38 protein-coding genes and 1 tRNA gene (1 of these 39 only partly in view) are annotated in these 57,671 nt (G+C 65.6%); 17 read left to right on the top strand and 22 right to left on the bottom strand.

Annotation, left to right across the window (positions count from 1 at the left end):
- From DB30_RS03185 to queF, 15 genes are all read right to left on the bottom strand, one after another.
- Nucleotides 1-3,991: the 5' portion of an FtsK/SpoIIIE domain-containing protein gene (locus DB30_RS03185; protein WP_146657939.1), read on the bottom strand. The gene continues 1,574 nt to the left of window position 1, outside the view; 3,991 of the gene's 5,565 nt are visible here — the first part of the coding sequence; it begins with the start codon at nucleotides 3,989-3,991; its stop codon lies off the left edge, out of view.
- 1 nt (nucleotide 3,992) lies between these two features.
- On the bottom strand, nucleotides 3,993-5,645 hold the full coding sequence (dptG, locus tag DB30_RS03180) for a DNA phosphorothioation-dependent restriction protein DptG (protein WP_052546483.1): 1,653 nt from the start codon (nucleotides 5,643-5,645) through the stop codon (nucleotides 3,993-3,995).
- A gap of 11 nt (nucleotides 5,646-5,656) precedes the next feature.
- The gene (locus tag DB30_RS03175) at nucleotides 5,657-8,548 is read right to left on the bottom strand and encodes a protein kinase domain-containing protein (protein WP_052546482.1); all 2,892 of its coding nucleotides are present in this window, start codon (nucleotides 8,546-8,548) and stop codon (nucleotides 5,657-5,659) included.
- Between the two features lie 8 nt (nucleotides 8,549-8,556).
- Nucleotides 8,557-8,991: a hypothetical protein gene (locus DB30_RS03170; protein WP_052546481.1), complete on the bottom strand. Its 435-nt coding sequence runs from the start codon at nucleotides 8,989-8,991 to the stop codon at nucleotides 8,557-8,559.
- An 18-nt stretch (nucleotides 8,992-9,009) separates the two neighbouring features.
- Complete coding sequence (locus DB30_RS03165; protein WP_165703606.1) at nucleotides 9,010-11,925, bottom strand: DUF1156 domain-containing protein; 2,916 nt, start codon at nucleotides 11,923-11,925, stop codon at nucleotides 9,010-9,012.
- Entirely contained in the window at nucleotides 11,922-15,128 is a 3,207-nt protein-coding gene (locus DB30_RS03160) for a protein kinase domain-containing protein (protein WP_052546479.1), read from the bottom strand. The genes DB30_RS03165 and DB30_RS03160 overlap by 4 nt, the downstream gene beginning before the upstream one ends.
- 3 nt (nucleotides 15,129-15,131) lie before the next feature.
- Nucleotides 15,132-18,470 (bottom strand): hypothetical protein, encoded by a 3,339-nt coding sequence (locus DB30_RS03155; protein ID WP_052546478.1) that lies wholly within the window; start codon nucleotides 18,468-18,470, stop codon nucleotides 15,132-15,134.
- Between the two features lie 63 nt (nucleotides 18,471-18,533).
- On the bottom strand, nucleotides 18,534-21,293 hold the full coding sequence (locus tag DB30_RS03150) for a DNA-methyltransferase (protein ID WP_165703605.1): 2,760 nt from the start codon (nucleotides 21,291-21,293) through the stop codon (nucleotides 18,534-18,536).
- Nucleotides 21,294-21,565: 272 nt separating this feature from the next.
- A complete protein-coding gene (locus tag DB30_RS03145) occupies nucleotides 21,566-22,642 on the bottom strand; it encodes a DNA adenine methylase (protein ID WP_146657936.1) in 1,077 nt (358 codons plus the stop codon).
- Nucleotides 22,635-23,507, bottom strand: coding sequence for an ASCH domain-containing protein (locus DB30_RS03140; RefSeq protein ID WP_052546475.1), 873 nt, complete (start codon nucleotides 23,505-23,507; stop codon nucleotides 22,635-22,637). Before DB30_RS03140 ends, DB30_RS03145 begins: the two co-directional genes overlap by 8 nt.
- A complete protein-coding gene (locus DB30_RS03135) occupies nucleotides 23,504-23,764 on the bottom strand; it encodes a hypothetical protein (RefSeq protein WP_205632893.1) in 261 nt (86 codons plus the stop codon). The genes DB30_RS03140 and DB30_RS03135 overlap by 4 nt, the downstream gene beginning before the upstream one ends.
- Before the next feature lie 255 nt (nucleotides 23,765-24,019).
- Nucleotides 24,020-24,463, bottom strand: a complete 444-nt coding sequence (locus DB30_RS03130) for a hypothetical protein (protein ID WP_052546473.1) — start codon at nucleotides 24,461-24,463, stop codon at nucleotides 24,020-24,022.
- Between the two features lie 488 nt (nucleotides 24,464-24,951).
- Entirely contained in the window at nucleotides 24,952-25,884 is a 933-nt protein-coding gene (locus tag DB30_RS03125) for a ferredoxin--NADP reductase (RefSeq protein WP_052546472.1), read from the bottom strand.
- Between the two features lie 66 nt (nucleotides 25,885-25,950).
- Entirely contained in the window at nucleotides 25,951-27,396 is a 1,446-nt protein-coding gene (locus tag DB30_RS03120) for an OmpA family protein (protein WP_052546471.1), read from the bottom strand.
- A gap of 160 nt (nucleotides 27,397-27,556) precedes the next feature.
- A complete protein-coding gene (gene queF / locus DB30_RS03115; protein ID WP_052546470.1) occupies nucleotides 27,557-27,913 on the bottom strand; it encodes a preQ(1) synthase in 357 nt (118 codons plus the stop codon).
- Between the two features lie 128 nt (nucleotides 27,914-28,041).
- Here queF and DB30_RS03110 point away from each other — a divergent pair.
- Nucleotides 28,042-28,115: transfer RNA gene (locus DB30_RS03110), tRNA-His, on the top strand.
- A 35-nt stretch (nucleotides 28,116-28,150) separates the two neighbouring features.
- On the opposite strand, the gene DB30_RS03105 is transcribed toward DB30_RS03110, so the two are convergent.
- Nucleotides 28,151-28,762: a tyrosine-type recombinase/integrase gene (locus DB30_RS03105; RefSeq protein ID WP_240480151.1), complete on the bottom strand. Its 612-nt coding sequence runs from the start codon at nucleotides 28,760-28,762 to the stop codon at nucleotides 28,151-28,153.
- 104 nt (nucleotides 28,763-28,866) lie between these two features.
- Here DB30_RS03105 and DB30_RS03100 point away from each other — a divergent pair, with 104 nt between their 5' ends.
- Nucleotides 28,867-31,734, top strand: coding sequence for a serine/threonine-protein kinase (locus DB30_RS03100; RefSeq protein ID WP_052546468.1), 2,868 nt, complete (start codon nucleotides 28,867-28,869; stop codon nucleotides 31,732-31,734).
- Between the two features lie 18 nt (nucleotides 31,735-31,752).
- On the opposite strand, the gene DB30_RS03095 is transcribed toward DB30_RS03100, so the two are convergent.
- Both DB30_RS03095 and DB30_RS03090 read right to left on the bottom strand, forming a co-directional pair.
- Nucleotides 31,753-31,908 (bottom strand): hypothetical protein, encoded by a 156-nt coding sequence (locus tag DB30_RS03095; protein ID WP_153258202.1) that lies wholly within the window; start codon nucleotides 31,906-31,908, stop codon nucleotides 31,753-31,755.
- 9 nt (nucleotides 31,909-31,917) lie between these two features.
- Nucleotides 31,918-32,142 (bottom strand): hypothetical protein, encoded by a 225-nt coding sequence (locus tag DB30_RS03090; RefSeq protein WP_146657934.1) that lies wholly within the window; start codon nucleotides 32,140-32,142, stop codon nucleotides 31,918-31,920.
- Nucleotides 32,143-32,218: 76 nt separating this feature from the next.
- Between DB30_RS03090 and DB30_RS03085 the strand changes: the two genes are divergently transcribed.
- The 8 genes from DB30_RS03085 (at nucleotide 32,219) to DB30_RS03055 (ending at nucleotide 42,843) form a co-directional block, all read left to right on the top strand.
- Entirely contained in the window at nucleotides 32,219-32,494 is a 276-nt protein-coding gene (locus DB30_RS03085) for a hypothetical protein (RefSeq protein ID WP_146657933.1), read from the top strand.
- Between the two features lie 188 nt (nucleotides 32,495-32,682).
- Complete coding sequence (locus DB30_RS41185) at nucleotides 32,683-32,850, top strand: hypothetical protein (protein ID WP_205632892.1); 168 nt, start codon at nucleotides 32,683-32,685, stop codon at nucleotides 32,848-32,850.
- Nucleotides 32,851-33,207: 357 nt separating this feature from the next.
- Nucleotides 33,208-34,683: a prenyltransferase/squalene oxidase repeat-containing protein gene (locus DB30_RS03080; protein WP_146657931.1), complete on the top strand. Its 1,476-nt coding sequence runs from the start codon at nucleotides 33,208-33,210 to the stop codon at nucleotides 34,681-34,683.
- A gap of 8 nt (nucleotides 34,684-34,691) precedes the next feature.
- On the top strand, nucleotides 34,692-36,791 hold the full coding sequence (locus DB30_RS03075; RefSeq protein WP_146657930.1) for a beta-propeller domain-containing protein: 2,100 nt from the start codon (nucleotides 34,692-34,694) through the stop codon (nucleotides 36,789-36,791).
- Nucleotides 36,792-36,936: 145 nt separating this feature from the next.
- Nucleotides 36,937-39,015: a S9 family peptidase gene (locus DB30_RS03070; RefSeq protein WP_146657929.1), complete on the top strand. Its 2,079-nt coding sequence runs from the start codon at nucleotides 36,937-36,939 to the stop codon at nucleotides 39,013-39,015.
- 36 nt (nucleotides 39,016-39,051) lie between these two features.
- On the top strand, nucleotides 39,052-40,455 hold the full coding sequence (locus tag DB30_RS03065) for a carboxymuconolactone decarboxylase family protein (RefSeq protein WP_052546462.1): 1,404 nt from the start codon (nucleotides 39,052-39,054) through the stop codon (nucleotides 40,453-40,455).
- Nucleotides 40,456-40,627: 172 nt separating this feature from the next.
- Entirely contained in the window at nucleotides 40,628-41,947 is a 1,320-nt protein-coding gene (locus DB30_RS03060) for a phosphatidylethanolamine N-methyltransferase family domain-containing protein (protein WP_146657928.1), read from the top strand.
- 407 nt (nucleotides 41,948-42,354) lie between these two features.
- Nucleotides 42,355-42,843 (top strand): hypothetical protein, encoded by a 489-nt coding sequence (locus DB30_RS03055; protein WP_052546460.1) that lies wholly within the window; start codon nucleotides 42,355-42,357, stop codon nucleotides 42,841-42,843.
- Between the two features lie 31 nt (nucleotides 42,844-42,874).
- Here DB30_RS03055 and DB30_RS03050 read toward each other — a convergent pair whose 3' ends face one another.
- Nucleotides 42,875-45,124 carry a serine/threonine-protein kinase gene (locus tag DB30_RS03050; protein WP_052546459.1) on the bottom strand — a complete coding sequence of 750 codons (2,250 nt, stop codon included), beginning with the start codon at nucleotides 45,122-45,124 and terminating at the stop codon, nucleotides 42,875-42,877.
- Between the two features lie 250 nt (nucleotides 45,125-45,374).
- Between DB30_RS03050 and DB30_RS03045 the strand changes: the two genes are divergently transcribed.
- A complete protein-coding gene (locus tag DB30_RS03045) occupies nucleotides 45,375-45,734 on the top strand; it encodes a hypothetical protein (RefSeq protein WP_052546458.1) in 360 nt (119 codons plus the stop codon).
- Nucleotides 45,735-45,772: 38 nt separating this feature from the next.
- On the opposite strand, the gene DB30_RS03040 is transcribed toward DB30_RS03045, so the two are convergent.
- Both DB30_RS03040 and DB30_RS03035 read right to left on the bottom strand, forming a co-directional pair.
- Nucleotides 45,773-46,402: an RNA polymerase sigma factor gene (locus DB30_RS03040; RefSeq protein WP_052546457.1), complete on the bottom strand. Its 630-nt coding sequence runs from the start codon at nucleotides 46,400-46,402 to the stop codon at nucleotides 45,773-45,775.
- A 61-nt stretch (nucleotides 46,403-46,463) separates the two neighbouring features.
- Nucleotides 46,464-48,416, bottom strand: coding sequence for a vWA domain-containing protein (locus tag DB30_RS03035; RefSeq protein ID WP_052546456.1), 1,953 nt, complete (start codon nucleotides 48,414-48,416; stop codon nucleotides 46,464-46,466).
- A gap of 108 nt (nucleotides 48,417-48,524) precedes the next feature.
- Here DB30_RS03035 and DB30_RS03030 point away from each other — a divergent pair, with 108 nt between their 5' ends.
- Nucleotides 48,525-49,748 carry a hypothetical protein gene (locus DB30_RS03030; protein ID WP_052546455.1) on the top strand — a complete coding sequence of 408 codons (1,224 nt, stop codon included), beginning with the start codon at nucleotides 48,525-48,527 and terminating at the stop codon, nucleotides 49,746-49,748.
- On the opposite strand, the gene DB30_RS03025 is transcribed toward DB30_RS03030, so the two are convergent.
- Complete coding sequence (locus tag DB30_RS03025; RefSeq protein ID WP_146657924.1) at nucleotides 49,681-51,468, bottom strand: NAD(P)/FAD-dependent oxidoreductase; 1,788 nt, start codon at nucleotides 51,466-51,468, stop codon at nucleotides 49,681-49,683. The two genes, DB30_RS03030 and DB30_RS03025, sit on opposite strands and share 68 nt — an antisense overlap.
- Nucleotides 51,469-51,498: 30 nt before the next feature.
- Here DB30_RS03025 and DB30_RS03020 point away from each other — a divergent pair, with 30 nt between their 5' ends.
- From DB30_RS03020 to DB30_RS03000, 5 genes are read left to right on the top strand one after another with little or no spacing between them, the layout of a single operon-like run.
- Entirely contained in the window at nucleotides 51,499-53,517 is a 2,019-nt protein-coding gene (locus DB30_RS03020; RefSeq protein ID WP_146657923.1) for a beta-ketoacyl synthase N-terminal-like domain-containing protein, read from the top strand.
- The gene (locus tag DB30_RS03015; RefSeq protein ID WP_052546452.1) at nucleotides 53,514-54,905 is read left to right on the top strand and encodes a phosphopantetheine-binding protein; all 1,392 of its coding nucleotides are present in this window, start codon (nucleotides 53,514-53,516) and stop codon (nucleotides 54,903-54,905) included. Before DB30_RS03020 ends, DB30_RS03015 begins: the two co-directional genes overlap by 4 nt.
- Complete coding sequence (locus DB30_RS03010) at nucleotides 54,883-55,650, top strand: SDR family NAD(P)-dependent oxidoreductase (protein WP_052546451.1); 768 nt, start codon at nucleotides 54,883-54,885, stop codon at nucleotides 55,648-55,650. The genes DB30_RS03015 and DB30_RS03010 overlap by 23 nt, the downstream gene beginning before the upstream one ends.
- Nucleotides 55,617-56,591 (top strand): ACP S-malonyltransferase, encoded by a 975-nt coding sequence (locus tag DB30_RS03005; protein ID WP_146657922.1) that lies wholly within the window; start codon nucleotides 55,617-55,619, stop codon nucleotides 56,589-56,591. Before DB30_RS03010 ends, DB30_RS03005 begins: the two co-directional genes overlap by 34 nt.
- Nucleotides 56,588-57,082 (top strand): 3-hydroxyacyl-ACP dehydratase FabZ family protein, encoded by a 495-nt coding sequence (locus tag DB30_RS03000; RefSeq protein ID WP_052546449.1) that lies wholly within the window; start codon nucleotides 56,588-56,590, stop codon nucleotides 57,080-57,082. The genes DB30_RS03005 and DB30_RS03000 overlap by 4 nt, the downstream gene beginning before the upstream one ends.
- The last annotated feature ends 589 nt before the right edge of the window (nucleotides 57,083-57,671 follow it).

Raw genomic sequence — 57,671 nt, 5'->3', positions numbered from 1 at the left:
TCGTCGCCAGGTTCGTGGAGAACGCCGGGATGTTCAGGAACTTGTAGACGTCGCGGGAGAGAGCGCCCATCGCTACAGCTTGCTCGAGTTGGGCCTTCAACAACAGCGAGAGCAACTTGTTCTTGAAGGGGGCATCGACGGTCGTATTTCCCCCACCTAGGTTGCTACGGAAGAGTTCATTGGTTCCCTTGACCTGAGCGACCGCCTTGTCCCTGGCGCCCAGTATGGTCCTGCCGAACTTCACCTCGACAATCCGGCCGTAGAGCCGCGAAGGCTGTCCGTCCTCAGTCTTAGTCAAGTACATCACCAAGATATCGTCACACCATTTTTCCCCGTCGTCAGTCTTGCGCTGCTTCCTGTAGCGATGGATCAGGCCGTCTGACTTCTTCAGCCGCGCAGCCGGTGTCGCGCGGATGAGCTCTTCGAGGCTGATGAACACCGGTACGACATCGCCGACCGATGTCTTGATCACTGACCCTCCGCCGTCGCCACCTTCAACCCGGCGTAGCCAGCGGTAAGCCAATGCGGCGCCGATATTCCCCATCAATCGTGTTCGTTGGTCCTTGTCGGCGAGGCTTCCGACCAAGAAATCCAGGGCCCACGACCCAGAGAGTGCGTTGATGTCGCTGAGGATATCATGAGCGGCATCCCGCGCATCCTGCTCACGCCCCTCCATATCCATGCCAACCAGCGAGAGCATCTCGCTGAGCTGGTCGTAGTATGGCTCCGCACGCGTGGTCGCCGTGATCGTGTCGAAGCCTGGACTTTGTGGGACTTCCTGGTCGCTATACTCGATGATCGTTGGTGTGTTCTCGTCCCCGTTCCCCTCAAACAACTCGAGGCTGAGCTCGCGATCGAGGTGCACGACCCAGTCGCTGTGCTCGTAGGTAGGGGCCATGCTCGCCAGGTTGGGGAGTCGACAGTCCCAGAACAACGCCTTTTCGGGGCTTGGGTCGGAGTCCTTGCAAGCTCGCTGCAGCGCGAGGATGGCTGCTAGCGCGCCGCGTAGGCCCTGCGATTCGGGTGGCACCCATAGACCCCGGCGACTGGTGAATTCTCCGCGTGAGACGCCCGGGAGCGTCCGTCGCAGGTAGGTGGTAAGTAACCCATCACCGAACGCCCCATCCCAGCCATCGGCGAGCAACCCAGTCTTCGGGTCCTGGGAGTGCGAGTCAACCAGGCCACGCGCGAAGCACAAGTGCACGCCATCGACCGGCTTGGCAGGACCGCTTCCCTGACAGCGACGGTACCGCAGCCGGCCGAGGAGGGTCTGGCGAACAACGTCCTCGTCTGCGTTGCCGATCTGCGCCTTGAAGAACTCCTCGAAGCTCGACCCAACCTCATCATCCTGCTGGCCACTGGTCGAGAAGAAGAGGACGTCAATCGCCGGGATCTGCTCCAGTGGCAAGATCCGTTGTCGGTTGCGCGGCATGAGAGCGCGCAACCACGCGTGGAGGCCGGCGAGAAAGGGCCGACCATCACCCGGGTTGACGAAGCCGAGGCGCAACGTCCGACGCTCATCTCGGAGGTGGGGGTGCATCTCGAGGTAGCGCTCGAGCTTGGTCGCCACGATCCGCGAGATGTAGCCGAGCGAGTCGGCCTGCTCGCCCTGTTTCTTCGACTTGAACTCGAAGTGAAATGGTGCAGCATCCGTCATCCGCAGCCGCCGGTTCCCCGCGTGCTGCAGGTGCCAGTCCTCCAACGCTGAGCGCGGCACGAGTTCGTCGACCTCACCTCGCGTGAGCGGATAGCGTTCACCCTGCGCGTGGAGGTTCCGATCCAAGACGGATTGGTACGCGAGCAAAGCACCAAGCAACCACGGATGAGTTGGCACGACCACCAGCCGCTCCACGCGGCCCTTGTCATCAAGCAAGCGAAGGGTATCGAGTTGAAGGAGCGCGTCGTGAACGGCGCTGTAGGCTGCTGCAGCCAGGCTGCTGCGCGCCGCGCGAGTCCACGCCGCGAGGTACTCGTTGATCTCGTTCGCTGCGCGATGGAGAGGCAACAGTGACAGCGGAACACCGCCGCCCGGTGCGGTCCGCAAGCCCGAGATCTTCTCTTTCGCCAGCTCCCCGATCCCCGCGAACACCACCGCCCGCGCTCGACGCAACTCACTGAGAGACTCCAGACCATCCCCCCACGAGACGGTCCTGAACTCCCCGCTGGAGGGCTTCTCTACGCGACAAGACCCCGAGTCGCCGAGTAGCAGCTCGACCGCATGCTCGTAGACGAAGCCGCGAGCCCGTCCTGCGGGTTGAATTTCGCATTGGACCCCGCCTTGGAGGTCGACCCGCCACGTTGGCCCGACTTGAGAGATATTGCGGACCGCGTCGAGGTAGTGATCGGCGTCGGCGAACGCCTTGCGAGTGCGCGGGGCTGGTTTCTGACCTTCGTAGGCGGCGAGCTCCAACAACGACTCGAGAGGGCTTGTCTCGTCCTCCTCAGCGGGCGTGTCGTCGTACTCGACGACCTGTGGGCTGAGCGGGGTCTCACTAAAGGTCAAGAGCCGCTTGCGGTCGAGATCTTCCTCATCTTCCTCGTCCGTGGTTCGCTCTGCCGGTACGATCCGATCGATGGTGTCGCCGTGATGGAGTTCGAACGATGTCTCTCCCCTAACGATCCAGGCCTGGTCTTCTAGACTCAGTTGCCTCGCCTCCTCGACCAGAATTTGCTCGCAATCGCCAGCGTAGACAGCTAGATCAATCGTGTCATATGGGTTCGCCATCGCGCGCGGACCACTGGCGAGGGCCAGACGCATCACCTGAAACTCGCGTGATGGAGCCTCGAACTCGTAGCGGACCTTGGTGCCCCGCGGGATAACTCGCTTCAAGAGTGGCTTGTTCTTCTCGTCGTTCCACGTGATCAACTGAGGTGTTTGGCGGTCCTTGACCTCGCCCGACATCTCCACGTCGACCCGGAACGGTGAGTTCGCCGTCACGATGAGGTCGACGTTGTTGTCGGTCCCGAGTACACGGAAGAACTGAGCCCCCACCACATCGATCGAGGAGACCTCGAAGCGGAGCTTCGTCCGTTTGCGCTTGCGATTGTCCTGACCGACGAAGGTGCCAGCATCCAGCGTCGACAGTCCCTGTGGCCCTGCATTCGCTATCTTATTCGCCTTTTCGTGATCGTGGGGCAAGACCTCACGAAGCACAGGCTCAGGGTCCACGAGTGGGTCGTTGAGGGTCTCCTCGAGAAATTCACGGACCATGGCGTTGTCGAACAGCCGACTGGCGCCACGCTCGCGACGAAGCTGGTCCTTCTTCTCGAGGACGTGAATACGCTCACCATCTACAAAATTCTGCGACGCATCCGGCAAAAAGCACCCGAGCATAGGTAGCTTGGCGCCTTGTTCGCTAGTCGGCGCGTCAGCAACCTCGTCGATGTAGCGCTCAAAGCGGGCAGTGACGCTTTGCCAGTCGAGTTCGTGCCGGTTGTAGACGTGGTAGACGGAGGCGACATCACAAAGCGACTGAGACGACGCGAGCCCACGATGAGCCAGAATATCCTGAAGCAACAGCCCCAATGATAAGAGCTCGCTGTCGGCGAGGAGGTCCTGTGCGCTCTTTTGAGTCTCGTTGCCTTCGGCGGTGATCGTAACCAAGAAGCGATGACGATCAGCGCCATCCACGTAGTGATCTCGAAGGTAGCTAGCGAAGCCTTCGGTCACGGTGTTCTGGGTAAAAGTTCCTGTGCTCGCGCGGCCTTCGGCCACAACGAGGATCGCTATCAGCTCTGCATCGAGTTCGGGGACGGGGATCGCAGCGAGCACCTCACGAGTCACTTCCCCGTTGTCCGCACGCACATCGAAGCTCACCTCGTTGTCCGCGACCTCAATCAAGCCTGCGTGCAGAGCCTCAGCGACCTTGGGCGGAAGGTAGTCGACGATATGTCGATTTGAGGTTCGCTGGCCTTGTGCGCAAACACGACGGAGGAACACACGGCAACATGATTCGCCAAAAGGGACAGGAATGTGGAGCTTGGTGTTCATGCTAAGCCGACCTCGACAGCATCAAGTTGCGGACGTAGGCAGCTTCACCTGCGTCACTGTAGCGCTCGTATACACCCATCGAACGAAGTCGCTCGAGCAGGCGCCCCCTCTCTTGAGGGTCAAAGGTCAAGCCATATTGCGCGAGCCGCTCCCAGAATTGGTTGACGGGGATCTTCTCGCCGCCAGCACCGACGGTCAGCAAGAGGATCAAGGGCAAGAGCCCAACCCCGAGTTCGAGGTATTTGCCGAGGCCTCGCCGTGTCTGTACAAGGCCGTCTTGGTTGTGCGTGAGCAAGCTCGATGTGACTTGGAGGCCCTGGCGGTACGCACGGCTCCGCGTCGAATTGGCCACGCTCTCGCGGTTGTAGGCCTCATAGAGCCGACGCAACGCGTGCATACCGCTCTGGGCCTCGTAGATCTTTTGGTAGTTGCTCTCGTCGTCCCCCAGCTGCTCCTTGACGAAGCGAACCGAGAGCGCCTCGAGGGCCCGGTGCAGGAACGTTTGGAAGCTCGGGTCCTCGCCCATACGGAGAATGAACTCACTCGGCCCGCGGGTCGCAGCCTCGAGCTGCAGGCGCTCATCTTCGTTGAGTTTTCCGGCCTTCCAACGCGCGGCCAGACCCCATTGTTCGGCGAGGTAGGCTTGGCCCAGTTGTCGCAGACGAGCCAGCATCAGTACGTTGAAGTGGAAGATTGTCAGCTCCCGTCCGAGCTCATTGTAGGTGACCATGGACGGCGATTGCTTGCTCACTCGGCGGAGCATGCCAGCGTCGGGAGCCCGACAGGCAAGCGCGCCGCAAAACGGGTGCTTGTCCTTGGCGCGGCCGATGAAGGTCTTGATGTCCTCGAGGTTCGAGGGGCTTGGCTCCGCCATCTCGCGGAACAGAAGTTTCATCTGCGGATTGAGAAGCGCAGCGACCCGGGGCTGGTAGAGTCCAAGGTGGAAGACCAGCAAGGTGTTGAGGTTGCGGAAGAAGTCCGCTGGGCCCAGGCCCGCTTGGACGAGGCTCCGCAGATCACGTTGGAAGAGAGCCGCAGCCTCGAGGTCAAAAGGGATGTGCCGGTCCTGGTGGGCGCTGTCGTCGAACTGCGGCTCCTCGTCAGCCTTCCAGTCGGTTGACAGCTCGTTGAGCACAGCCTGTTGCGCGAGATCCAGTCCGCTGGGCTCGCGTCGAAATTGCTCGACCACAGAGCGAACCAGATCACGATCGACGCGCCCGTCTTTGTCTCGGCACAGCAACAAGAAGGTCCGCTCGGTAAAGCCCTTGGCCCCCCGCTCGGACTTGTCGGCGCCCTTGACGGCGAGCACATGAAAGGCGAGCGTCATCTTGCGCTTACCCCTGGACTCACGGCGAAACAGACCTTCGAGCTGCGCGAGTTCGCCGTCGAAGACCTCGTCGATGGTCCTCTTTGTGACCTGCCCAGATGTCAGGGCATACAGAATTCGAAAGGGCGTGCGCTCTGGCGCGTCCGCGATCGCTGAATCCGGCGTGATATCCGGCAGGATGCGGCGCTGCCAGTCTCGGTGCACCTGTCGTCCGCGGGCAGCCGCCTTGGGCATTTCGATGTCGAGCCCCTCGATCTTCAGGGTGTCGAGTTCGGCGAGTTTGGGGGTGCCGATGACCTTTTTGACCCATTCTTTGTCGACTGGCATGACGTGGCCTCTCAGTTCGCGCGAGTAATTTTGGGGTAGTCGAAGGCGTCACGATAGAGCCGGTAGAGCCGGTTCTCGTCGCCCCGCCAAACGTAGAGTTCGTGGGTGCTCCGGCCTCCGGTCGCAATCTCGTTTCCGACGCGGTCGCCGATGAACAAGAGCGCCTGAAACTGCGCGAGGTCACGGATAGATGGGCGCTGACCTTCCTTGACCCGATTGAGGAAATCGTGCAGTTCGAGGTCGACGGTCAGTCGCAGCCTGACGATGTCGAGCGTGATCTGTCGCGGTCGGTAGCCAAGCAACTTCAACAGGTTTTGACGCTCCTGGTGAGCTGCGATGTGGATGTCGGGGCGCAGGATCTCACGGATGTTGAACACACGACGAAGCTCGGTCTCATCGGCGTGAACGAGCAGCTGGCTGTGACCTCGGGTGTTGGGTTGGCTGACCTGGAGATAGCGCTTGTCATCAATGTAGCGCCCATTGCCCCGAAGAAATACTTCCTGCACGAGCTCGCCGAGCCTGCTCAATCGGTCCCTGTCGTCACCATCCACCGTCGCGGGGTTGGTGCTGAACGCGCGGTAGGCGGTGAGCAGCGCCTCGAAGTCACTCGCACCCTCAAACTCGAACCACGTTTTGAACGTGTCGGCGTGGAACATCGCATGGCGCCGAACGGCTGCGTCACGCCGGCACCCCTTGAAGCTGGAATCCTCGGGCATCCACGCGCCGAGCGTGCCCAGATCCAGGCCCGCGACGCTCTGCCCTTCGCCCGCGAGATCCTTGATGACGCGCGGGGAGTTGTCCAGCTCGGGCTTGATCGCAAGGCTCGTGTGGAGCTTGTCGAGCTCCTTGACGCTGCTGAACGCGGGGTCGTGCTCGGCGAGTGAGGTCCACGGCTCGCCTGCGCCGGGGTGTTGGAACATCAGCTCGGTGAACTGTCCGGCCAGCAGCCATTCGCCGTCGTGATCTTGTACGCGGGCGCGGACGACGTCGCACGGTGCCAGTGGGGTCCCCTCGCTCGACTCGTAGCGCTCGGTGCCGCCGGTGAGCAAGCGATAGAAGAAAGCCCACAGGTTCCGAGGACTGAGGTGCACCCCCGAGGCGAGGGCGACGCGATGCAGGGTCGCAAGCACGGCATCGCGAGGCATTTGCAGAGCCAACGACCGCATGTTGAAAGCCACGGGACAGTGCGCGAAGGCGGGGCACTCCTTGCACTCGCCCCACTTTGGCCCCGGGATGCTCTCGGGGTCGTCTGGGTTCAAGCGCGTGATCATGCCGCCAGCGAAGCTCGACTCACGTCCATCGGTGGACAGCAAGTCGCGAAGGTCGAGGTTCACGACCTCAACGCGCCAACGACACGCCGGGGCCGAGGCGTCGTGTCGCCGCAGCCCTAGCTGGCGCTGCAGCTCGCTGTAGAGGCTGCCGAAGTAGCCCCCATGCGACTCCTGGCCGTCGAAAAAACGCAGGACCATGCCGGTGTTCATCGCGATGATGTGGACCTTCTTGCTGTCGCTGGCCTCGACATCCCGAAACGGCGCAAAGAACTCACTCAGGCGGTCCTCTTGAGTGCCATTTGCCGACAGGGCGTGTGTGGCATCCGAGATGGCTCGAATTTGGCCGGTGATCTCGGGTCGGTTCGCCAGTCGCTCGCTGAGGACGCGCTTGAGCAGGTGGCTCTTGCCGTCGCCTGCGTTGCCCGCGAGAACGAACAAGACGGGTTCGCTGCGATCGACGCTCGCGGTGGCACACAGCTCATCGTGCAGCCAGTCCTCGAGCGGGTCGTCGATCTGCATGCGGGTGCGCAAGTAGTCTTGAAGAGGCTGGCGGGGCGCCTGTCCGCTGTTATCGGTGACCACGGAGATCAGCCCGCTTGGTCGCAGTTCTGACAGCAGCTGGATCATGTCGCAGTCGCCAAGACCGGCGAACTGGTCGACCTGGGGCTGCGGTCGTCGCCGCTGGCGCAGCGTCGCCACTCGATGGGATAGCGCGCGCGCGGACACGATGCGGTCATCGAGTTCGCAGACCAACGCGGGAATGAGCTCGGTGAGATCTGCGGCGATGTCCGCAGCCAGGGCAGAGATCTCGGTCGTAGGCCACTCGAGCTTGGCGGAGCCGTCGCGCTTGGGCATGTGCAGATGCTGTTCGAAGCGACGGCGGTGGACAATCTCCCACAAGATGACGCCGAGACTATACAAGTCCACACGGGCGTCGTAGGCGAGGCGATCTTCACCACGCATGATCTCCGGGGCTCGGTAGCCTGGCGTTCCCACAAATGCAGTCTTGAGTGTTTCGCCGTTCTCTTTCGCTACATTGAAGTCGAACAGGCGGAGGCCGACACTCGAGCGCATGATGTTCTCGGGCTTAATGTCGCGATGGACCAACCCGTCGTCGCCACAGACTTCGAGCTGAAGCAGCGCCTCCGCGAGTTGACCGGCACAGTCGAGGACCTCCGCCAGAATCTCCGCGCCGTCGATGTCCCCGCGCCGGCACCAGTCCTCCTCAAACCACTCTCGCATGGTCTTGCCGTCCAGGTACTCGAGCTCGATCAAGCGGCTTGAGTAGACGTCCTCGACTTCCCACGGTTCGTGGCCAGTGCCAATCCGTACGATACGGTAAGTCTGGCCCCCGCTGTGCTCGAGTGCCTCTGCGATCTGCTCTTGAAGCGCACGGAGAAGACGCGCCTCCTGTGCGAGGTGTCCAGCCCACTGTGGCGTCGAGGCAAGCTTGATCGCCACCTTCCGAGTATCCTCAGCGCTGCAGTCCTCGCGCTGGGTGCTTGGCAGGCGCAGGGCCAGAAACACTTTGCCGCTCGCGCCGGTGCCGAGGACCCTGAGGGTCTGATACTGACGCTCCTGTGTGCCGTCGGTGGCCACGACCAGGTTGCTTCGCGTACGTGAATCGTCCATTGCTCACCTCAACCGATCTGTGGTGCCCACCACCAGCCCTCGACGCCGGGCTTGGCCGGCTCGAGGTGAGTCCCGAGTAGTGCCGCGAGCGCCCAGCGCTGGCCAACGTACTCGAGGTGTAGCCCGCTGTCGTCGCGGGGATCGTCGACGTCGCCCTCGAGCAGAAGCACCAGCGGGATGTTCTTCCAGGCGAAGTAGCGCCGCGCCGCGACGAGACCTCCGCGGATGGCTCGCAGGAGGTTGGTCGGATCCTCGTTGGCGGCCGCGAGCAAGCCGTCGAGGCCGGTGAGTCCGAGCGGGGAGGTCTCGAGTGGCTCGGGCAGGTGGCCCTGAACCATGCGCAGCGCGTCGAGGATCCCGAGCCAGGGCCGCGGTACGTCGACGCCTTCGCGCGCGAGAGCGGCGAGGCGTCGACGCTCGATGATGTGGATGCCCTGCTTCATGTCGGATAGCCGTCCATTCTAGGTCTCTTCGTTCGGGGCGAACATCGTGAGCTGGCCGGCCTTCGCGTCTTCGATGGCCTCGGGCCCGAGCCCTTCGATTTGTCGGCGCACGAGGGCGATCAGATCCTTGAGCGAGGTCTCGGCCTTGGCCAGCCACGCGAGCGCCTCGATGATCTGCTCCCACTGGCCCCGCCATCCGTGCATGAGCGCGTCGATCGGGTGGCCCTCCGCCACGGTTCCGAGGACGAGATGGACCTTGTCGATGAGTGGGCCGCCAGCTTGTTTGGACAGCTTGCCCTTGGCGTGGCGCTCGAGGGGCGGGACAGGCTCGAGCTTGGCCTTCTCGTCCTCGACGGGACGGACCAGGCCGGCGTCGAGCAGTGCCTTGGGCCCGTGCTTGTAGCCACGCAGATCCTTGTGGAGGTCGTCGCGGGACCAGCCCTCCTTGCCGACCAAGTGAAGGAGCACGATCTGGGACAGGCTGTCGATGTCCTGGAGTTTGCCAGGCAGCGGGAGTTCTTCGCCACGGACCTCGCGGACGAGGAGCAGGATCCGCTCCATGGCTTCATCGAGGTTCATCGGGTGGCCGTCGCGGTCGAGGACCTTGCCGTAGTGGCGACTGAACAGCATGAGGGCGCGGCCGATCAGGATCATCTGTACGTCGGGGCCGGGGAGGACGTCCTTGCCCTGCTCGATCTCCGCGAGTTGTTCGCGGGCTTGCTTGCGGACATCTCGGCGGAGGCGGGACCAGGGGATTGGCTCGGGGGCCTCGAGGCGCTTGCGGCAAACGTGGATGATGTCGTAGGTGATGCCCTTGGTTGCCTGGATGACGATCGAATTGAGGGCCTCCGAGTGGGTTGGGTAGGCGGCGATGAGGTAGAAACCGGCGTCGAAGAGGGAGGTGAGAAGGCCGGTCCAGCGGTCGCCCTCGGCGTGGTGGAAGGTGAACGCGAGAAGGCCGTCGTCTTTGAGGACTCGGTGACACTCTTTCCAGGCGCGGGTGATCTCGGCAAAAAAGAACGCAGGGCCTTTGTCGGCCCCATTCTCTATTATCTCTTGAGCTTTCAGTGTCGTCTCAGGAATAAATTCGCTGTATTCAGAATGCAGGGCCGTTCGTAGCCAAACATACGACCAGTCGGCCATCTCGGCATATTGTACGGATCCGGCGTAGGGAGGATCGGTCACGATCATATCGAACTCGCCCGCGGAGAACTCGCCAAGTTCGGTAGCCGGCCCGCACCTCAGCTTAGGGGTCCACTGGGATCCGGGAACGTCGTCCACTCCGACCGAATTCAAGTCCGGGCCTAATAAATCGAGGTTTTGCATATAGCAAATCCCTGACCTGACGGCATCAACGCAATTCACGAAAGTACCTCGACCCAATTCCAGAGCCGCGCCGAAAGTTGCGCCCTCCGCAACAGTAGTTGGGTTCCTGTAGTCATGCCCCGCCTGAACGCTCTCAATCTTATTCCCGGCAACATTAAATCGCGTCAACCAAGACTGAAAGCCCAATGTCAACTGAAATGCAGCCAGGAGAGCGTCTCGGATTTCAGCACTAGACTCTTCTGTGATTGCTTTGAGAATCCTGCCTAGTGAAAACAGCTGACGGTCACCGAAGCTATCTACCCATCGCCGGTATTGGTGTATCGTGAGGCGATTCGTATTGTACCCCTCATCGATGACCTGGTGCGGGATCATGCTTTCTCGTGGATCATATACGTCATCCTCTGTGAAGGATGTAGCTTTCTTGAGATCGGCATCCTTCACGCTACCAAACCACTTGTTGTGAGTTGTAGCGAGCCCCGTGTCTCGTGCAACCTCGCTCTTGCCCGAAACATGAGGAGTATGCGCATAGAACGCGTAGTACCTAAAAGGCAGGGGCCGCCCATGCGTCCTTGCAGAGTCAACGATGCTCTGTCGTCGGCCACAGGTCGCACACACGAACTTCCCATTCCCCTGCACGGCGGCATGACGGGGATCAAATGCCACATCCGAGTTGGGGAGTTTGACTTCGTCGGGTATTTTGCCTCGTATCTCAAACAGTTGGCCGGAAGTTGGGTCGAGTAGCACATGCACCGCCACTCGTTTGGTCCCAGCCTTGCATTTCTGTAGAGCAGCCTGCGTCACTTTGCAAGCGCAAACGGGGCATGCCACGCCCGCTGTTGGGTTACCATACACATATTTCGTCTCGGCCGGCCTCCCTTTCCCCCAAGGTTTGTCGCCTTTAACCTGCGGTCCACCCGCCGTAATCGATGCGTGTTCGAATTCCCAGTCAAAGATAGCTTTGCACGACGGACACAACACGTCGGCAGCGTAGGGAACAAGAAACCCGTCCCGCTTCCTTGCCACGATATATGAACTAAAAAGATCAGTCCTCGAATTACATTCAGGATCCGTACAGATGCCCTGTTTGACCCAAAAACCATAGATGATGTCTGCATCCTTTTGTGATATAGGACATACAGTCTTATAGCTATTAAGAAGTGGGTCACGAACTTTTCGTTCAATGCGCCGATAGGCAGCGTCGAACGCCTCAATGTCAATGAGCGTGGTCTCACCCCTTACAACGAACCAAGCTATCGGGTTATAATCGATGCCCGCAACGTCAAACCCGAGTCGCAATGCCTCGACCACCGTCGTTCCGCCTCCCATAAACGGATCCAACACGCGCAACCTGCTCCCGTCCGGCCGCCGCATCCGCAGGTCTTCCCCATGCCCTTTGTAGAACTCCTTCATCAAGTCGATGACATTCCCTTTTTCATCCTTGTAGGGCAGCGCCGATGCCAGCAAGATCGCGCGAAAGATGCTGCTCGATCGCCGAGCGAACCACTTATGCATTTTGTAGATCGGCTTGAACGCATTGCGCTCGCGCACGCTCAGCGGGTTGAGCTGCACGATCGGAAACGAGTGCTCGATGTAGCGGTCCTTGGTCACGGGGTTCCTCGCGAGATGCGCAACAAGATCAGCAGGCGCTCGGGCAGACTCAGCCCACCAGCCTGCAACCACGGCGTTCGTGGTGGGTCGGGCCACGCTAATCGACCAACCGCGAACCGTCGACCGCCGCCAACCCGCACATGCAGGCTGTCACGCGGTGGCGCGTCTCCGGCATCCGGCGCGACCCGCGCGCCGGGGAACGCGGCAGCCCATCGATCACGGATCGCAGCCGCCCGCTCCCCGAGCCCTTCGCCAGGATCGGTTCGCAGGCCATGGCCGAGGTAGACCGTGCCCCAACAACTCAACACCCAGAGCGCGCCAGGCTGTTCGAGCGCCCCGCGCAGGTGTTCTTGCAGGGCATTGCGTCGGGCACGCAACGTCGCGGGCAAGTCGAGTTCATCGCGCGCTCCTCGCGGCAGCGAGACACAGGCCGCCCCCGCACCGCCGGACAATGCGCGAGCAAAGGCGGCATCGGTCTCGGCGACAACGGCCGGGTCAGTCGCCCCAGCGCACCATACCCACGCCGTCGTCGTGCGATCCAACTGTAGAGCCAGCCGCTCGACATACCGGAGCTCGGTGAAGTGCAACCCGTCGACCCGCAAGATCCGATCCTCGGCGTCGAGCTCGACGACCCTCGGAGCCGGGTCATCCTCGTCCGAATCGCCTGCGTCATCCCCGAGTTCGAGCGGGAGCTGCTCACTGGCGAGCATCGAGTAACAGCTGCCCAAGGCCTCGGCCAAAGGCAGCTCGAGCGCCTTGGCCCGCGCTTCACTGGCGAGCAAGGCCGAGAGCAGCGACTCGGGGCTCTCGTCAACCGGCTCGACGATGCAGTCGAGCAACGCTTTGGCCAGAGGGATCTGCAAATGAGCATGCTCGGAGATCGCCTGAACCCGGGCGGCGGTCCACAGATCGACATCGGTGGCTAGCACCCCGAATTCTTCGTCAGGCTCGAGACTCTGAGCTGCGTTCGCCCCCGAGTCCTCGGTCAGCGCCGAGGGCTCGGGCAAGCTGGGTGAAGACCGAGCCTCACGCAGAGCTGCGCGCATGGTGGAGGCGTCGGAGTAGCGCTCGGAACTTCGCGCCGCCAGGCTGCGAGCGAAGACGCTCGAGACCCGCTCGGTGACCTCGCCCCGAAGAGTTTCCAGCGACGCAGGCGCTTGTGTCGTGGTGAGGCCATCCCACGGTGAAGTGCCGGCCAGGAGCTCGTAGGCGATGCAGCCCAGGGCGAACAGGTCGGCCGACGCATCCCAGCCACTCTCGGACAAATCAGGCGGTGTGTAGCGCAAGGTGCCGTCCGGGGTCGCTCCGGCGTCCGTGGTTGGCCGCGCGAGGCCGAAGTCCAGGAGCACCGCCCCCTCGGGACCGACAATCACGTTCTCGGGCTTGAGATCGCGGTGCAGCGAGTCGCCACCGCTGCCGTGCAGAGCTTCGAGAGCAGCGAGCAAGTCGTCGATGAGATCGAGCGCCGTCTCGACCTCTACGGGGCCGTCATCGATGACCTGTCGCAACCCCGGACCCTCGATGTAGTCGAGCAGCAGGTAGGACAGGTCGGGCCCAGCCCCGAGGCTCGTGCGCCCACACCAGTGTGCGCGTGGCACGTGCGGACAATCCAACTTGCGGAGCAGCCGAAACTCCTCCATCGGGTCGTAGCCGGCCGCAGGCGCGTGCACGAGTTTTAGCGCGAACACTTCACCCAGCGGTTCGTTGTCGACGCGATAGACCGTCGAAGTTGCGCTGCGCCCGAGCTCACTGAGCACCATGTTGACGCCCTCGATGATGTCGCCGGGCTCGAGCTGTGGCCGGCCTGACGTGGGTAGAGCCTTCGCGGGCTCGAGTTCTGCTTCGAGCTCGGGCTCGGGATCGGGTGTGGGCTCAGGCTCAGGCGGACGAATCGCTAGCTCGAGTTCGTGCAGGAACGCGGCCGGGTTGTCTGGGCGTTCGCCTGGGTCGTCGCGCAAACAGAGATCGAGAAGCTCGGCGACCTCGGGCGGCACGCACTCTCCGAACAAGAACTGCCCCACCTTTCCCAGTGAGTAGAGGTCGCTGTTGTCGAACACCTCATAGTCGCTGGCGTCTCGCAGCTCGGGCGGCAGGTACGTGCGGCTGATCTGAGGCGCCGCGCCGTACACGGTCCCAGCTGACTCCAACAACCACGCTCGATCGAAGCCGCACAGGCGCGCGTGCCCGTCAGCAGTCAACAGCACGGCCGCGGGCGAGAGGGCCCGGTGCACGATGTCGTGAGCTGCGGCGGCCTCGAGACCGCGGGCAACGTCGCGCAAGATCGAGAGCTTCTCGCTGACCGGGAGCTTGTCGAGGACGCCACGATCGCGCGCGGTCTTGAGGGTGCCCTGAACGGTCCAGTCGGTGACCTCGTAAAACTCGCCCTCGCGCTCGCCAAAGTCACGCAGCTGCGCGATGCAGGGGTGTTCGCCGACCTTGTGCAGGGCGTCCGTGTTGCGACGCAGCACGCGGATGCGCTCGGTTCGCTGCTCGGGGGTGTAGCGGTACTCCGAGAGGTACCAGGCGCGGATCCGGTAGATCCGAGCGTCATCGAGCAAGGCGTGTCGACCCAGCCAGACCGCGGACTCCTGGTCACGCTCCTGGAGGTCCGCGGCCAGATAGCTACCGTAGCGGCGGGGGCTCTCTGGCTTGCCCTCGAACTGCCCTCGAATGAGGTCGCCAAGGCGCTTGAGATCGCGGCGGTAGTCGCCCGGTGCCCGGTCGGTCGACAGACGCTGCGGGTCACGCAGATAGGCGACCAGCTCGGACGGACGCAGGCAGCGACCGGCGTCGGCGTCGTTGACGGCAAAGCTGGCCCGGTCGCTGCCCACGACGAGACAGGCCTGAACATAGGGAGCACCCGCCGACGCCCAGCGGTGGCGCTTGATCTCCGAGGCCAGCACCCGAGCTTTTTGATCGGTGAGCGAGAGTGGGTTCCGCACCACCTGCCCGCCCGAGAGCTGCCACTCTTCGCGGTTGAGCTGACGGATCTGTCGGCGCCAGCCCTTGATCTCGACGACGTACACCGCGTGGGGTCCAATAACGATGGCGTCGTACTCGTAGGCGTGACCGGTCCGTGGGTGGGGCAGGTTGACGTTGGGCGCGACAGCCCAGCTACCCGGCAAGTCGCGCACCAAGATCTCGAAGATCTCGCGCTCGGATTGGTTGACAGGGCCGCCCCCGAGGTCGATGAGCTGGGCCATCGCTCAGTTCCCCGATGTGTCTTGGCGCAGATACAAACTGGCGGTGTAGTTGGCGCCAGCAAAGTCCGGAAGCGCGCGCAGGACCGCGAGCACCTCCTGGCGGTTGTACTCGCCGCGGACCGAGAAGGTCAGATCGGCAGCGAGCGAGAGCGCATCGCCGACCTTGAGATGAAGCTTCTCGGCCAGCTTCTCGCCGAGTTCGGGGCCGGACACGGCCCGGACGATGACCTCGATCTTCCGCACGCGATGCTCGGAGCGCATGTGCTCGCCCGACATGAGCTTCTTCTCGATCTCGATCACGAGCCGGTTCTTGCTGGACTGCGTGCCCGTCTCGATGATGTCTGCCCGCTCGGCCTTCTTGGCCTGTGGGATCGACACATCGCAGCGCTGGGACAGCACGGAGCGCTGCCCATTGAGCCCCTCGTAGATCAGGAACACGTAGTAGTAGTAGGTCTGACCAGGCTGCAGGCCTGTACTGTCTTGCGCATCCAGCTCGGCACTGTAGTGGCGATTGGCCTCGTAGGTGTCATCCGTGTCAATGGGATGGTGCTCGCCGCAGACCCAGTTTCGGACAGTGGTGTAGCGCTGAACGACCGTGCGAAAGTCGGCGGCACCCGATCGATCCTCGGGGTAGCTCCACGACAACATGACCGCGTGGGTGCTGCCGTCGTAGGATGCCTGCACGTGGGTGTGGACCAGCAGCAGCTCTTCTTTGCCGGGCTCTGGTTCGATCCCCTGTGGATCGGTGATCGTGCACTCGCGGACCTGCTCGTCGCTGAGCTTCTCTACCGCGCGACGAGGTAGTGTTGAACCGTCGGCGCCAACGAGCGAGAGCACGCCCTCCCCGACCAGCTGCCGGGCTGCCTGCGGGACCCAGCTGGCGTCGAGTGGGATCGGCAGGCCAGGGGTCGAGTCGAAAGCATCCGAGAGCGCGGCCACGCTGCGCTGACGATAGGACTCCCACCGTTTCCTGATCTCGTGAACGATATCGGGCTTGCCGGTGAGATCCCTGGCGACCATCTCGAGGAAGGCCGCGCCCGAGAAGCTCTCGAGGGCATGGAGCTCGTACCAGGAACTATCGACCTGTGAGTCGGTCGCGCCGGCCTTCTCCCAGATCGTCGTGGTGCCGTAGCGCTCGGTGACCAGGCGACGCAGGCGATTCGAGTCGTCATCGAGGACCTTGCGGTAGACCACAGCGGACTCGGACGCAGGTCGACCTTCGAGGAGCAGCTTGCATGCGACGACACGACGCGCGCGATGAAGCAGATCCTCGTCGCTGAACAAGGAGTAGTTCTCCGCGTTGGTGTCGGTGCGCACGCTAGGCTCGACGATGAGCACGAGGTTGCGCTGGTCTTCGAGGTTCTGGATGCGCAGCCGGTCCTTGCTACTGAGTGCGACGGTCGAGAGCACGATTCGTGGTCGCTGGCGACGGAGGCCGCGTAGCTCCCCACGCAGAGCGTCCTCGTTCATCGGCTTCAAGATGGCTGTCTGCTCTGCGAGACCCCAGGCTGAGCTCAGCGCGTCGAGGATGCTCTCGTTGACCGCATCGGGCGTGACGCGGTCGGAGCTCGCCATGGCGGTGACCCGCGCATGGGGGTTTTCGATCGCGAGGAACACGTAGCGATGATCACGTTCGTGCAGGTTGAACGCCCTGAGCTTGAGCTGCGCCAAGGAGTCGCGGATCTGGATTGGATTCTCACCGGGGTCGAGCGTCGCGAGGAGGAGCTCTTCGAGGGTGGCGCCCGGTCGGGTTGGATCCGCAACCGAGTAGAACAGCAACGCGCTGAACAGCTCGTCCTTGTGGGCGAGATTGTCGGGCACGACGTCGTAGTTGTCACCGAGCGCGCGCCGAACGACCTCGTCGGCACCTGCGAGATTGGACAAGGCCTGCACGATGGTCTGATCGCGGAGCGGGAGATCCTGGCTGCTCACCAAGGGCCGGCTCTCGTGGGTATGCCGGACGACGTGGGCCAAGAAGCGCAGTGTCCCGCGGGTGTTCTGGAAGCCGCCGACGTTGGGGATCTTCTTGCTCAGGATGTCGAGGAACTCGGGCGCGAAGGGCCAGCACTCAATCATGCGCGCGCGAAGCGAGTCGAGGTCTTCGAGGCCCGCTTTCGTGTAGCAGGCCATGTACTGGTCGGTGACCTCGGCCGCGACTTGCTTCGCCTGCTCGGAGTCACGGTTCTTGAACAAACGGAACAGTACGACGCGCTGACGATCCTCGGCTGAGCGGAACGACAGCTCGAGCGGGCGAACGCGCCGGATCGTCTCGGCGGGCTCGGGCTTCTCGCCCAACACCGAGGTCAGGAAGGTCAGCCTCGGCGTCCGCATGCTGACCTCGGTGAGCGCCTGCAGGAAGTTGCGGTTGCGGCTCTGGGCTCGAGCAGCCTGTGAGTCATACCAACGCTCGACCTCGTCCATGATCAGGAACACTGGCCGGTCGCCAAGGACGGCTTCGATGCTCTCGCCGTCGAGGAAGTCCGTGACGCTCTGGGGGTCCTGGCCGAGACCGACGAGCAGCATCTTCCACAGAGGTTCTTTGGAGCGCTGGATGAAGCTGCGAGTGAGGACGATTGGGTCCGGCGGGAGCTCGATGGGCTCGAGGTTCCAGCGCTGGGCCCACTCGCTGACGACGTTGGGTGCCGTGAGCGCGTGGTGTGCGGCTAGCAGCACATGGGACTTGCCGAGGCCGTACTTGCCCGCGAGGAGGATTGTGCCCGGCACGCTTTCGGGGGAGGTCCAGCGCTGGGACAGGGTGCGTAGCGTCCCGACGATCTCGGCGGTTGGGTACGTGATCGAGAAGAAGGCCGCCGGGTCACGCATGACCTCACTACCGGCACCCTTACCGACGAGGCCACGGGACTTCAGGTCGAGCGCGGCGAGGTCGACCATGTCGAGCAAGCCTCGCGGGTCGAGGACCTCGTCGCGGATCTCGAGGGTGTTGCTGAACGGGAGGAGCGACATCGGGTGCGGCACGATCGCACATCTTGGGGTCGGGTTGGATGGTGAAGAGGTGGCCCAGATTGGGCCGCTGGTCGTTAGATCAGGGCTTGGCGACGAGTCGCACGATGAAGTCGAGCGGTTCGAGGACCACCGTGTGTGCCGCGCCTGAAACGTCGAGCCCAACTCCGCCATGTCAGCTGGCCATGTGTCGCGGCTTGAGGAGCGGATCGTCAGATCGCACTCATGGGCCGAGACGTCAGCCTCGAGTTGGGTCAGCAGCTTGTCGAGCAGCGTCTCGAGGTGCTGCCAGTGGGTGAGCATCTCGGGGAGTTCGTGGCCGGTCGGCGTGCACAAGTAGTGGTCGACGGGGTGTCCGCACTTCTTCATGGCGAGGGCCATCGCGTGACGACATAGATCGGCGACGATGGGCTGTGGCCCCTTTCGGTCGGGAGTTGGTACGGGCTAGCGGTCATCAGAGGTTCCTGGTGTTGGGTTGGCGAGTTCGTCCGCGACGCGTAGGCGCCCGGTGCCCAGGTAGCCTTCGCCGGCTTGGAGATCTCCGCAGAGCACTGGGCGTCGTTGACGGACCGCCGCGACTGCGGTCGTGCAAGCACCGGCGCAGAAGTCCACGACGAGGCCGCGGTGGGCGGCGAGGATCGCTTCGAGCAGGCGCTCGGGCTTTTGCGTGGGGTGCCGGCCGAAGCGGTACTCGGCGTTGCTCGGGCGGGTGATCGACCAGGTCGCGTTGGCGGTGCCGAGGATCGCCTTCGCGTCGGTGACGTCGCGGCTGGCGTGCTGGGGGTCTCGGGCGCGGTACCAGAGCAGGAGCTCGTGATCGTCGGTCCAGCCTGACTGGGGGTGGAGGCGCGGTGGGGGCGACGTTTTGAGCCAGCAGATGTCTTGGGCGAGGCGGTAGCTCGGCATCGATGACAGGGCGCGCTCGAGCGCGAACACGACGTGTCGCGTACCGCTGGCCCACACCTCGCCGGTCGGCGAGAGCACGCGTTCGAGTTCGATGGCCAGCGAATCCAAGAACGCCTCGCGGTAGTGCTCGGGCGAGCTCCACTGCGCGTCCCAGTCGCCGGGCGAAACGCTGACTCGCTCGCCGCCCTTGTTCGTGGTGCCGGCGTCACCAAGCACGTAGGGGCCGTCGAAGAACGCTGTCTCGACGCAGCCGTCCGGTAGCGAGCGCAGCAGCGTGAGCGCGTCGACTTGGACCAGGCGCACGCCAGGGGCGTCGAGCACGATCTCGCCCGCGCAAGGCGGGACTTCGCCAGAGTCCTCGGTGCCGATCACTGCGAGCTGCTCGGCTTGGCGCTCGGCCTCGGCCTGGGCCCGCGCTGTCTTGACGCGCCGCTCGGCTGCGCGGACCGTGACCTCGCCGCGCTCGACGGCCTCGAGTAGCTCATCGGCTCGCTCAAGGCCGAGGGCCTCGGTGGCGTGCTGGTCGACGTACGCGTAGCGCTCGATCGACCTCGGGCTGACACCGGCGACCTCGGCCGCCTCGCGGGCCGAGGCCGAGCGATGAGCGTAGCGCTCGCCGCCCTCGAGTTTCGGCCGCGGTGGTCGGCGCTCGCCGTAGAGCCGAAACAGCTTGTAGGCCGCCGCGACGCGCTCGCCTTCGCTGAGGTTGCGGGTGGCGCTGAGTCGCTGCTGCACGTAGAGCAGCGCCGCCTCGTCGCCGCGGTCGGGAGCCTCCGCGACGAGCTCGACGAAGCTCGGGAGCACATCCGCGCGCTGAGTCTGCTGCCACAGCTCGAACGCGATCTCGTCACGGTTGCGCCCATCGAGGATCCGGCCCTCGTAAAGCACGATCGGCCACTCCCGGTCGTAGCCGGTCGACGCGATCGAGGCCCGCGTTCGCTCGCGCTCGGCGGCGCTCATCATGCGCACGACCGCCGAGAACGGGTGGTGCTCGAGCTCGCGTCGCTGCCACTGCTCGCGGGCGTCAACCGAGCGACGGGTCCAGCGCGGAGAGTCGCTTGGGGCAGGTGATGTGGGGCCTTGGTCGTCATCAACTAGCTGTAGCTGGGTGCTCATGGGTTCGAAGCTCCATTCGGGGTCATCACGTAGGTCGTCTGTCGCGGACCGCTGGCGTTGGTGCGCGCTTGTCCATGCGTGTCCGCTGACGAGCTCGCGGGCGCGCTCGAGCGCCGCTTGTGCGGCTGTGTCCGGGTCCGCGTGGTCGATCGCCACGCAGGCCGCGAGTCCGCGTAGCGCCGTCTCCTCGGCCTTGGCTTTCCACTCGGCTCGGGCGGCGGCCCTGCGATCCCGAACCTGCGAAAGACTCTCTACCGGTGCTTGGCCGCCTGCGGTCTGGACCAGGCGCCACAGCGGATCCACGGGGCGCGTGCGCGTCAGCGGGTAGCCGCGACCGTTCTCGTCGAAGCGATCAGCCGCGACCGTGAGCCGATAGTGGCCATTTGGCTTGGCCGAGTCGGGGTTGCCCACCGCGTAGGTCCACGCGCGGGCGATCGCGGGCTGATCCGCCAGCGTTGCGCAGCGGCGGAAGTCCACGAGGATCTGATCCCGGCCGCGCGGGCGCAGCTGCAACGCGTCGCCTCGCAGGCGCACCTCCCATCGCCACACGGCCTCGTCGGGCTGCCGCCCGGCTTGGCGCATGCGCTCGAGCCAGCCGGCGCCGCGGCCCGTTCGGTCGGCCCAGCGGGTCTTGTCGTAGCCGTACAAGCTCAACGGGTTGCTGCACTTCTCACCGAGCTGGAGCGAGGTGAGACGGCCCTGCGTCGCGGGGACTGGCTTGGGCAAGGTCTGCTGCGTCCAACGGTCCGGGTCCTGGTGCTCGTCGAGCAGCGGCCCCCAGCCGGCTAGGTCCGCCGCGAGGTCGACCGCGACCGGGTACCAGCCGAGCTCGTCCGCGGCTTCGAGCGGCCGCTCGCGATCCAGCTCGAGGTCGAGCAGCCACGCCGTCGCCCAGGTCAGCCACGCGCGGGCCCAGCCCTCGATTCCGCCGAGGGTGTCGAGCGCTCGCGATCCGACCACGAGCTCGACGTGGTCATCCCAGACGAACAGCCGCGCTTGACCGCGGGCGCGCAGCTGCAGGGTCTCGCCTCGGGAGCCGCGCAGACTGACCTCCAGCGTTTTGCCCGCTGCTTCGAGTAGCTGGCCATCCTCGCGATCTCGTTGAACCCATATGGGCCAGCCTTCGGCGGGCGCGTCGAGTCGCAAGGTCGTGCCCGCGTCTGGGCGCGCGCCAACCAGCACGCGCGCCGGAGGCTTGGCGGGCTTCGCCCTCGCGAATTCACTGCCGTCGGTAGCGATCAGTTTTTCTGAAAAGTCTTGCCCCTCAGAAGGCCCCTGGATCACTTTCGAATCTGTCTCAGGAAAGTTGAGAGCCCCCTGATCAGTTTTCCGCGGCAGCATCGCGGCCTGATCAGTTTTCCGCGGCAGCACCGCCACGTTGACCCGCCAGCCCCGACCACCGAGCCACGCCGCGACCGCGACGACACCCACGACCACGCCGACGACCACCCCAGTCACGCGGCCCCCTGCTCGAACAGCGGCCCAAAGTCCTCGCGCCGACAGTGCGGCGACAGCCATAGGCGCTCTCGCCCGCGCCACGTGATCACCGACCAGTCATGCTCCTCGAGCTCGGCGTGCTCGTCACCGAGTCCGCTCAGCACGATCCGCAGTCGCGGGTGCGGACCATGCTCGAGCGCCCACGCTCGGACCTCGGCCGACTGCTCGGGCTCGTCGATCCCATACAGGTCTGGCCGCCGACCGGTGCCGAGGTCGTAGCAGGGATCGAGGTAGACCCCGGTCACGCCGTGGCTGACCGTCACGGAGTCCCGCAGCACCCGCGTCCACTCGCCGCAGGTCATCCGCACGTGGCGAAGCCGCTGGGCCAACGCGGTGAAGTAGGCCGGCAGCTCGTCGCGGATCTTCGAGCTGAGTACGCCCTGGCCGATCCCCGGCCCGGTCTCGCCGCCACGGAGGGCGACCTTGGCCTTTCGCGGGCCTCGCTTGCCAGGGTTGCACCAACTCCCACCGAGCCACACGGACCGGCCCCACAACCAGTACGCGGCCGCAGCAACATCGTGGGCTCGAGGGTCCGAGCGCAGGAGCGTCGTGAGCGACTCGCGGTTGTCGAGCAACCATCCGTGAACTGCGTCGAGCGTGCACTCGTGCACTGGCATCGCGCACGCCTTGGCCACGGCGATCGGGTCGTTACTGATCGCCCGCCACGCGTTGACGATCAGCCCGTCCTTGTCGTTGGCGGTCTCGACTCGCGCGGGCTCGGACCGACCGAGCAGGCAACCGAGCGAGCCGCCGAAGGGGATCACCAAGTTGACGATCGGCCCCATCGCCCGCTCGATCAGCGGCGCAGCCCCGAACTTGCCCCCGTAGTAAGGTACGGGCAGCCGCAACGGCTTCGAGGGCTCAGCCTTCACGGCCGGGGCGAGCAGCTGCCCGAGCACCCGCGAGTCCACGATCTCCGCGAGGCGAGCATGGCCCAGCGCGACCGCGAAGGTGTCTCCGTCGAACTCGGCGCGCGCAAGCGCATCGCGGACCTCGCCGAGCTCGGCCAGCATGATCTCGTCGAGTTCAGCCACGCTCGCCTCCACACGCGACCTCGTGCGAGCCGCGATCAACCCCGCCCGCACGACCCGCGCCAACAACCCGCCGGGCACTCGCGCAGCTGCGGAGACGGGCGGCCGTGTCGACCTCACCATGCTCCTCGGCCGCGCGAGCGAGCAGCTCGCCCGCGGCAAGCCGCTCACCGCCGAGCTCGACGACGTGGGCGAAGCTCGAGATCCCAGATTGCAGCACCACTCGGGCGGCCTCGACGAGAGTGGCCACCCGCGTCGACACACGCCCGGTCGCCGGATCCACACGAAGCCCCGCACCAGCCGGCAATCCGCCGAGTTCGAGCCAGGCCGCCAGCCGCCGCACGCTTATGTTCGGCGGCGCGTACCACAGCCCCGTGTTCCCGCTCAGCCCGAACGGCTCCACCAACGCCGCATCCGCGACCTCCCACCCCCACGAGCCCGCGATCCCCCACGGGTGCGGGTCTCGATCCCCGATCTGTCGGCAGTGGCTCAGCTCCGCAACCGCGATCACCAAGCCGAGCTGCGATCGCATCTCCTCGAGCGTCGGCTCCGGGCAAGCGCCTCCCACCAACCCAAGCCGCCGCAACTCCTCCAACCGCAGCTCGACCCGCTCCCACCGACGCGACACGTGGATCAGCACCGGTCCGCGATAGTTCGTCCGCCGACTGCGATTCTCGATCGTCTTACCCGGCACGTGCTCCGGCCACTCGCCCGCGTGCGCGAGCAACCACGCGTAGGGCTGCATCACGGTGATCGCCGCGTAGCGGACCGGCTCCGCGACCAACCGCAGCTGCACCGGCTTCGTCGGCTTCGGTGCCCCGACCAGCGCGACCTCGAGCTCGGCCTTCGCCTGCTCGTAGCGGCTCACGTGTAGATCTCCCACCACCGCTGCGCCGCAGAGCGCCTCGCCTGCTCGAGCAGCTCCTCACTCGGCGGGTTCAAACTCTCGACAAACCCGAGCGCCAGCGTCCGCTCGCCCTCGGCGATCCACCACGCGACCTTTCCCAGATCACGCAACCAGATGACGACCGCCCGACGCTCATCCACGCCCGGCGGCCCCGTCTCCCACCACCGCTGCGCCTCCACGCCACACTCGGTCCAGTTCAGCGGTCGAACCGCTCGCATCAGGTTCTGGGCACCACAATTCATGAACTTCACCTCCACGCGGGCCCGCCAACGCGGGCCCGCGAATGCACGTCTCTCCCGTCGTCGCCGCCCTCGCGCGCCATCCATTCGGCGCGAGCGCAGCTCGACTCACTCGACTCATGACCGCGACGCGAGCGCGTCGTCGGCCTACTCAAACATCAACTCACGACGGGCCAGGAACCACTGCGCCGCGGTAGCCGGCGCTGGTGAGCTCCACGTCCCCGCCGCCCGAACTCAGGCGGCATCAGCTTCTCCTACCTCGAGCTCCGCGAGCCGAGCGCGCATCAACGCCATCGCGCCCTTGCGATTCCGGCGCTCCGCCTCCAACGCGAGCGCCTGGTAGAGCACCTTCGTGTCTTCGATCCCGCTCAACGCCGCGCCGAGCCCGCCGAGGTGCAGACCGGCCAGCAGGCCGGCCCGGTCCCAGCTGTCGACGACCTCGGTCCGCCGCGAGCGGCCAAACCGCGCCATCGCGGCCTGGTCCGGCCAGTCGCCGTGGTCACATAGGTACTCGACTGCCGTGACGAAGAACCGGTAGGACGAGTACGCCCCACCCTTGCTGTAGCAGTGAGCGGGGATCTGGCCCCCGATACTCTGGCGCCGGATGGTCTTCTCGTGGACCCCGAGCCGCGTCGCCAGTTCATGAGTGTTGATGGTCTTGGGTGGTGCGTGCGCCATGCCGCCTCCTTCGCTACCCACCCATGAGCCACAGCAGACCCGTTTTGCTCAAAACAATTTTTCACTTTTTTCCCAGTGCAACTCGCCGGCCAAAATTCCCGTCTCCAACTCGTCTCCAGTTTTGGTCGCCCCGATACGTCCCGAAACGTCCCGATCGACCCCGATTTGTCCCGATCGAAATTTAGAGACTACGGGGTCACGGCCTTTGAATTCGAAGGTTTAGCCCTGAATTTTCAGCGGGTTGAGGGGGGCCCGCTGATAGTATCCGGCATACTGCGAGCGCCGACCGACAACGGCAGGGGCGGTCCCAGATGTGCCTGGCGTCGTGAATTCAAACTGATTGGCGCTCTAGGAGCCGGCATGGACATCGCCGAGGCCCACGAAGAGGGGATGACCTGCGTGGATCTGGTCGCGTCTGGGGCCAAATTCGACTGTGTGCTGCTGCGCGGGCCGTGAGCGGCTGCACTCCCCGTGTTGCGGGAGCTTGTCTACGACGCCGGAAGCAGCGCCTTGAGGCGCGCGAGCTCCACCGGATCTTTGACCTTGAGCACCGGCTCGTTGTCGTACTGTTCGTAATAGATCGTCGACTCGACCGCGTCATCGAACCCGAGCTCGCGCCGGATCCTGCGATGAAATGGCACGAACCCGCGGCCGAGCAGGCGCTCGATCGTCATGGCGATCGTGCCGGTCAACCCGCAGATGTAGATGACCGCGCGCTCGGGTGTCAGCTCGCCGGGCTTTAGACCAATTGCCTGCTCGAGCGCCGTGATCCGATCTGGCTTGAAGAAGTCCTCGACGCGGCCGGTGTCGCCCTTCCACTCTGGCGCCTCTTTGGGTCGTGAGATCGTGGGCAGATAGTGCAGGCCATTGTCACGCGCGAGCTGCTCGAGCCGCTCTTTGTAGCCGATCTCGTTTGGGTAGCTGGCCCCGTGCAAGAGCACGTAGGAGCTCAGATCCGCCTTGGGATCGACCTCGATGTCCGACTCCACCATTGACGTGAACGGCGCGAGCCCCGTCCCCGCGGCGACCAGGATCTTCAGGCGCTTGTCCTCGAGCCCGATCGTGTCGTCGATGTTGAATTTGCCGATCGCCCGGGTGGTCATGCTCATGCGATCGCCGGGCTTCATGTTCCACAGCAAGTGCGTGAGCGGGTTGTCGCTCTCGGGGGTGCTGACGTAGCGCACATAGAAGTCGATGGTCCGGCGCTGCTGGGGCGCCGACGCGATCGACATCGCACGCCGCACGCTGCCCAGCTCGGGCTTGGCCTCGTTGTTGAGCCCAAGCGTCAAGTACTGGCCGGGGATGAACCAGCGCCCCTCGGGGATCGGCGTATCGGGGACGACCTTGAACACGGCCAGGACGTCGGACATGTCGACCTTGGCCTCGAGGGTAGCGTTGTATTCGAGCGTGCGAGGGGCCATGCGCCCCAAAGCATACGCGCGTCAGGCGGTCGCGTGAAGCGAAGGCTGGGCCCTAGCTGGGATCGCTCAGCCGAGCTGACGCCGACGCCGACGCAGCCCGAGCACGCCAAACAGCCCAGCGAGCAGCCCAAGGCCTGCGCCGCCAGCGGGTTGCTCGACCGCGCAGCCTTGCTTGGTCGCGCCGGGTTCACCGTCGACCGCGGGCGGCCCATCGCTGCTCGAGCCCGAGCCCGAGCTCGATCCCGAATCACCGCCACCGTCGTCCGAGCCGCCGTCCCAGCTGTCGGAGTCGCCGGAGCCGCCGCTGTCGTCGGAGTCGCCGTCGCCGTTGCTGATCTTGCCGCTGCTGCCTACGCCAAACTTGGCCTCCCGCGCTTGCCGCTGCTCTTCCTTGTACTTGATGTACGCGTCTGGCAGCGGCGGCAGCTTCTGCATCATGCGGGGCCGGGCCTCGGCGAGCCGCTTCCACGCGCCGCCGCCCGGCACCTGGCCGCCGCCAGCGGGGGTCTCGGGGCTGAGGATGTACAGCGCCCGCCGGTTGCGGACCTCGTCCACGCTGTCGCCGGTGTTGACCGCCAGCCCGCTCTCGCCCATGCCGGCGTAGTGGATCTCGCACCACGCTCCCTTGTCGACGAAGTACTGCGCGATCGCCTTGGCGCGGTTCTCGGATAGCTTCTTGTTGTCCGCGCTGTTGCCGACCGTGTCGGTGTAGCCAACGATGTAGAGCTGGACCGTGATGTCGTCGGCCGAGGTCTTGTTGGCCGGATCGAGATCGTCGATCGCCTTGTTGGCTTTCTCGAGGTGGTCGAGCTCGTGGACCAGCACCGCGAACGCCTCGGCGACCTTCCACTCTTCGTCGGGCTTGATGTTGTACTTGCCCGAGTCGAAGTTGACCTCTGTGTGGGGGATGTGCACGGACCACGGCACCCGCGAGTCGGTCGCCGAGTAGCCGGTGTCGTCCGAGCCCGTCACCTTGATCATGAAGACCTCGTCCGCGGTCCGCCAGCTCATCTCGAACGACTCGCCCGCGTTGATGACCTTGTCGGTCACGGTCTCGTCCACGATCATGTCGCCGTCGGTGTTGAACACCTGAAGCTCGTGGCTGCTGAGCGTGAACGGGGTCTTGTAGCGGATCTTCTGGTCGTCAACGATGTCTTCGCGGCTGCTCTGCAGGGCCAGCGCGCCCTGGGTGCCGCCAGCGATCGGGCGCTGGACCTCGAAGCTACCGGTGGTGAACGACTCGCTGGCCTCGATCCTGATCTCGTACTCGACCTGCTTGCCCTTTTGGGTCCACGTGACCTTGGTGCTCTTGCCAGCCTTGACGTTGATCGTCTTGTCGACCTCGGTCCCATCGGAGCCCCGGATCTTGACCTTGACGTTGCTCAGGTTCTCGTCGGCCGTGACCTCGACCGTTGCGGTGCCCTTGGTGTCGGTCTGCGAGGCGTAGCTCCAGTTGAAGCCGGCGAACGACATGAACAGAGCGAGGAGCGGAGCGGTGACGGATGAGAGCATCGGATGTCCTTTTCGAGCAGCGACGGGGTCGCGGAACGCGCTGGCTGCGCCAGGGAGATAGTAACGAACAGTTCGCCGACGACCAACGGTCCAGACCCGCGTTCAGCGGGTGGAGCTGCGCCGTGCGAGCGCGGGTCGCCCAGGCGCTGGCGAAGTTCCTCTACGGCATCGTGTGGCGAGCTTCCACGACCGTGTGGATGCCCCCACGCACCAAGAAGTCACCCTCGACGACCATCGCGCGGGGCTGCAAGGCCGAGACCAGATCATCGAGGATCTGATTGGTCACCGCCTCGTGAAACGCGCCCACGTCCCGGAACGACCACAGGTACAGCTTGAGGCTCTTGAGCTCCACGCAGCGCTGATCGGGCGTGTAGCGGATCCGGATCGTGGCGAAGTCCGGCTGGCCCGTCTTCGGGCACACGCAGGTGAACTCCGGGCACTCGAAGCGGATCTCGTAGTCGCGGCCCGGCTTGGGGTTGGCGAAGGTCTCGAGCTCGCGCGAGGGTTGGCTGGGCACGGGTCGGTGTGTGCCCCGGGCGGCAGGCGCGGTCAAGGTGTGAGCTTGCTCGGGGGCGAGAATGGGGTCGAGGGGGCTAGCGTGGGGTGGGGGAGCGTGTTAGAACGCGCGTCCATTCCGAACTGACGGCGGGTTTAGCTCAGTCGGTTAGAGCGCCTGGTTGTGGTCCAGGAGGTCGTGGGTTCAAATCCCATAACCCGCCCTACTTAAGTCTTTGATATTGTTGGAGTTTGGATCCTAAGGATCCGCCGTCTCCACAATGTCTCCAAAACCAAGCGAGTTAGTGTCCTGCTCACACAGTGACCCGCGGTTCTCGAGCAGCGCGATCGAGCGCTCCAAGGCGGCGGGTGACAGGTGCATGTAGCGCTGGGTCGTTGTTAGATCCGAGTGGCCGGCGAGCTCCTGGATCGCCCTCGCGGGCGCGCCTCGCATGGCCAGGTGGGAGCAAAAGCTGTGACGCAGCGTATGGGGCCCTCGGTCGCGCAACATGGCGAGCTTGAGGGTCTTTTGGAGCCACCTGCGTGCGACCCTCACGGTGAGGTCAGTGCCCTCATCGCGGTATAGGACGTTGGGTCCCCGCAGGTGTCGGTGTGCTTGCAGTGCCGCGGTGAGCCGCTTGGTCATGGGGAGCCGGCGGATCTTGTCGTGCTTTGGTAGCCCGATGTGGCCGTCGTACTCCGCGCGGTCGACCGTGAGCAGGCGTCGACGAAAGTCGATCGCTGTCCATTGGAGCGCTCGGATCTCACCAGGGCGTAGACCAGCGTCGCCGCCGAGCAAGACCATGATGTGGATCCGTGGGTCGATGCGCTTCGCAGCCGCGACGATCCGCTCGTACTCGTCGAAGTCCATCTCCTGACTGCTGCGGGTTCGTGCCGGGGCTGGCGCATTTATGATCGTTGAGACTTCCCAGGACTGGTACGGGCGTGCGAGCATGACAACGCGAACTGCGGCAGATGGACAACAAGCGAGATCCTGACGATGCCCAGGCCGGAGCGGACGCCACCGCCACGGTCGCTGAGTGGCCACCTAAAGACTCGCCAGCCGCGTCAGTTGGTGAGCAGCTCTCCGGTCTGGGGGCGATCAGCCGGCTTGAGAACTACACGATCCAAAGCGAACTTGGACGAGGAGGCATGGGGGTGGTTTACGCTGCGTATGACAATCAACTGAGCCGAAGAGTCGCAGTCAAGACCCTCCGCGATCACGGCAACATCGAATACCGCCGCCGACTGATGGACGAGGCGCGAGTGATGGCTCAACTCGCACATCCGAACGTGGTCACGGTGTTCGAGATCGGTGTCGCCGATGGTGTCGCGTTCATCGTCATGGAGTATATCGACGGCGTCACCCTGGGTCGTTGGCTGGCCGAAGCCTCGCCATCTATGGCCGAGACCCTCGCCGTGTTTCGCGACGCGGCCGAAGGTCTGATCGCGGCGCACGAGCGGAACCTCGTCCATCGTGACTTTAAGCCGGGCAACGTGATGCGTGGCCACGATGGCCGCGTTCGCGTGATGGACTTCGGACTTGCCCGCTCCGCACGCGCTCTGAACGCGACGCTGGAGGCGAACCCCAGTTCCGATGATGCCGGAGCAACGCCACGAACCGGGATTGCCGGAACACCGGCCTATATGGCGCCGGAGCAGTTTCGAGGCCGACCGACCGATACAGCCAGCGATCAGTTTTCGTTTTGCGTCGCCCTCTATGAAGCGTTGTATAAGGAGCGACCATTTTTTGGCGAGACGAAAGAGGAACTGTGGATGGCGGTTGAACGTGGCGAGTTCCGTGATCCGCCGCGCGGGAGTGACGTGCCGGACTGGCTTCGCAAGGTACTCCTGAAAGGGCTCAACGCTGATAGGTGCGAGCGTTTCGAATCGATGCGAGCGCTCATCGACGCCTTCGCGGGCTCGCTAGATTTCAGCGTCTCGACCAAGCAAACTCCGGTGCAGACGCCTGAGAGCGCGATCGCTAGTTCTGTCGCTACCATCGTCGACCGACTCTACTCACGCCGAGCGTTGCGGCCAGGCTCGCCAGAGTCTCTCGCGCACACTGTTGTGATTGACGAAGCGATCCAGTTCGTGCGGCGACGTTGCATACCCGATGTAGATAGCGTGATCGCAGGCGCTCGACTAGAGAAGATCATCGGATACGGCACGTTTGGGACCGTGTGGGAGGCTTACGACTCGGTCCGACAACGGAAGGTCGCCGTGAAGGTCTTCCGCCTCGAAGCGCTCGGAGAGGGACAAATGCTACATCGATTTGGTCGTAGTATCCGTGCGATGAAGCTATTGAGCGAGCCTTCTCGCCGTAAACGGCACGGCCGCTCGGGTCGCGTGGTCGAGTTCTACAGCGCCGACTCAACTGGGCTCGCATTTTCGATGGAACTCCTTGGAGGAGGCGATCTCCGGGAAATCGCGCGACTCAACTGGGATCTTGAGAAAAAGATCGAAGTGATGATCGAGGTTTGCGCGGCGTTAGAGTACTCCCATGCAAACGGCGTGATTCACCGCGATATCAAGCCGGCCAACATTGTGCTAGATGTTCGAGGCGCGCCAGTGTTGACTGATTTCGACATCGCCGACATCAAGTTCGCTACTTCATTGTCCACTTCCGTTGAGGGGGGACTCGGGACCCCAATTTTCGCCGCACCGGAGCAACTTGTTGAACTCGAACAGCGGGCTGACGAACGAGCGGACGTCTACAGCCTTGGAAGGCTCCTTCACTTTCTCTTGCTTGAGCGTTCACCCGGCATGGCCCTGGAAAAGGAACCGTCAATCGGGAATTTGTTTGGCGAACCGCCGGCACTGGTCGAGGTGGTGCGGCGGGCAACGCAGCATGATCCAAGGAGCCGTTTTCGATCCGCGTCCGAAATGCGTCACGCACTGGAGACTTGCATGAGCAGGGCTGTGGCGTGGAAGACAATGCTATTGCGAGCCAATCGTGCGCTGGTTCGAAATTGGCAGTTGGCGATGGTTGCAGCTTTCGTGCTTGCGGGTCTTGTGACAGCATTGGGTTACCAGGAACGAGAGCGTGTGGCGGCGGAACGGGCACGCGCGACGGCGGAGCGTGAGCGTGAGTTGAAACTCATGGCAGAAGTGGCGAACTCGGAGACTGGCGAAGCGTACGCACAATTCTCGCGATTGTCTGAAAAGGTGCAGGAGGCAAGCGACCGAGAGATCGATCTAACGCTTGAGAGGAATCGACTCATGATGCGGTTGAGTACTTGGCGAAATGCACTAGCAAATGTTGAGTTGGGACCGGCTGACCTCGCGGACCTGGTTGGGAAAATCGAGGTTGGCGAGACCGAACTAGCGAAAGTAGATGCCCGTCTCGCGCAACTCAAGAAGGAACTGCGCATCTTGAGCCTAGAACTGGATACGTTGAACCGCAAACGACCAGCAGTTGCGAAGGGAGAGTCACCTGTGGACTGCACGACGCGCTCGGACTGCAAAATCTATGGCCGGTGCACTGCGAAGTTGGGCAACTGTATCACCGGCTCCGACGCCGACTGCAAAAGGAGCGAGCAGTGTAAATTCCACGGTCAATGCACTGCCAAACTCGATCGCTGCACGGCCACATCCAATGCCGATTGCAAGATGAGCAAGGGGTGCATAGAACTTGGATGGTGCACAGCTAAAGATGAAATTTGCACGGCTGCGTCCAACGCTGACTGTCAAACAAGCAAGGAATGTCGAGTGTCCGGTAAGTGCGCGCAAGAAGATGGTATGTGTATCGCTACATCCAATGCGGGTTGCGAGGCGAGCACGATGTGCCTGGCTCGAGGCCAGTGTAGCGCTGAAGACGGCATATGCATCGCCGCGCCGTAATTGGAAGAGTGCCGACGCTCATCGGCCCAGATGCGCGATGTGCTCGAGCATCGTCAAGAGCTCGGCAAAGTCGTCGTGGAACGCATCCGGCGCCTTGTCACGATTCCAACCCCACCAGTCGTCCACCTCGGCAGCCTGTCGTGCCGCCCGCGGCACGAACTTCACCACGAACACGGCGACGCCTCACGCGCCGCGGCGCAGCTCTCGAAGGAACGCTCGTGCGTCGACTCGGTGAGGACTTTGTGCCTCGGCGAGGCCGGCGTCGATCTCCGCGAGCTCTTCGTCCGAGACGTCTACGGGATCCTGTGGACGTCCAATGAGCACAGTGACCTCTGCGCCCTCCGGTATGCCGGTCGGATCGGCGAGCACTACGGCGCCGTTTTGGATTCGGCCGCGTCGTATTTGCATCGTGAGAGGATAGGCGAATTTGTGGTTGGGAGCGACCGCGCCTCCGCGGGGCGGTGAGGATTCCCCATCTGCGTTCATGTTGTTGTTGTCGTCAGCGCCACCGGCGTTGATCCCGACCAACCCATTTCCTTCAGACTCCCGCATGCAGTGGCAGGTCGGCTGGCCCCGCCAGGCGCCACGCACCCCTCCCCAGCGGGTCGATCGCGGTCTCGAACCCGACGCCAACGGCCTCGGTCCCGCGGTCGGCTCGACCATGCTCGCCGAGGGACTCGCCTTCGTCAGCCCCGTCGGCCGCACCGGCGCCGGCGAGCCCTTCGAGGTCGGCACCAGTCGTGATCGGCGAGTGGGTTGATCCCGACCCCACCGTCGCTGACGCCGGGCTGGCCTCGCCGAAGGCGCCCCTGGCGGGAGCTGGGCGCGTCGGCGAGACCCATTCGCCACGAGTTCGTCGGGCAGAACAATCGTTTGGGCTCTGCAACCAACCACGAGGATAAACAGGACTGCAAAGTCTCGCTCATTGTCGATTCCGTTCCAAGCGCCGTGCGCATTGAATCGAACGCCCGACAGGCAGGAGGCCAGTCCGATCTGTGGCAGCCGTCGCACGGTCTTGCCCGTGCCCGTCGGCCCGATGAAGACGAGGTTGGCGACGCGGTCGATGAAGCCGAGCTGCACCAACACCATCATCGCGGCCTGGCTGACGCCAGCTAGTTGCTACCACAGATTGGCATCAAATGACCAGCGCTCCGCCCAACCGCAGGTGGGCTATTTCGACCGCGGCGCAGCTCAGGGTGGAAGCGATAACGAGCATGAATTGTCACACTAACTTTCTCTACATTTTGGGTGCCCCAGCTCGCTCCATGAACTAGAACAATGGACACCTCGCGCTACCGCGGTCGCAGATTGCTCGATTTCACGCAAACCACGGCTGCCACCAGCCTCGTCCTCGCCCTCTCTCTCGCCGGTTGCGGATCCAATCCAAGCCCACCCGAGCAAACAGAGGAGCGAGCCGCCACCCTGGACACCGCCCCAGCGTTCCGCTCCAGAATCCTCGATTTCGTCCGCAACGTGGCATCTGACGGCCCGATCGCGGCCTGCACCCTGCCCGATCTCCCCGGCCCGATCCACTCCGTCGTCTCGCTCTACTCCCACGGCGAGCTCGTCGGGCGGGCCACCTCCGAGCATGACGATCTCTGCGTCAGCCTGATGCACGCCACGCTACAGGTCCTCACAGCCGCCGACCTGTCGGAGTCCCTCGTACAGCAGGCGCAGTTCGTCGTCGAGCTTCCCAAGCACGAGTTCGCGCTCGTCGAGCACGAGGGCGAGGCGCTCGAGTACGTCGATGGTCTCGTCCCCGTGCGCCACCTAAACGCCGACATCGTGCGCCAGCGCATTGGCGAGGGCACCGCCTACCTCCTGCGCATGATGGATCCCCGGTACGGCGGCGTGCACAAGCGCTACCACGCGGCAACCGACAGCTTCGAAGATCAGCTGCACACCATCTACACCGCGTCAACGATCTACACCCTGCTCGCGGTTCAGGCCCAGACCCATGACGCGAGCCTGGCCGAGCCGATCCAGCGCGCAACGGAATTCCTGCTCAAGATGCAACGAGTCGCCCCCGGCCAGCCTGGCCATGGGGCGTTTCACTACTCCCTGGATCTGACCCACGAAGAGCGCGAGCCTCGGCTCGTCGTCGGGACCTCCTCCAAGACCATCTTCACGCTGCTCGAGCTGCACCAGCTGACGGGGGATCCAACCCAGCTTCAGGCCGCGCGCATGGCCGCCGACTGGCTGCTGACCATGCAAGATGAAGAGGGTGGGGTGACGCCAGAGCTGCGGCTGGATCCTGACGGCAACTGGGCGCCGGTCGAGGAGGAGTCGGTGCTCTACACCGGTCAGGTGCTCTCGGCGCTCTCGCGTATGTATGTGGCCACCGGTGACGCGCGCTACCTGGAGGGGGCCACCCGCACGGCTGGCTGGATGCTGGCCAAGCGTGAGCGCGAGGGCTGCTACGTCGGCGACGGCTACCGCAAGCCCAACCCGGTCTCGAGCTCGTGGATGATCCTGTCGCTGTTTGACTTCGCCAAGGCCAGCAACGACGCGGGCGTGCGCGAGCAGGTCTATGCGTGCGCAGACGATCTGTTGAAGCGGCAGATCACCAACCCGGCTGACGTCTATCGCCACGGCCGCTGGTCGGCCTCGCTGTCGAGCAGCGGCAACGGCTGGCTCGCTGAGGTCCTGTCCGTGCTCTATCGTGAGTGCCCAAGCGAATACAGCGAGCGATGCACCAAATATCGTGGTGCGGTCATTCTGCTGTTTCGCCTGCTCATGCAATACACCTACACACCTGAAAATTCTTTTGTTGTCAGGAATCCAGACATGGCCGCGGGGGGCTTGTTCTGGAACACACTCGATCGTGACGTTCGAACTGACTCGGTCTGTCACGGGATGAACGCGTACGTGTTCATGCTGGATCACCTTCCCAAAGGTGACCTCGTCGAGCTACCCGAACCACCGCCCCCGCTCGTCCAGAGCCAATAGGAGCCACCATGAAGCCGTCATCACCGCTGCGTCTCATCACCGCTGCAACTTTGCTAGCACTACCGCTGAGCTGCGTCCTCTTCGAAGATCCCGAAGAGGAAATTGAGGAAGTCCCGGGCGAGATCGAGCCCGCGGGCGCCTGCGAGCTGATCGAGGACCAGCTCAAGAGCCGAATCATCGCCGACATGGAGGCGGAGCTCGAGTGGCGGCACGACAGCGCCATTTGGTCGGTCACGCACACCTGCGAAGAGTGGGGCGAAGAGGAAGAGGAAGAAGAGGAAGAAGAGGAAGAGGCCGGCGAGTACACGACGACCAACACCCAGGAGGCGGACGTCGACGAGGCGGACTTCGTCAAGAACGACGGCGGCTACCTCTACGTCCTCGCCGACAACAAGTTCTGGATCATGGACGCGTGGCCCGCCAAAGAGACCCACGTGCTCTCGACCTACAACCTCGAGGGCACGCCCCGGCGGATGTACGTGCACGAGGACATGGCCGTCATCTATGCGTCGACCGACGAGGGCTGGCAGGGCCTCGAGGACACCTGCACCTACGGCTACGACTGCGACTTCACCGGAGACAACAGCCCGCTGCACATCACGGTGCTCGACATCAGCGATCGTGCGAACCCCGTGCTCACGCGGGAGATGCGGTTCAACGGCTCGTACCTCAACTCTCGTCGGGTTGGGATGGACGTCCACACCGCGCTGGTGTTCCCCGAGTACGACGTCGAGGGCATGACCTACTGGCCGGCGAAGCTGCCAAACTCGTACTGCGACCTTGGCGAGATGGGCTTCACGGTCGAGATTGTCGACGAGATGTTCGAAGAGCTGCGTCAGGCCAACATCGCGCTGATCAACGAGGCGCCGGTCGAGGATCTGCTGCCCAGGGTCCAGGACACGGTCTACGTCAACGACGACGTGTTCGAGACCGAGGAGCCGCTGTCGTCCTGCGAAGACGTGTACTTGTCGAGCAGCAAGGACGCGCTTGGCTTCGTGTCGCTAGCGACCTTCGAGATCGGCGAGCAGCAGCCAATGCACGCGACCACGATCCTCAGCCGCCCCGGCGCGATCTATGGCACGGCCGAGTCGATGTACCTCGCGGTCCGGCACAGGCGCGACTACAACGACGAGGAGTGGTTCCCCGAGATCGCGCCCGACATCAACGACGCGACCACCGTGCACAAGTTCGCGCTCACGTCTGGCGGGGTCGCGCCAAAGTACAACGCGAGCGGGGTCATCAAGGGCCGGATCCTCAACCAGTTCTCGATGAGCGAGCGCGATGAGGTGCTGCGAATCGCGACCACCAGCGGGCGCGTCCCGCAGCCGGGCGTCCACAGCACGATCACGACCCTTGGCCAGGAGGGCTCGTCGCTCGTCACGCTCGGTCAGATCGACAACATCGCCCCGACAGAGGACATCCGCTCGGTTCGGTTCAACGGCGAGACCGGGTACATCGTCACATTCAAGAAGACCGACCCGCTGTTCGTGATCGACCTGGCGGATCCCACCGCGCCCGAGATCCTTGGCGAGCTCAAGATCCCGGGCTTCTCCACGTACATGCACCCAATGGACACGGAGCACCTCCTGACCATGGGCTACGACGCCTCGGACGAGGGCAGCTTCGCCTACTTCCAGGGTCTGCAGCTGCAGGTCATCGACGTCTCCCAGCTCGACGACCCCCAGCTCGCCTTCAAGGAGGTCATTGGCACCCGCGGATCAACCTCGGACGCCGCGACCAACCACCTCGCGTTCACCTACTTCAAGGCCCGCGACCTGCTCGCGGTGCCCATGACGATCTGCGAGGACGACGACGAGGACGGCGGCAACGGGCTCTACGGCGACTTCATGACCTTCAGCGGTCTGCTCGTCTATCACGTGACCACCGACGGCGGCTTCAGCCTCGTCGGCGGGATCCCACACGAGGAGCCCGAGTCGCCGAACAACGTGAGCGGCAAGTGCTACAACTGGTGGACCAACTCGGACTCCAAGGTCAAGCGCTCCGTGTTCCTGGAGGACTGGGTGTTCTCGATCGCGCGCGACCTGGTCAACGTGTCGCATATCGCCAGCCTCGAGAATCCAAGGGTGACGATCGAGCTGTTCGATTAGCGAGCAGCTTGTAGAACTTCGCGCGGGGTTCGGTCTCACGACCGGACCCCGCGACGCTTAACTGGGTGGCCGCCAACATGGGTTGACCATGCCGCCACGCCGCCCGCGCTTCGCGTTTTCGCAGTCGCCCGCTATGCTCCGCGCCGTGAACCGCCGCGCCACCTGGCTCGTATGCCTCGCCGCGCTGGCGTGCACGCCCCGACCCGAGCCGTCGTCGCCGCTCCCGGCGGAAGTTGTCGCGCCCGCGCCCGAGCCCGAGCCGGAGGACGATCGCGGCGTGATCGGTGGCCCGACGGATCCGACCGACTTCGAGTTCGAGGTCGACACGCCGGACGGCGTGCTCCCGGTGCTCGACGGGACGCCGCCGATCTCCGAGACCATGGCCGCGGCGCTGCGCCCCTACCTCGACGCGAGCCGCATGCGCCTGGCGGCGGTGATGCCCGAGACCGATCAGATCCTGGTGCTCGGCCGCCACGGGTCGACGACGCAGGTGATGTTGGTGTCCAAGCCGGGCGCCGAGCCGCGGCCGCTGACGTCGGGCCTCGAGCCGGTCGTGCAGGCAACCCCGCTCCCGGGGCGACCCGATGAGCTGTTGTTTCGCCGTGACATCGACGGCAACGAAGATCACCAGCTGTATCACCAGAACTACCTCAGCGGGGTCGAGACCTTGTTGACCGATGGCGTGAGTCGCCACGGGCCGTTTCGCGTGGTCGCGACGCCCAGCCCCATGGTGGTGCTGACCGGGAACGCGCGCAGCGAGCCCGACATGGATCTCTATGTCTCGCACAAGCTCGGTTCGGACGAGCTTGGGGCCGCGCTGAGCCTCGCCGGCGAGCTCGATGGCCAGTGGATCGCCCAGGCCATTCGACCCGACGGCGCCGAGGTGCTGCTGCGGCGGTTCTGGTCGGTCGAGCGCTCGGCGATCATGCGCTACGCGCTAAACGAAGGCTCCCTGGTCGCGCTGCCCGACACCGCCAACCCCGACGCGGCCTACCTCGACGCGCGCTACCTCGCCGACGGAAGCCTGCTGGTGCTCAGCGACCGCGGGCAAGACCACGTGGGCCTGCACGTCCTCGACACCCAGGGCACTTGGTCGCAGGTCACACCCAGCGTGGGGTGGGACGTCGAGAGCTTCGCGCCCCTGTCCGGCGGGCGGATCGCCTACGCAATCAACGAGGACGGCCGCAGCCGCCTGTTCTTGCTGGACGTCGCGACCGGGACCGCGCGCGAGCTGGACCTTCCGCGCGGCGGCGTGCTGACAGGTCTGCGCGCGGCAGGGCCCGACAAGCTCGCGTTCGCGGCCGGCTCCGCGGTTCAGCCAACCGATGTCTATGGCCTCGACGTTCGTCGCGGGGACCTGACCCGCTGGACCCAGAGCCCGACCGGCGCGGATCCAACCGGCTTCGTGCATCCCCGGCTGGCGCGGGTCCAGAGCGGCGATGGGGTGCCGCTGGCGGTGTTCATCTATTCGCCGCCGGGGCCGGGGCCGCACCCGGTGCTGGTGTGGATCCACGGCGGGCCCGAGGATCAGTTCAGGCCCGAGTTCAGCCCGATCATCCAATTCTTCGTGTCGCGCGGCATCGCGGTGCTCGGACCCAACATTCGCGGATCCGACGGCTACGGTCGGCGGTTTCGCGGGCTCGACGACGGCGTGCTGCGGGGCGACGCGATCGAGGACGTCGGCGCGGTGCTCGATTGGATCGCGGGCGAGCCCACGCTGGACGCGGCGCGGGTCGGCATGGTCGGTGGATCCTACGGCGGCTACGTGGTGCTGGCGAGCCTCGCGGCCTACGCCGACCGCCTGGTCGCTGGCTGCGACATGGTCGGCATCGCCAACTTGGTCAGCTTTCTCGAGAACACCCGCGGGTATCGGCGGGACCTGCGTCGCGCCGAGTATGGCGACGAGCGCGATCCCGACGTTCGCGAGGTGCTCCAGCGCCTGTCGCCGATCACCAACGTCGAGCAAATCCGAGCGCCGCTGTTCGTCGCTCATGGCGCGAATGATCCCCGGGTGCCGGTCGACGAGGCCGAGCAGATCGTCGCCGCGCTGCGCGAGCAGGGTCAGGAAGTCTGGTACATGCTCGCGCCAACCGAGGGCCACGGGTTTCGCAAGGCGATCAACCGTGACACCTTCTACGGGTTGATGGCGACCTTTTTCGAGCGTCACTTGCTTGGCGTCGGTGTGGGGGAGGACGCGCAGGCCGAGGCGGTCGATGGAAGCTGAGTTCGGCGTGCGCGGATCGTGATATGAAATTGCGAGGTGGACGACGACAGCCAGACCCCCGAGCACGGCGCAGCCAAGCCCACGCTGGAATACGCCCTGCGTCCTTATGCGGTCAGTCGCGAAGAGATCGTCCATCGCTACCGCGCGGTCGCGTTGATGGTTCGCCAGATCCTTGGCGTGGTCCCCCACGCGATGAGCTACCTCGAGATCTGGCCGCCAGCGTTCACAACCTACAGCGTGCTGGTCCCCAGCCTGCTCGACATTCCGCGCTGTGATCTTGGCCGGGGCATCTCGCCGGATCTGCGCAGCCTCGTCGTCTACGTTGCCAGCCGGTCCTATGATTGCGCCTACTGCTCGGCCCACGCGGCGGGGATGGGGACGATCTTCAAGGGGCCCGGGGGGTCGCTGTTGCGCAACGCCGAGGCGATGGCGCCGCTGGACTCGAGCAACTTCTCGCTCGCCGACCTCGCGGCGATCGAGTACGCGACGGCCGCGGCGCGGATGCCCAGCGAGCTCAGCCTCGAGCATCGAGTGGGTCTGGCCACGCACTTCAGCGAGCGCGACGAAGAATCGATCGTGCTGGCGGCCACGCTGATGGGCTTCCTCAACTGCGCCATGGACACGCTCGGGGTCGTGCTCGAGCAGCGGCTGCTCACCCAGTCGCAGGCCCACTTGGCCGCGAGCGCGTGGACCCCCAACAAGAACTACGACGAGCGCTACGATCGTGAATTGGTCGAAGCCGACGCACAGACCGATGACGGCGATACCCTTGGCCCGATCGAGCTGGCCCAGACGATCGCGGGGGTGATCAACTATAGCCGCACGTCGCTAAGCTCAATAGAAAAGCGCGCCGACAAGATCTACGCGCAGGTCGAAGCGGCGCTGGGCTTCGTGCCCAGCTACATACTCAACGTCGATCGCATCGCGGCCAAGCGCGTATTTGCCCACGTGCTGATCGAGCGGCTGCACACGATGCAAGGGCCAACCGCGATGTGGCTGAAATACGCGATGGGCTTCGTGGCCGCGCGGGCGTGCAACAACCAGCTGCTCGCCGCCCACTTCGCGTTTGGGGCCATGCGCAGCGGGGCCAACGTGGGCATGTTGCTCGACGCGCTGGCGCCGAGTCAGCCCGAGACCCGCGAGGCCGCTGCGTTCGCGCTGGCGCGGTCGATCGCCAAGCCGCCCGTGGAGCTGAGCAACGACCAGATCGCCGGCCTGATGCGTGGCCACAGCCCGGTTGGCATCATCGAGCTCATCGTGACACTCGCAACCTTCACGATGCTGCATCGCTACACTTCTACCTATCCAGTGAGTACCCATGAGCCGCCGATCGCGGCGTTTGTCGCCCAACACGGCGAGCTGTTGGGTCTGGTGCAGACGCCCCATCCCAACGCGGCGAGCTGGGACCAACAAGTGGCAAAGATCCTGCGCCCCGGGTGACGCTGCACCACGATTTGGCTTGGCCTGCTGTGCGCTGAAACAACTTGGGGCTATGGTGTTGCGCGAGTGCGACACGCCGCTGCTTGCCAAGTCTTCCGTCGCGTGATGCGCGTCACGCAATACGCGAACGTCGAGGTTGTGGGCGCGACCGCGCAAAACCAGGCTGGGTCCAATGACTGCGGGAGATGACTCGAAACAGGCCGGCGGCTGGCTGGCGGGTAGCGGCGCGTGGTGGACGAGGGCGTTGGTTCCAACGGTGCTCGTGTTTGGATCGCCGTTGTTCGTGCTGCTGCTCTATGTCGTCACGGTGCACTATGATGGCAGCGTCCTCGCGGCGCTCGAGCGCCCGCTCGAGGTCCTGGCCAAGCTGCCGCGGCCGTCGTGGGTCGCGGCGGGGATGCTGGCGCTGTGGGTGACCTTTCAGGCGGCGCTGCTGCTGTTGCTGCCAGGCGAGGCCCGCGAGGGGCCGGTGTCGCCGGCTGGCAACCGACCGCGCTACTGGGACAACGGCGTCGCTGCCTTCATCGTCACCCACATCGCGTGGTTCTTGGCGACAGGCCCCTTGGGGTTGTTCTCGGCGTCGGTCGTCTACGATCATTTTGGTGAGCTGCTGGTGACCTCGAGCCTGCTCGCGCTGTTGCTGTGTCTGTGGCTCTACGCTACCGGCCTGAAGATGCCGGCGTCGCGCGATGCCGGCGGCACCGGGCGACCGATCTGGGACTTCTATTGGGGCACGCAGCTGCACCCCAACATCGCCGGGATCGAGCTCAAGCAGCTGATCAATTGCCGCTACGCAATGATGGGCTGGAGCATCATGGTGTTGTCGGACGCGGCCGCCCAGATCTCGCAGCATGGCGAGCTGAGCACCTCGATGTTGGTGGCCGTGTCACTGCAGGTCGTCTACGTGTTCAAGTTCTTCGTGTGGGAGACCGGCTACTTTCAGTCGATCGACATCATGCACGACCGGTTTGGGTTCTACATCGCGTGGGGCGTGTGCGGGTGGCTGCCAAGCGTCTACACGATCTCGACCTTGTTCTTGGTCGACCATCCGTTCGCGCTGAGCTGGCCCGTCGCGGCGGTGATCTTCACGGCGGGGGTCACGGCGATCTACGTGAACTATCAAGCCGACGCCCAGCGGCAGCGCGTGCGGGCGACCAACGGCCAGACCAAGGTCTGGGGCCGACCCCCGCGGACGATCGTGGCGTCCTACACCCCCGCGGACGGCGTGCCGCGTCAAAACCTGCTGTTGGTGTCGGGCTGGTGGGGGGTCGCCCGCCACTTCCATTACTTGCCGGAGCTCGCGCTCGCGGTCGCGTGGACGATTCCGGTTGGCTTCGAGCGCGGGCTGCCGTGGTTCTACGTGGTGTTCTTGACCATCTTGCTGGTTCATCGGTCGCTCCGCGATGATGATCGCTGCGCCCGAAAATACGGCGAGTCGTGGGCAGAATATCGCCGGCTGGTGCCGTGGCGGATGCTGCCGGGCGTGTTCTGATCCGCGCCCGCGCGCGGGCATGCGAAGAGTCACGAGCAATCACGCGATGACGCAAGTTTCGCGCGCTCGCCCTCGAAGCTGATTGGCCGGACGCGCGCGACCGAAGAGCTCGAGCGTGCGCGGCTCGGTCCCGCGTGACTTTAGTCTAATTGTCGGGCGAATTGACTGGCTTTGGGATCAATATCGAGGTCTTAGGCGAGCCAGATCCTCCCCATTAAGGCGGTAGCGAGGTCGCATGTTCGGGGCGGAGATTCACAACCCGACCGGCTTGCGAGGCCAGACCCGACCGATATGCAGGAGCGCGATGAATTGATGGGGACCGATCGGGCCGGGTGCGAAGCGGCCAATTGACGGGATGCGACTATTGCTGGAGCTCGCATCCCGCGAGCGAAAGGGAACCAACCAAGATGAACATCGCCATCAAAGTCCTCCTCTCCTACTTCGCAACAATGACCCCCGCCGGCGACGGCGTCCGGGACCTGTGTGACGTGGTCAATCGCGCGACCGGTACACCGGTCATTTGCAGCCCCCACGTGGAAGGCGCACCCGTCTATGACGCTGACGTCTGTTGCGCAGGCAACAGCTGCTTCGCGTTCACGAACAACGGGTGCCAGGCCGGGGAGACCCGCTATCACTGTGACCTGGGCGAGGTCAACGGCGCCGGTGGGGTCAACTGCTACTTCGAAGTCCCCGACTTCTGCGCGGTCAACGAGTGCGGCCCCAAGCCGCCAGGCTACAACCAGCAGCCGCAGGCCGCCTTCATCTGCTGCTCGTGGGGCATTTGTACAGAGATCGTGGATGGGGCCGGGACCTGCGACGAGCAGGACATCTACTGGTGTTCCAGCCTCGCCACTTTCTTGGACGGCACGCTCGATTGCGTGGATTGGGACGAGTAGCGCCCTAGTCTCGGACCAACCCAGGCTCAACTCAAAGGGCGTCGGGCATGTCGGGCTTCAGCAGCTCGGCGGCCCGGCGCCCCTTAATTCGCCACTCTTCTGCGACGGTGGTGTCGCCCTCCTGCGCGTAAGTTCCGGCGATCCACTCGCACTCATCGATACCGGCCGCGACCGACCCGGCGTCGAACAACGGCTGGATCAGGGCCTCGCGGGTCTCCGCTGCCTCGCGCAGCAGGCCGAGCTTGACCTGGGCCTCGAAGATCAGCCGATGCAGCTGGTGGGTCTGAGGGGTCCAACCAATGAAGGCCTCGACGTGGAGGTCGAGGCTGTTCTGCGCGGCGTCGAGCGCCTGCTCGTTGCGGCCAACCACGAGCAGGCCGTGGGCGAGCGCGTGCGTGGCCGTGGCGATGTCCTCGCGGGGGCCACCATAGCGGGCGTGCTTGGCCTCATACATGCTCACGGACTGCTCGAGGAACTCGACGCCGCGATCCTGATCGGCTTGCGTACCCGAGAGCAACGCGAGCCCATGGACGCGCAGAACCTCGGCGACACGATCCGCCCGCGTGCGCGCGAGCAGGCCCCGCGCGAGCAGGGCGTACGCGTCAACGCTGGCGATCTGGCCGCGCTGGCCGGCGATCATGGTGAGCTCGAGCATCGCCTCTGCGCCAAGCTCGTTGGCCCCCACGGCTGTCGCGCGCTCGAAGGCGCTGATCAGAACACGCTGCGCCTCGTCGAGGTCGTGCTCGCGTCGGTGGATGAGGCCACCCCAGTACATCGCTCGCGCGATGTCGTAGGCGCTCTGGTGGACCCAGGCGAGGGCGAGGTACTCGGCCTGCTTCACGTGGGCAGGCTCCCCGCAACACTCGCCGAACTCGTCGATCGAGAGCAACGCGGCGAGCTCGTCGTCGCGGTCACGTAGCTCGAGCATGCCGGGCGTGGTGCCCCGATCGAGCGCGGCGAGCGAGCTGAATTCACGCAGCTCGCTGCGTGGGGTGTCGCTTGCGAGGTTGGGCTCATCGAGGCAGCGCTCGGGCGGGGGGAGATCGCTGATGACCTTTGTATAGTTGACCGCACCTTGGGCTGGCTCGTCCAAGAGCACCCGGATCGTGGCGTCGAAGCGGGACTGCAGTCGGGCCGCGCACGGGCTTGGGACCGGGGCTCCGCCCGCGCGCTTGGCCGCGTGACACTCTTGGCCGCGCATGGCCACCCAGCGGGCCGCCCAGCTGTCGAGCGCGTCGCTGGCCGAGCGGCTTCCGAGCGTGCGACGAAGCTCGCGCGCGAGGCTCTGGTCCCAGGCGATCTCGCTGGCGACGTCGTCACACGCGTCGGCCCACACGAGCGTGGACGATGTGAACACGCCGACCGCGAACGCGGCCGTGACCGAGGCGGCCAGCCATGGCCAGTGCCGTCGGGTCTCGGGGGCGCCCGCGTGACGCATCGCGGCGAGCAGGGTGGGCATGTCCGGCCAGCGCCGCTCGGCTGCGGGATGGAGCCCGCACACCAGCACCTCGCGCACCGCCGCCGGCATGTCACCGGGCCGAACGATCTGCGACACGCGACCTGCGACCCGGGCTGCCTTCGAGGCGAAGGGCATGTGGCCATAGAACATCTGAAACACGACGATGCAGTACGCATAGAGATCGTCGCGTTGATCCCGATGGCTGCGCGCCCGCGTCTCGGGGGCCATGTAGTCGCGGGTGCCCGGCCAATCGGCCATCGCTTCGTCGTCGTCGAGCGAGCAGGCGAGCCCGAGATCGGTGATGTGTGGGCGCCCGCGACCATCGAAGAGCACGTTGTTTGGTTTGACGTCGCGATGAAGGATGCGGGCCTCGTGCAGCGCGGCGAGACCTTCGCCAATCGCGAGCGCGAGCTCGAGCACGTGCTGCCAGGTGCCGTCGCGGGCCTCGCCATCGAGCACGCCGCCAGACATCAAGGGCATCACCAGCGCGATCGAACCATCGAGCACGCCGACGTCGAGGGCCGCGACGACGTTGGGGTGATGGACGCGCGCGAGCAACCTGGCCTCGCGCAGCAGGGTGTAGCGGTGCTCACGACCACCCACCTCGTCGATGAACTGTTGCAGGCCAGCGGCGATGCCGAGGTCGGCGAGCCGCTCATTGCCAAGAATGTCCAGCAACGTGTCCTCCATCGAGATCTTCAGCGCAACGGGGCGCTCGAGGTCACGGTCCCACGCGCTGAACACAGTCGCGTTGTTGCCGGCGCCGATCCGGTTGACGTCCTGAAAGCGATCTGGGTCGAAAACCTGTAGAACGTTCACCATCGATGAAGATGGTAACAAGCATGCGAACCACGCGCGATCCCTTGGCGGCCCCGGCTGGGCGCAACTTTGGTCGTTCGAGCAATTGGCAACATCAGTGGGGCGCGACCATGCACATATGCCTGGTCGCATTTAACTCGTGACAGATCAGGGACCAGTCTGCCATCTGTGGGGCGAAAGGCAGGATCTCACGATGGTCGAAACTGCAATGGTGCTAGCAGAACAGGCGCGGCGTGCCGCGTTGATACAAGCAGTGCGCGGACGTCCAGGGCTGACGATCGAGCAGCTCCAGGCGTTGATCGCCAAGGGGGCGTACGCCCGGGAGCTGCAAGAAATCACGATCAGTGAGTTGCTTCGTCCGCATGCGATTCGCTCGACGGCGCTCGAGGTCAAGTCCGGCGAGTCACTGGAGGCCGCGATCTTGCGGGTGTTCCATCAGCTGCCCGAGCGTCAGCTGGCCTCTGGATTTTTTTGTCGGTATATGGGCCTCGAGCGTTGGACGGCGCAAAAAGTGTTGGCGGAGATGGCCGACCGAGGGTTGTTGGTGCGCTCCGGCAAGACCTCGGGGACGCGCTATGTGCTGGCATACGATCGAGCTGCCGGTCACGCGTGACGAACTCGTGAGGCGCTCCTGACGAGCTCCTGACGAGCTCATGACGAGGAGGAATCGGGGACGTTCGGGTCTGCATTTGCGGCGTCATTGGTGTGCTCGACAATGAGCCCGGCCCGCCGGGCCAGCCGCACCAGATGATCGATCTTCTGGCGCGCCGTGAACCGCTCGCTGAGCTCGCTGCGGGCACGCGCCAAGGTCATGCGGGCGGCACCTGGGCTAATGCCCAGCTCTTCCGCTATCTCACGGTGATTGCGACCCTCCACGGCGGCCGTGAGCGCGCGCAGTGGCACCTCCTCGCAGTCAGCCAATAGCGCGTTGATTTTGCGCAGGTCCTCGCGGGCGTCGATGAGCTCAGCGTGGTCGGCGCCGTTGTCGGGGGCAAACCCATGGACCTGCGATTGGTACTCGATGGCGTGCCGCCGCAACCGCGTTAGCTCCCGGCGTACGGCGTTATTCGCTGCATTGAGTGCCCAGTATTCGGGCTGCTTGGGCTCGGCGCCCGCCTCGAGCTTGGCGAGCAGGTCCAACAGCGCGTCTTGGGTGACGTCGTGAACCTGGCTCTCTTTGTTGAAATAGCCGCAGATGTGCGCGCGCAGCAACCTGCGGAATGCCTCGGTTGCTGCTGCCTCACCCTCGCGCAATTTGTTGGGGTCGGGGGGACTCGACATGGGGTGCACAATAGCCCGACGCGCTCGAGCGCGGGTATTTTAGCCCCATTCGCCGATTCGTTCACCCGTACTTTTGTGTGAGCACGGTCGCGTAGTCGCTCATGACCTCGACCATGTCGGCGATTTCGGCGTCGTCGAGGTCCTCGGCGGCCTGCTGCAGCCACCCGACCATGGCGTCGGCGGTGCCGATCGCGTCGGCGTATTGCTGGGCGTCGATCATCGCCGAGATTGCGATGAACGATTTGGCGAAGTTGACGACCACGTCACCTTTGTACAGTTGTGAGGCGTCGGCGCTCACGAGATCGGCGAGGGTGACGACGTACTCGTCGCTCAGCTCCTCGAAGGTGATCGGATCGAGGTAGGTGGCCTTGGCCTTGATCGTGTCGAGCTGGTGGGGCGCGTCGGGATCACAGGTCTGGATGACCTGGTGAAAGCTCATCGCGTCGTTGGCCGCGAGGTGCTGGGGCTCGACCTCGGCTGGATCGGCGCTGTACTCCTCGCCGTGGAACTCCTTGATGCCAAAGTACCAGGGCATCGTCAGCTCCATCTGGACGTCGCGTGCGGCGATCGTGGTGTTGGCCAGGAACCGCTCGGGGTCGGCAAACATGCGCTGGGCCTCGGCTTCGCTGTCGACGAACAGGTACGCGCCCTTGCCTGCGTCGGTGACGTCGTCCATCAGCTGGTCGTTGTAGCCGCCGGCTGTACTGACGCCGACCCCGATCAGGTAGATGCCTTCGCCGTTCGAGTCGCTGGCCTCGGCGGCGATCAGGTCGATGTCGGTGATGCCGGCGTTGGCCCCACCGTCGCTGACGAGGAACACCCGGTTGATGCCGCCCTCGATGTAGTGCTGGTTGGCGAGGGCGTAGCCGGTGACCAAGCCATCGTGCAAGTTGGTGCCGCCGCCGGACTCGATCTGGGCGATCGCGTTCATGAGCACAGGGTCGTTGGGACCGGTGACCGCGTAGCCGTTGAGGAGAATCGATTGCTCGGTGTCCCAGCCAAGCAGCGAAATTTTGTCGCCGGCGCGCAATTGCCCCGCCGTCGCGGTCACGGTGTCGATCAAGAGCTCGATCGGCTCGCCGCTCATCGAGCCCGACATGTCCAGGGTGTAGACCAGGTTGAAGGGCGGCCGGTCCTTGGGATCGAGGTGCTTGCCCTGGGCGTAGAGCAACAGCGTGAACTCACCGGTCTCGGCCTTGGTCCGGCGCATCTGAACGCCAACGTCGAGCGGATCGCTGGTCGTCTTGCTGTAGCTGAGATCGTAGTAGTTCAGGAATTCGTGAACGCGCACGCGCGAGGCCGGGACCACGAAGTTGTCGGCGACCATGCGGCGCACGAAGGTTGGCGAGGCCTGCGAGTTGCTGTCGTCGTTGCTCATGTAGAGCACGACGGGGTCGAGCGAGTCGGGGCAGGCGGCGTCGGGCTCGTCGGCGACGTGAGCTGGCATCGCGCAGCTGTCGACGAGGCAGTCGGGGTCTTCGTCGAGCTGACAGTTGCAGTCGCAAAACCCGTCGGCGGTGCACGCCGCGGCGGTGCACAAGCCGTCGACGCAGCCGCAGTCTTCGTCGATGCAGCACGCTGGGGTCATGGGCGGCGGCTCGCCAAGCCCGTCGGTCCACGGGAACGCCTCGCAGATCAGCGGCTCGACGCCGCATGCGGTTGGGTCTTCGGGGCTGATGCAGTCGAACAGGGTGTCGCCGTCGCCGTCGCCGTCGCCGTCGCCATCGCCATCGCCGTCGCCATCGCCGTCGCCGGCATCGCCGTCGCCATCGCCGCCGTCCCCGTTCCAGTCGTCGCCCCCGCCTGGATCGCCCGTGCCGCCGGAGTCACCTGCGGTGGTGGGGTCGCTGCCGGGCTCGCCGTTGCCGCCAGGCTGGGGAATGGGCGCCTCGGACCACTCGGCGTCGCCGCCAGCGAGGGGGCCGTTCTCGGGCGCCGGGCCCTGGCCGCAGGCGGGGAGGGTGGCGAGGGCGAGCGAGAGGACCGCGAGGGTGGATGGCGCGAGGTGGGACATATGCCCGGGGGGGTGCCGTGAGGGCCGGGATCGATCATTTTCGGCGGCGTGGCTGATGCGCGCTCATTTTGGCCTGATCCGCGCGCGGGCGTGGCATGCTCGCGGGACATGCGTGGCAGCCAGATCGACCGACGAAAGTTCTTGGTGCAGGGCGGGCTGACCGTGGTCGGCGCGGCCTCGAGCGGGTGCGCGGCCTCGCAAGCTTCGAGCGCGGGGCCCAGCGCGGGCACCGGCGGTCGCGCGCGGGAGCTCGATCGACTCCAGGCGCTGCTCGAGGGCACGAAGGACTTTCGCTACCACGAGGACTACCAAGGCTTGGGCGCGCGCACCGGGCACGCGTCCGCGATGGTTCGCCACCACGACCTGCAGCTGCAGGAGTACCTGCGCACGATGCTGGTCGCGGGGGCAGCCCACGAGCTCGGCCCCGAGGATCCCGAGCTGCAAAAGATCATTCGCCGGAGCGCGGTCGACATCGACGCCTCGGTGCTTGGCTCGCTCTCGCAGGTAGAGAGCATGGCCGAGGGCAACAACGATGATCTGTTGCAGGTGCTGCGTGACGAGCCGCGGCTTCCGCTGCAGGTGTGCGACATCTTCGAGCAGCTCAGCGAGAGCGTGGGGACGCCCGCGGCGTCGCGCAAGCGCCTGCGCCGGGCAGCCAACCATCTCAGCTGGCGACTCGAGCGTCAGGACCCGGGCTTGGTGATGGCCGAGTTTGCGACCCGGTCCAATCGCCTGCTCGCGCGCGCAGCCGAAGGACCGCCGGTGTTGCCCGACGACGAAGCCGGGGAGACGGGACCCGCGATGGGGCAGCCGGGCGACCCGACCGCGGCGCCCACGATGCCAGCGTCGAGTCCTCCGCCCGCCGAGCCGGGCGTGCAGCAGCCTGGCTCCGAAGGCGCGCTGCCAAGCTACGAGCTGGCGGGCCCCCAGCTGCCGCCCGAAGAGGTCTTTGTCCGCGCCGCGCCGATCGAGCAATTCATTGGTCAATGGGCGTATGTGAAGATCAGGAACCTCGCGCCCGAGATCTATTTTGTGAAGGCTTCCAGGGGGGAAGAGGTGCTGCTGAACTCGACGCGTGCGCGCCGGGTGGTCGCGCTGCGCCGGGACATCCTGAGCGCCGCGCCGCCGCCGTGGACGGCCGAGCAGCGGGCCCGGGCCCAGCGAACCCGACGTGGCGGCGGCGCGATGCTGGGGATCGGGATCGTGTTGATCCTCGGCGGCACTGCGGCGGGGGTGTTCACCTTTGGCCTTGGGTCGATCCCGGTCACTCCCGGGATTGGTCTGCTGGTGACGGGGATCGTGTTTCTGGCTCGAGTTCCAAAGGTGGACTGAGCGAGCCGTTGCCCGACATGCCGCGGCGGGTCGCGCTGACGCGCTGGGCGGCCGCGCGGGCGGCTTCGTGGTCGAGCGGGGCGGCGCGGATCAGCCCGTCTGCGGCCCACGCCCGGGGATCGAGGCTGATCGCGTGGGCGTTGATCGGCCCGTCTGGGAGCGGGAGCCCGAGGTCGGCGACCGCGTCCAAAAAAGTAGCGATCGCCTGATCTTCGAGGAGCCGCAGGTTGTCCTGCAACAGCTGCCGCCAGCGGGCCGGTGGATCGCTGGGGGCCATGTCGCCCAGCCTTGCAAAGCAGCTGGCGACCGGGGGCAGGTGGGCCAGGTTGACCGCGGGAACCTCGTGGGGGGCAAGCCCCGCGCGCGCCCGCCAGCTGGTAAACAGCTCCTGCATGCGGCGGTTGAGCCGGACCACGCGGGCGGCGATCTCGACGTGATCCGCGAGCGGCGTGGCCTCGCCAAAGGTGCCCGACATGATCAACGGCGCGAGGTAGCCCAGGTAGGTGGCGATGTCCCAGGTGATCTTGTGGGTTGCGATGCGCGGGGCGTCGAGCAGGCGGTAGGCGTCTGCGTAGACGCTCAACAACTGCCGGGTGACCTGGGCGAACACGACGTTTCGCTGCTCGCAGATCGGCGCGAGGGGGCGCGCCTTCGTGTCGTCGAGGATCGTGGCGACGATCAGCTCGTTGGCGATCGCCAGCAGATCGAAGCCCGACGAATACAGGGGATCGAGGTGGGCGGCCGACTCCCCGCACACGCCAAACCGCCGCGGCGAGACGACCACCCGCGAGACGTGGGCTTGGACGTTGCCAATGTGGGGTCCGTTGATCCATGCGTTGCGGGCGATCGTGGCCGCGAGCTGCGGCTCGCGGTGCTCGAGCCAGCGGCGCAGGGTGGTCGCGTCCGTGACCTGGTCGAGGGCGCCGCCTTCGGGCCGCGCGACCACGCCGATCGAGGTGATGTGTCTGTCGACGGGGATCATCCAGATCGAGTAGCCCGGCCCGATCAGGTGGACGGTGCTGCGCCAGCGCAGATCGGGCTCGATGCGCTGCGTGAACGCTTCGTTGTGGGTCCAGTGCTCGGGGTCGATGCGCCCCGCGACCCAGCCATGCGCGACGCGGACCCGATGGGCGAGCGGACGTCGCAGCTGCTCGGGTCGGGTCAAGAGCCCGGCGCGGCCGCTGGCGTCGATCAGCCAGCGCGCGTGGATCGTGTGGGCGCGGCCGGTGGTCTGGTCTTCCAGCGCGACGCGGTGGTGGCCGCTGTCGGTCGCCAGCGTGATCTTACCGACCTGGGTATGGGGCAGCATGCTGACGTCGTCAGCTTCGTTGAGCCGGGTCAACATGTGCTCGAGGCGGCCGCGGTGCAGCTGGTAGGCGGGTGGACGCAGGCCCCGACGAAAGCGCTCTGCGTGCTGCGGGCCAAGCTCGAGGCGCTCGCCAACGTCGTCGTTGTTGCCCGCGCTGAAGAAGAAGCGCAGGCCAAATTTCATCTCGTGCTCGGCGAGCAGGCGATCGTGCAGGCCAAGCCGCTGGCCCAGGTACCACGCGCCGGCCTCGACCGTGGACTCGCCGAGCTTGAGCGTGGCCGCGGGGATCGGCAGCGGGCCGCGATCGATCACGACGATCGGCCCGGTCACGCCAGATCGCCGCAAGTGTCGTGCGAGGCACTGCGCCGCCAGACCTCCGCCCAGGATCGCAACCTCGAAGCTATCCGCCATGCTGATCCCCTGCTACCATCCTGGGCGCCCGTGGTGCAATCTGGCGCAGCCGCGACGAGCGTGTGGATCACCGGTGTCGGGATTGTGTGTGGGGTCGGCTGTTCGCCCGCAGACGTGTGGGCGGCGATGCAGGCGGGGGCGACCGGGATCTGTCCTGCGACGCGGTTTGGCGTGCCGCCGGGACGCGGCGCGTGGGTTGCCAGCGCCCCGATCGCGCCGGAGCTGCGGCACACCAGCGCGCCGGACTCGAGCGCGACGCAGCTGTGTCTGGCGATGGCAACCCACGCGGCGCGTCAGGCCGTGGCCGGGCTGTCGCCGGGGGACCGGGCCACGACCGCGCTGGTGTGGGCGTCGAACGTCGAAGATCATCACATGTCGATGCACGCGATCGCGGGCACGCTGGCCAACGAGCTCGAGCTGGGCGGGCCACGGTTTGGGGTGTCGGTCGCCTGCGCGAGCGCGACCTTGGCGGTGGGCCTCGCCGCCCGACTGATCGCGCGCGGGGACGCAGCGCGGATCTTGGTGGTGGGCAGCGATGTGATCACGCCCCGGGTGATCGCCGGCTTCGATCAGCTCGGGCTGCTCGCGGAGGCGCCGTGTGTGCCGTTCTCGAATTTGGTCGGGACCAGCCTGGGCGAGGGCGCGGCGGCGCTGCTGCTCGCGGGCGCGCCGGATCCGGCAGGGCAGGGCGGGGGCCTGCGGGTGTCGGGGTGGGGCAGCGCCAACGATGCCCATCACCCAACCCAGCCCCATCCAGGGGGCGACGGGGTCGCGCGCGCGATCGCGTCTGCGCTGGCGGTCGGGGGCTGTGATCCGAGCGTGGTCGAGCACGTCAGCGCCCACGGGACGGGGACGGCGGCCAACGACGGCGCCGAGTGGATCGGTATCGTGCGTGGGCTGGGGCGCGAGGTCGTGGCGGTGTCGTCGCTCAAGTCGCTCGTTGGGCACACCCAGGGTGCGTGCGGGCTGGTCGAGTTGGTGGCCAGCACGATCGCGCTGGATCACGACGCCCACCCACCCACGATCGGGTTCACGGATCCCCGACCCGGCGCGCCGCCGGATGTCGTTGGACCGCGACCGCGACCCGGTGCGCCGCGGACCTTGGTGAGCGTGAACGCGGGCTTTGGTGGAGCGAACGCGGCGCTGGTCGTGACCCGCGAGGGGCCCCCGCCCGAACCCAAGCCCGATCCCAAGCCCGATCCCACATCCAAGCCAGCGCGGCGCGAGGTCTATATCTGTGGAGTCGCGGTCGTCGATCCAGCCTGGGTCGCCCGTGTGGATCCGCGCCGGGCGATCCGGGGCGTCGACCTGCGCGCGCTCGAGCCTTGGAGCGTGGCGCTGTGCGTGGCGCTTGGCGAGGCCCTGCGCGCGGCCGGCCTGCGACCGTCGCGGCGAGCACCGACGGGGCTGTTCGTGGGTCAAGCGCAGGTGTCGAGGGTGCAGACGCAGCTCTTGGCCGCCGAGTACGCCCGCCAGGGGCTGTACGGCGCGAGCGCCAACATCTTCACGCAGACCTTCTTGGGGCACCCAGCGTCGGCTTCGGCTTCGGGCTTGGGGCTGCGCGGGCCGTTTGGGGTGTGCACGGAGGGTCGATGCGCGGGGCTGGTGGCGTTGGTGCATGCCGTCGAGGCGATCCGCGAGGGCGCGGCGCAGACGATGCTCGCGGGTGAGCTGTGTGGGGATCTTCAGCAGGCCAACGCGGTCGGCTTGGCGCTGAACGTTCAACCGCAAGCTGGCTCGAGTCGGGCGGTGCGGGTGGTGGCGCATGGGTTCGCGCCAGCGGCCGCGGGCGCGCAGGCGAAGCGACAAGCGCTCGAGCGCGCAGGCTGGGACGCGAGCTCGGCCCGCGCCAGCTGGGGGCCGCGGGCGGGTGAACAGCCAGATCCGCTGCTGAGCCAGATCGCGGTCGCGCGGGCTTGCGCGGCGATCCAGGCGGGGGAGATCGAGCGGGCGCTCATCGTGGATCAGCAGCCGGGTGCGCTCTCGTGTGCGATCGCGTTGGAGGCACACGACCCGCGGATCGTGTGCGATCGTGTCGCGGACCCATGACCGCGAGCGAGCAAGAGATCATCACGCTGCGCCACGAGATCCTCGACGAGCTGCGGGCGATCCTGGTCGAGCGTCTGCGGGTTCCGCTGCCGCCCGCGCAGATCGATCCCGACGTCGTGCTGTTCGGATCCGGGCTCGGGCTCGACTCGGTCGACGCGGTCGACCTCGCCGTGGAGATCGAGCGTCGGCGACGGGTCCGGGTTGGCGACACGCCCGAGAGCCGCCAAGCGTTGCGCACGCTGGGCACGCTGGCTCAGGCGGTGTTGGACCACGCGCTCGAGACCCGCGACGCGGAGCCTGCTGGCGCCAAGCTGCAGTTTGCGGCTGACGATCCGTCACCGCTAGCGCGCGACTGCGAGGCGCTCCGGCGTCGGGTTGCCCTGGTGAGCGAGCCCGAGCTTCGCCGCGTTCGGGTCCAGGGGCCGGCGGCGTTCGACTTGATCGATCGCCTCAGCTCCCGCGATGTGTTCATTCGCAGCGGGCAGATCCTGCACACGTTGTTCATGGATCCGCAGGGCCACGCCTGGGCCGACGTCCACGCGGCCGCCGACGATGACGACTTCGTGCTGTTCGTCGAGGGGCCAACCCAAGCCGAGCTCTGCGAGTTCTTGCGCGACGCGATCACGCCGGGCGAGGCGGTCGAGATCGTTGATCTGGAAGCCACGCACGCGTGCCTGGATCTGAGCGGCCCGTTCGCGTGGGAGCTCATGGAGCGCTTGGTTGGGCCGGAGGTGCTGGGCATCCCGTATCTCAATTTCTTCGATGTACCCGAGCTTGGCGGCCTCGCGTTTCGCATGGGCAAGACCGGCGAGTACGCGTATCAACTGCTGGTCCCGCGCGCGCAGGCGGGTCCGGCCGGGCAGCGCCTGCGCGAGCTGGGCGAGGCGTTTGATCTGCGCGAGGTCGACAGTCGTGCGATCGATCTATGCGCGATCGAGGCTGGCTTCTTCTGCGCCCGCGAGCCGGCCCTGCGCGGGCTGTCGCCGCTCGAGCTGCAGCTGCAGTGCCGGATCTCGGACGCCCGCGAGGTCCCAGGAATGGCCGCGCTGCGGGCCGCCCGAGCGCGCGGGGAGCCGGCTCGACAGATCCGCTGGTTCGTGGCTGCGCAGGCCCAGGCGCCAACGGCCGGGGCGGCGCTGTGGCGCGACGGTGCGCAGGTTGGCGAGGTCTTGCTCGCGCACCGATCCGCGGCCGTGGGCGCCCACGTTGGCGTTGCCCTGCTCGATCGCGAATCCTCCGAGCCGGGCCTGGCGCTGGCTGACGCGAGCGGTCAGCCGCTGCTGACAACCGCCGTCGCGCCCTTGGTCCGCAGCCTCAGCTTGTACGTGGATCCGCAGCGGCACACCTACGCCACCCGAGAGGCAGATGGGCTCCTCGAGCTGGTCTGAGCCGCCGCTGGCTGGGCGCACGGCCTTGGTCACCGGGGCGTCGCGGGGGCTGGGCGCCGCGATCGCCACGCGGCTGGCCAGCGACGGCGCGCACGTGGTCGTTGGCTACCGGCGCCGGGTTCAGGACGCCCAGCGCGTGGTCGAGGCGATCCTCGCCGCCGGTGGCTCGGGCGAGTGCGTGGCGATCGAGATCACCGACGCCGCGGCGGTCCAGGCGATCGTCGACGAGCTGGTCTCGCGGCGCGGGAGCCTGGAGATCCTGGTCAACAACGCCGGGGTCGCGCGCGACGAGATGTTCGCCATGTCCAGCGCCGAGAGCTGGCGCGAGTCGCTGGCCCACAACCTCGATGGCACCGCGAACTGCTGCCGCGCGGTCGTGCGCCCGATGTTGGCCGCCGGCGGCGGGACGATCGTCAACGTCTCGTCGGTCACGGTCCAGCGCGGCCGCCCCGGCCGGGCCGCGTACACGGCCGCCAAAGGTGGGATCGAAGCGCTGACCCGGGCGCTGGCGCTGGAGCTGATCCCTCGCGGGGTGCGGGTCAACGCGGTGGTTCCGGGCATGTTCGACGCGGGCATGTTCAAGCGCATGCGTCGGGATCTGGTCGAGCAGTGGGCCGCCCACATCCCCGCGGGGCGACCGGGGCAGGCCAACGAGCTGGCCGCCGCGGTCGCGTTCTTGGCCAGCGACGCGAGCAGCTACGTCGTGGGCCAGTGCTTGATCGTCGATGGGGGCCTGTCGCTGTGATCGCGGTGTTGTTCGCCGGGCATGGGGCCGAGCACCCGGGCATGGGCCAGGACTGGGTCGGCCCCGGGTCCGCGCTCGTCGAGCTCGCGGGGAGCCTTGCTGGGTTTGACGCGGGCAAGCTGCTGCGCCGTGGCGGGCCAAGCCTGCACCACACCCAGGTCGTGCAGCCGCTGCTGACGGCGGTCAACCTGACGATCCTCGCGGCGCTGGCACAGCGCGGGCTCGCGTGGCAGCTGTGCATGGGGCACTCGCTGGGCGAGCTGGCGGCCTGGTCGGCGAGCGGGGCGATCACGGCGAGCGACGCGGTGACGCTGGCGGCCCGGCGCGGGGCGATCCTCGCCGAGCTGGCGCGGGCGCACCCGGGGGCGATGTTGGCCCTGCGCTTCGATCTGGCGGGGGCAACTGGGGAAGCTGAAGCAGCCAAGCTCGACGAGGCGCTCGCGCTCGGGCGCGCGCATGGGGTAGTCGATCCCGCGGTTCACAACGGGCCCGGACAGTGGGTGTTGTCGGGCCAGCGGCCAGCGTTGGCGGAGATCGCCAAACGGTTCGGCGGCAGCTTCGTGGCCACCGATGGGGCCTGGCACAGCCGGCTGATGGCCGCAGGCGTCGCGCCATTTCGCGTCGCTGTCGAAGCCGCGGCCGCCAACGCCCAGCCACGATCCCGCGGGATCATCACCAACCAAGACGGGTGTCTGTGTCGTCCAGAGCAAGACTTCGTGGCCCCGTTTGTCGCGCAGATGACCGACACCGTGCGCTGGGTCGCGTGCCTGCGCACCCTCGCCAAGCTCGAGGTGCGCGACGCGGTGCTGGTGGGGCCCAGCAAGGCGCTGGCTGGCTCGCTGCTGGCAACCCTTGGCGCGAAGATCGACGCGGGCGCGCTGCGGGTTCATCGGGTCGAGACCCGCCGAGAGCTCGATGCCGTCGTGGAGCTGCTGGCGTGAACTTGCTGGATGCGCCGCTCGAGCGGGCCGGGATCGAGGCGCTGTTGCCCCATCGCTCGCCGATCTTGCTGGTCGATCGCGTGACCGCGCTGCACGGGCCGCCGCGGACCGAGCTGCGGGCGAGCTTTCGGGTGACGGCGGACCACCCGATCCTCGCGGGGCACTTTCCTGGTCGGCCGATCTGGCCGGGCGTGATGACGATCGAGGGCCTGGCCCAGACCGCCAACCTGCTTGGGGCGCTGCTGCCCAGGCTCGCCGAGGACGGCACGCTGGCGGCGAACGCCAGCACGCAGCATCGGGGGTTGCTCGCTTCGGTCGAGGTCAAGCTGCTGCACGTGGTCGAGCCAGGGGACCTGCTCGAGTACGCGGCACGGCTGGTCGGCGGGCGCGGGGCGGTGCACCGGGTCGAGGTCAGCGCCGCGGTCGGGCGGCGGGTCGTCGCGCGCGGCTCGATCGCGGTGGCGGTCGATACCAGCGCGACTCCAACCTGATCGCCGCTCTAGCGTCCTTGACACCTCAAATTCGGTGTATCTGAGTCAAGTTTGCGCACGCGCAAAGGAGCGCATCCAAACAAACATGGATCTCCCTGCCCGCGAGGAGGTCGCTTCGAGTGAGCGACAGAGGCCGCACGGGTCGTCGTGCTCGTTTTGGGGTCTGCGGGGGTCGATGTGCTGATCGGGCAGCGCGCACAGAAGACCCGTGAGGGTCGCTCCGGGCACGGAGGGCTCAAGGCGCTAATTTGCGTTGTCATGGATCGCTGTCGGCGAGGTCGGGCTGTGGCTTCGGTGGTGCACTCGCAACGCCCTCTTATTGTGCCCGGAGCGACCCTCACGGGTCTTCTGTGCGCTTTTCGTCGTACGAGACGGCGGCTACGCTCTCGGGATCGAGGGGCGTCTTGGGGTCCAACAATGCTGGTTGCGGTGGTTGCACTCGATGCTTGCGGTGGTCGTTCGAGTGGTCGCGCAGGTGCAGCGACAGCGCTCCCCGAGCACAACGTCGACCCGGGCGCTGTCGCACGCGAGCATCCGAGCGGCGTCGCGTCGCGTCGCCCAAGAAGCCGCCGATGACAACCCGCTCGCC

The sequence above is a fragment of the Enhygromyxa salina genome (genome assembly GCF_000737335.2).
Lineage (GTDB): Bacteria > Myxococcota_A > Polyangia > Nannocystales > Nannocystaceae > Plesiocystis > Plesiocystis salina_C.
The sequence above is the reverse complement of the archived record's forward strand: the minus strand, read 5'-3'. Positions and strand labels throughout refer to the sequence as shown.

What these genes read in the sequence shown, in the direction of transcription:
- DB30_RS03120 (WP_052546471.1), bottom strand. Translation starts at nt 27,396, where the DNA reads ATGCTCTCATCCGTCACCGCTCCGCTCCTCGCTCTGTTCATGTCGTTC.
- DB30_RS03100 (WP_052546468.1), top strand. Translation starts at nt 28,867, where the DNA reads ATGGACAACAAGCGAGATCCTGACGATGCCCAGGCCGGAGCGGACGCC.
- DB30_RS03160 (WP_052546479.1), bottom strand. Translation starts at nt 15,128, where the DNA reads ATGGCCCAGCTCATCGACCTCGGGGGCGGCCCTGTCAACCAATCCGAG.
- DB30_RS03090 (WP_146657934.1), bottom strand. Translation starts at nt 32,142, where the DNA reads ATGCAAATACGACGCGGCCGAATCCAAAACGGCGCCGTAGTGCTCGCC.
- DB30_RS03075 (WP_146657930.1), top strand. Translation starts at nt 34,692, where the DNA reads ATGAAGCCGTCATCACCGCTGCGTCTCATCACCGCTGCAACTTTGCTA.
- DB30_RS03125 (WP_052546472.1), bottom strand. Translation starts at nt 25,884, where the DNA reads ATGGCCCCTCGCACGCTCGAATACAACGCTACCCTCGAGGCCAAGGTC.
- DB30_RS03030 (WP_052546455.1), top strand. Translation starts at nt 48,525, where the DNA reads ATGCGTGGCAGCCAGATCGACCGACGAAAGTTCTTGGTGCAGGGCGGG.
- DB30_RS03055 (WP_052546460.1), top strand. Translation starts at nt 42,355, where the DNA reads ATGAACATCGCCATCAAAGTCCTCCTCTCCTACTTCGCAACAATGACC.
- dptG (WP_052546483.1), bottom strand. Translation starts at nt 5,645, where the DNA reads ATGCCAGTCGACAAAGAATGGGTCAAAAAGGTCATCGGCACCCCCAAA.
- DB30_RS03050 (WP_052546459.1), bottom strand. Translation starts at nt 45,124, where the DNA reads ATGGTGAACGTTCTACAGGTTTTCGACCCAGATCGCTTTCAGGACGTC.
- DB30_RS03105 (WP_240480151.1), bottom strand. Translation starts at nt 28,762, where the DNA reads ATGGACTTCGACGAGTACGAGCGGATCGTCGCGGCTGCGAAGCGCATC.
- DB30_RS03035 (WP_052546456.1), bottom strand. Translation starts at nt 48,416, where the DNA reads ATGTCCCACCTCGCGCCATCCACCCTCGCGGTCCTCTCGCTCGCCCTC.
- DB30_RS03040 (WP_052546457.1), bottom strand. Translation starts at nt 46,402, where the DNA reads ATGTCGAGTCCCCCCGACCCCAACAAATTGCGCGAGGGTGAGGCAGCA.
- DB30_RS03060 (WP_146657928.1), top strand. Translation starts at nt 40,628, where the DNA reads ATGACTGCGGGAGATGACTCGAAACAGGCCGGCGGCTGGCTGGCGGGT.
- DB30_RS03170 (WP_052546481.1), bottom strand. Translation starts at nt 8,991, where the DNA reads ATGAAGCAGGGCATCCACATCATCGAGCGTCGACGCCTCGCCGCTCTC.
- DB30_RS03135 (WP_205632893.1), bottom strand. Translation starts at nt 23,764, where the DNA reads ATGCGAGCGGTTCGACCGCTGAACTGGACCGAGTGTGGCGTGGAGGCG.
- DB30_RS03015 (WP_052546452.1), top strand. Translation starts at nt 53,514, where the DNA reads ATGACCGCGAGCGAGCAAGAGATCATCACGCTGCGCCACGAGATCCTC.
- DB30_RS03175 (WP_052546482.1), bottom strand. Translation starts at nt 8,548, where the DNA reads ATGGACGATTCACGTACGCGAAGCAACCTGGTCGTGGCCACCGACGGC.
- DB30_RS03085 (WP_146657933.1), top strand. Translation starts at nt 32,219, where the DNA reads ATGTTGTTGTTGTCGTCAGCGCCACCGGCGTTGATCCCGACCAACCCA.
- DB30_RS03025 (WP_146657924.1), bottom strand. Translation starts at nt 51,468, where the DNA reads ATGGCGGATAGCTTCGAGGTTGCGATCCTGGGCGGAGGTCTGGCGGCG.
- DB30_RS03155 (WP_052546478.1), bottom strand. Translation starts at nt 18,470, where the DNA reads ATGGCCCTCGCCATGAAGAAGTGCGGACACCCCGTCGACCACTACTTG.
- DB30_RS03010 (WP_052546451.1), top strand. Translation starts at nt 54,883, where the DNA reads ATGGGCTCCTCGAGCTGGTCTGAGCCGCCGCTGGCTGGGCGCACGGCC.
- DB30_RS03130 (WP_052546473.1), bottom strand. Translation starts at nt 24,463, where the DNA reads ATGGCGCACGCACCACCCAAGACCATCAACACTCATGAACTGGCGACG.